This is a genomic window from Neptunitalea lumnitzerae (assembly GCF_027924185.1).
In the GTDB taxonomy this organism is placed as follows: domain Bacteria; phylum Bacteroidota; class Bacteroidia; order Flavobacteriales; family Flavobacteriaceae; genus Neptunitalea; species Neptunitalea lumnitzerae.
The window spans coordinates 1556618-1614288 of record NZ_BRVO01000001.1; the positions used below are offsets into that span (position 1 = coordinate 1556618).

General features: G+C 34.3%; 48 protein-coding genes and 2 riboswitches (2 of these 50 running past the window's edge). Of the genes, 40 read left to right on the forward strand and 8 right to left on the reverse strand.

Annotation, left to right across the window (positions count from 1 at the left end; genetic code table 11):
* Together Y10_RS07020 and Y10_RS07025 are read right to left on the reverse strand one after the other, a co-directional pair.
* Positions 1-960: the 5' portion of an OmpP1/FadL family transporter gene (locus Y10_RS07020; protein ID WP_281764647.1), read on the reverse strand. 285 nt of this gene lie to the left of the window's left edge; 960 of the gene's 1245 nt are visible here — the first part of the coding sequence; the start codon lies at positions 958-960; the stop codon falls past the left edge of the window.
* Complete coding sequence (locus Y10_RS07025; RefSeq protein WP_281764648.1) at positions 950-2269, reverse strand: DUF4270 family protein; 1320 nt, start codon at positions 2267-2269, stop codon at positions 950-952. The genes Y10_RS07020 and Y10_RS07025 overlap by 11 nt, the downstream gene beginning before the upstream one ends.
* 355 nt (positions 2270-2624) lie before the next feature.
* Here Y10_RS07025 and Y10_RS07030 point away from each other — a divergent pair, with 355 nt between their 5' ends.
* The 7 genes from Y10_RS07030 to Y10_RS07060 all read left to right on the forward strand — a co-directional run bounded on the left by Y10_RS07030 (position 2625) and on the right by Y10_RS07060 (position 10514).
* Positions 2625-3620, forward strand: coding sequence for a Kelch repeat-containing protein (locus Y10_RS07030; protein WP_281764649.1), 996 nt, complete (start codon positions 2625-2627; stop codon positions 3618-3620).
* 109 nt (positions 3621-3729) lie between these two features.
* Positions 3730-4080 (forward strand): DUF4907 domain-containing protein, encoded by a 351-nt coding sequence (locus Y10_RS07035; protein ID WP_281764650.1) that lies wholly within the window; start codon positions 3730-3732, stop codon positions 4078-4080.
* A gap of 16 nt (positions 4081-4096) precedes the next feature.
* Complete coding sequence (locus Y10_RS07040) at positions 4097-5182, forward strand: sensor histidine kinase (protein WP_281764651.1); 1086 nt, start codon at positions 4097-4099, stop codon at positions 5180-5182.
* Positions 5183-5184: 2 nt separating this feature from the next.
* Positions 5185-5916 carry a LytR/AlgR family response regulator transcription factor gene (locus Y10_RS07045; RefSeq protein ID WP_281764652.1) on the forward strand — a complete coding sequence of 244 codons (732 nt, stop codon included), beginning with the start codon at positions 5185-5187 and terminating at the stop codon, positions 5914-5916.
* Between the two features lie 131 nt (positions 5917-6047).
* Positions 6048-6914, forward strand: coding sequence for a GLPGLI family protein (locus Y10_RS07050; protein WP_281764653.1), 867 nt, complete (start codon positions 6048-6050; stop codon positions 6912-6914).
* 12 nt (positions 6915-6926) lie between these two features.
* On the forward strand, positions 6927-9629 hold the full coding sequence (locus tag Y10_RS07055) for a carboxypeptidase-like regulatory domain-containing protein (RefSeq protein ID WP_281764654.1): 2703 nt from the start codon (positions 6927-6929) through the stop codon (positions 9627-9629).
* Positions 9630-9917: 288 nt separating this feature from the next.
* Positions 9918-10514 (forward strand): NUMOD4 domain-containing protein, encoded by a 597-nt coding sequence (locus tag Y10_RS07060; RefSeq protein WP_281764655.1) that lies wholly within the window; start codon positions 9918-9920, stop codon positions 10512-10514.
* A gap of 84 nt (positions 10515-10598) precedes the next feature.
* Here the strand turns inward: Y10_RS07060 and Y10_RS07065 are convergent, their stop codons facing one another.
* Both Y10_RS07065 and metK read right to left on the reverse strand, forming a co-directional pair.
* Entirely contained in the window at positions 10599-11180 is a 582-nt protein-coding gene (locus Y10_RS07065; protein WP_281764656.1) for an LOG family protein, read from the reverse strand.
* A gap of 37 nt (positions 11181-11217) precedes the next feature.
* The gene (metK, locus tag Y10_RS07070; RefSeq protein WP_281764657.1) at positions 11218-12471 is read right to left on the reverse strand and encodes a methionine adenosyltransferase; all 1254 of its coding nucleotides are present in this window, start codon (positions 12469-12471) and stop codon (positions 11218-11220) included.
* 266 nt (positions 12472-12737) lie between these two features.
* Positions 12738-12850: riboswitch (SAM riboswitch) on the forward strand.
* A gap of 266 nt (positions 12851-13116) precedes the next feature.
* Between metK and thrA the strand changes: the two genes are divergently transcribed.
* The 13 genes from thrA (at position 13117) to Y10_RS07135 (ending at position 31321) form a co-directional block, all read left to right on the forward strand.
* A complete protein-coding gene (thrA, locus tag Y10_RS07075) occupies positions 13117-16518 on the forward strand; it encodes a bifunctional aspartate kinase/homoserine dehydrogenase I (protein WP_281764658.1) in 3402 nt (1133 codons plus the stop codon).
* A 22-nt stretch (positions 16519-16540) separates the two neighbouring features.
* On the forward strand, positions 16541-17713 hold the full coding sequence (locus Y10_RS07080; RefSeq protein ID WP_281764775.1) for a trans-sulfuration enzyme family protein: 1173 nt from the start codon (positions 16541-16543) through the stop codon (positions 17711-17713).
* Between the two features lie 97 nt (positions 17714-17810).
* Positions 17811-18434 carry a phosphoadenosine phosphosulfate reductase domain-containing protein gene (locus Y10_RS07085; RefSeq protein ID WP_281764659.1) on the forward strand — a complete coding sequence of 208 codons (624 nt, stop codon included), beginning with the start codon at positions 17811-17813 and terminating at the stop codon, positions 18432-18434.
* A gap of 95 nt (positions 18435-18529) precedes the next feature.
* Complete coding sequence (locus Y10_RS07090) at positions 18530-20623, forward strand: nitrite reductase (protein ID WP_281764660.1); 2094 nt, start codon at positions 18530-18532, stop codon at positions 20621-20623.
* A complete protein-coding gene (gene cobA / locus Y10_RS07095) occupies positions 20607-21392 on the forward strand; it encodes a uroporphyrinogen-III C-methyltransferase (protein WP_281764661.1) in 786 nt (261 codons plus the stop codon). The genes Y10_RS07090 and cobA overlap by 17 nt, the downstream gene beginning before the upstream one ends.
* Before the next feature lie 15 nt (positions 21393-21407).
* Positions 21408-21983 carry a precorrin-2 dehydrogenase/sirohydrochlorin ferrochelatase family protein gene (locus Y10_RS07100; RefSeq protein WP_281764662.1) on the forward strand — a complete coding sequence of 192 codons (576 nt, stop codon included), beginning with the start codon at positions 21408-21410 and terminating at the stop codon, positions 21981-21983.
* 34 nt (positions 21984-22017) lie between these two features.
* Entirely contained in the window at positions 22018-23070 is a 1053-nt protein-coding gene (locus tag Y10_RS07105; protein ID WP_281764663.1) for an NAD(P)/FAD-dependent oxidoreductase, read from the forward strand.
* Between the two features lie 95 nt (positions 23071-23165).
* Positions 23166-23269, forward strand: a riboswitch (SAM riboswitch).
* 108 nt (positions 23270-23377) lie between these two features.
* Positions 23378-24382, forward strand: coding sequence for a homocysteine S-methyltransferase family protein (locus tag Y10_RS07110; protein WP_281764664.1), 1005 nt, complete (start codon positions 23378-23380; stop codon positions 24380-24382).
* Between the two features lie 30 nt (positions 24383-24412).
* Complete coding sequence (metH, locus tag Y10_RS07115; protein WP_281764665.1) at positions 24413-27154, forward strand: methionine synthase; 2742 nt, start codon at positions 24413-24415, stop codon at positions 27152-27154.
* Between the two features lie 35 nt (positions 27155-27189).
* A complete protein-coding gene (gene metF / locus Y10_RS07120) occupies positions 27190-28146 on the forward strand; it encodes a methylenetetrahydrofolate reductase [NAD(P)H] (RefSeq protein ID WP_281764666.1) in 957 nt (318 codons plus the stop codon).
* Between the two features lie 202 nt (positions 28147-28348).
* Entirely contained in the window at positions 28349-29437 is a 1089-nt protein-coding gene (locus Y10_RS07125) for an acyloxyacyl hydrolase (protein WP_281764667.1), read from the forward strand.
* A 1-nt stretch (position 29438) separates the two neighbouring features.
* Entirely contained in the window at positions 29439-30191 is a 753-nt protein-coding gene (locus Y10_RS07130; protein WP_281764668.1) for a head GIN domain-containing protein, read from the forward strand.
* 35 nt (positions 30192-30226) lie between these two features.
* Positions 30227-31321, forward strand: coding sequence for a serine hydrolase domain-containing protein (locus Y10_RS07135; protein WP_281764669.1), 1095 nt, complete (start codon positions 30227-30229; stop codon positions 31319-31321).
* Here the strand turns inward: Y10_RS07135 and gldA are convergent.
* Positions 31311-32204: a gliding motility-associated ABC transporter ATP-binding subunit GldA gene (gene gldA, locus Y10_RS07140; RefSeq protein ID WP_281764670.1), complete on the reverse strand. Its 894-nt coding sequence runs from the start codon at positions 32202-32204 to the stop codon at positions 31311-31313. The two genes, Y10_RS07135 and gldA, sit on opposite strands and share 11 nt — an antisense overlap.
* A gap of 338 nt (positions 32205-32542) precedes the next feature.
* On the opposite strand from gldA, the gene Y10_RS07145 reads away from it, so the two are divergent.
* Genes Y10_RS07145 through Y10_RS07160 form a run of 4 tightly spaced genes read left to right on the forward strand, consistent with a single transcriptional unit; the run spans position 32543 to position 36466 of the window.
* Entirely contained in the window at positions 32543-33370 is an 828-nt protein-coding gene (locus Y10_RS07145) for a prephenate dehydratase (RefSeq protein WP_281764671.1), read from the forward strand.
* Positions 33370-34512, forward strand: a complete 1143-nt coding sequence (locus Y10_RS07150) for a pyridoxal phosphate-dependent aminotransferase (protein ID WP_281764672.1) — start codon at positions 33370-33372, stop codon at positions 34510-34512. Before Y10_RS07145 ends, Y10_RS07150 begins: the two co-directional genes overlap by 1 nt.
* Before the next feature lie 3 nt (positions 34513-34515).
* The gene (locus Y10_RS07155; protein WP_281764673.1) at positions 34516-35373 is read left to right on the forward strand and encodes a prephenate dehydrogenase; all 858 of its coding nucleotides are present in this window, start codon (positions 34516-34518) and stop codon (positions 35371-35373) included.
* A 10-nt stretch (positions 35374-35383) separates the two neighbouring features.
* The gene (locus tag Y10_RS07160; RefSeq protein WP_281764674.1) at positions 35384-36466 is read left to right on the forward strand and encodes a bifunctional 3-deoxy-7-phosphoheptulonate synthase/chorismate mutase type II; all 1083 of its coding nucleotides are present in this window, start codon (positions 35384-35386) and stop codon (positions 36464-36466) included.
* A 59-nt stretch (positions 36467-36525) separates the two neighbouring features.
* Here Y10_RS07160 and Y10_RS07165 read toward each other — a convergent pair whose 3' ends face one another.
* On the reverse strand, positions 36526-36993 hold the full coding sequence (locus tag Y10_RS07165) for a hypothetical protein (protein WP_281764675.1): 468 nt from the start codon (positions 36991-36993) through the stop codon (positions 36526-36528).
* Between the two features lie 251 nt (positions 36994-37244).
* On the opposite strand from Y10_RS07165, the gene Y10_RS07170 reads away from it, so the two are divergent.
* The 12 genes from Y10_RS07170 to rlmN all read left to right on the forward strand — a co-directional run bounded on the left by Y10_RS07170 (position 37245) and on the right by rlmN (position 52092).
* The gene (locus Y10_RS07170) at positions 37245-40490 is read left to right on the forward strand and encodes a S41 family peptidase (protein ID WP_281764676.1); all 3246 of its coding nucleotides are present in this window, start codon (positions 37245-37247) and stop codon (positions 40488-40490) included.
* 70 nt (positions 40491-40560) lie between these two features.
* The gene (gene rsgA / locus Y10_RS07175; RefSeq protein ID WP_281764677.1) at positions 40561-41511 is read left to right on the forward strand and encodes a ribosome small subunit-dependent GTPase A; all 951 of its coding nucleotides are present in this window, start codon (positions 40561-40563) and stop codon (positions 41509-41511) included.
* Positions 41512-41964: a D-aminoacyl-tRNA deacylase gene (gene dtd / locus Y10_RS07180; protein WP_281764678.1), complete on the forward strand. Its 453-nt coding sequence runs from the start codon at positions 41512-41514 to the stop codon at positions 41962-41964.
* An 11-nt stretch (positions 41965-41975) separates the two neighbouring features.
* Positions 41976-42623 carry a TatD family hydrolase gene (locus tag Y10_RS07185; RefSeq protein WP_281764679.1) on the forward strand — a complete coding sequence of 216 codons (648 nt, stop codon included), beginning with the start codon at positions 41976-41978 and terminating at the stop codon, positions 42621-42623.
* Positions 42620-43333, forward strand: coding sequence for a tRNA threonylcarbamoyladenosine dehydratase (locus tag Y10_RS07190; RefSeq protein ID WP_281764680.1), 714 nt, complete (start codon positions 42620-42622; stop codon positions 43331-43333). Before Y10_RS07185 ends, Y10_RS07190 begins: the two co-directional genes overlap by 4 nt.
* 61 nt (positions 43334-43394) lie before the next feature.
* Positions 43395-45302 (forward strand): DUF3857 domain-containing protein, encoded by a 1908-nt coding sequence (locus Y10_RS07195; RefSeq protein ID WP_281764681.1) that lies wholly within the window; start codon positions 43395-43397, stop codon positions 45300-45302.
* A gap of 13 nt (positions 45303-45315) precedes the next feature.
* Positions 45316-47256 (forward strand): DUF3857 domain-containing protein, encoded by a 1941-nt coding sequence (locus Y10_RS07200; RefSeq protein ID WP_281764682.1) that lies wholly within the window; start codon positions 45316-45318, stop codon positions 47254-47256.
* A gap of 11 nt (positions 47257-47267) precedes the next feature.
* Entirely contained in the window at positions 47268-47594 is a 327-nt protein-coding gene (locus tag Y10_RS07205; protein WP_281764683.1) for a nucleotide pyrophosphohydrolase, read from the forward strand.
* A 151-nt stretch (positions 47595-47745) separates the two neighbouring features.
* Positions 47746-48966: a 3-phosphoshikimate 1-carboxyvinyltransferase gene (gene aroA / locus Y10_RS07210; protein WP_281764684.1), complete on the forward strand. Its 1221-nt coding sequence runs from the start codon at positions 47746-47748 to the stop codon at positions 48964-48966.
* A 117-nt stretch (positions 48967-49083) separates the two neighbouring features.
* A complete protein-coding gene (gene queA, locus Y10_RS07215; RefSeq protein ID WP_281764685.1) occupies positions 49084-50133 on the forward strand; it encodes a tRNA preQ1(34) S-adenosylmethionine ribosyltransferase-isomerase QueA in 1050 nt (349 codons plus the stop codon).
* Between the two features lie 108 nt (positions 50134-50241).
* Positions 50242-50955, forward strand: a complete 714-nt coding sequence (locus tag Y10_RS07220) for a Bax inhibitor-1/YccA family protein (RefSeq protein WP_281764686.1) — start codon at positions 50242-50244, stop codon at positions 50953-50955.
* A gap of 96 nt (positions 50956-51051) precedes the next feature.
* Positions 51052-52092: a 23S rRNA (adenine(2503)-C(2))-methyltransferase RlmN gene (gene rlmN / locus Y10_RS07225; RefSeq protein WP_281764776.1), complete on the forward strand. Its 1041-nt coding sequence runs from the start codon at positions 51052-51054 to the stop codon at positions 52090-52092.
* An 84-nt stretch (positions 52093-52176) separates the two neighbouring features.
* Here the strand turns inward: rlmN and Y10_RS07230 are convergent, their stop codons facing one another.
* Together Y10_RS07230 and Y10_RS07235 are read right to left on the reverse strand one after the other, a co-directional pair.
* Positions 52177-53292: a T9SS-dependent choice-of-anchor J family protein gene (locus Y10_RS07230; protein ID WP_281764687.1), complete on the reverse strand. Its 1116-nt coding sequence runs from the start codon at positions 53290-53292 to the stop codon at positions 52177-52179.
* Between the two features lie 248 nt (positions 53293-53540).
* The gene (locus tag Y10_RS07235) at positions 53541-54785 is read right to left on the reverse strand and encodes a T9SS-dependent choice-of-anchor J family protein (protein WP_281764688.1); all 1245 of its coding nucleotides are present in this window, start codon (positions 54783-54785) and stop codon (positions 53541-53543) included.
* A gap of 264 nt (positions 54786-55049) precedes the next feature.
* Between Y10_RS07235 and Y10_RS07240 the strand changes: the two genes are divergently transcribed.
* The 4 genes from Y10_RS07240 to Y10_RS07255 form a co-directional block, all read left to right on the forward strand.
* Positions 55050-56027, forward strand: a complete 978-nt coding sequence (locus tag Y10_RS07240) for a polyprenyl synthetase family protein (protein ID WP_281764689.1) — start codon at positions 55050-55052, stop codon at positions 56025-56027.
* Between the two features lie 141 nt (positions 56028-56168).
* A complete protein-coding gene (locus tag Y10_RS07245) occupies positions 56169-56726 on the forward strand; it encodes an RNA polymerase sigma factor (RefSeq protein ID WP_281764777.1) in 558 nt (185 codons plus the stop codon).
* Positions 56713-57459 (forward strand): hypothetical protein, encoded by a 747-nt coding sequence (locus Y10_RS07250; protein ID WP_281764690.1) that lies wholly within the window; start codon positions 56713-56715, stop codon positions 57457-57459. Before Y10_RS07245 ends, Y10_RS07250 begins: the two co-directional genes overlap by 14 nt.
* Before the next feature lie 50 nt (positions 57460-57509).
* Positions 57510-57671: the start of a hypothetical protein gene (locus tag Y10_RS07255; protein ID WP_281764691.1), read on the forward strand. It continues 954 nt past the right edge of the window; only the first 162 of its 1116 coding nucleotides appear in the window; the start codon lies at positions 57510-57512; its stop codon lies off the right edge, out of view.

The window sequence follows — 57671 nt, forward strand, 5'->3', positions numbered from 1 at the left end:
TAAGTATTCAAATCCGGCTCCTATAAAATCTTGATCTTTAAAAGAGCCTAGGTTGTCCTCTTGGTCTGTAGCATCCCAAAAAGATCTTCGGTAATCTGCATTCACGGTAAGCTTGTTCCAAAATGTTTTTTTGAAACCTACTGCAAACTCAAGAGGTAAGTCAAAGTTATTAATATCTAGTTCTTCCTCATCCTGTACCGTAACTTCAACTAAATCTATCACTTTAGATACTTCTATATCTTGTGAAGCATGAAGGCTTGTTGGGAATTTTACTGTGGCACCAAAGCCAAACTTTTCAGAAGGTTGATATTGGAAACCTACTGTAGCGCGTAGGTTTTTATAATAAGTATCTCTGTCAATATACAAATAGTTGCTGTCATAATCTACAACTTCTGTTTCTTCAATATTACCAAATATATATTCTAGTCCGGCACCAATATTTATTTTATCAGTTAATGCCATACCGTAGTTGGCTTTAAAGCTATTTAGTCCGCCGCTACCAGTAACGTATGTGGTGTAAAGGTCAGATGATCCTTCTACATTGGTTTCTAGTCCTACAAGTTCGTATCCAACATTGGTAAAAGGTGTTAGGACAATACTCATTGCAGCTTTGTTAGAAACAGGGAAAGCAATTGCAAGGTTGCTAAAATTAGTTCTCCATTTGCTGTCTTCAGATTTGTTGTTTTGGTAAGTATCCATTTCTCCTGTAAAACCTACATCAAACATAAACGATTTGTTTGTCATGGTAGCCAAAGAAGCAGGGTTGAGATTGTTTATTTCGTAAAAGCTTTCTAGCGCCACCCCGCTTTTACCCAATGCATTTGTTTTACCAAGATTAGCTTCGTTAAATACTCCTAAACCGTATAAGGAGTATGGAGATCCTGTTAAGTTATTCGTTTGAGATAAAGCTATTTGTGCCAATATTATAAGCACTAACGTTATATAAATTCTATTCATCATAATAAAGTGCATATGTTATAACCAATTCTGCATTAAAATCTTCAGTATTTCCATCGTTAAAAATGATTCTATTCATGGTAGTTTCATAGTCTTCTGGTAGTAAACAAAGTGATAAATCTTCAATGCTATCGCTGTTTAATAGATTGTCTACATAAGAAATTAAAGGAATGGTGTAATAGGTTTCTCCAAACTCTGTTTTAGAGGTAAGTTTGGCAATTATTTCATTACCAGCGTAATCGTACAAAGCATCAGAGATTGCTTGGTGTCTGTCTAGCACGTATACAGATAGGGAATCACTTAAGTATCTATTATCAGAGTAGTTAGCACCACTAACATAAATTTTAAGATAGGCGTCCATAACAGTACCACTATTACCAAGATCATACAGCGATTTGATATTAGGTATAGCTATTTTACTAGCTATGCCTGTACCTGTTTGAAGGTAGAAAGAGTTGCCAGTAGTAGTAGAACTATAGGTGTTTTCTTCATCTTGAAAGTTTTCGAAAACAGTACCTGTATAATCAGTTTCAATATGGTTAAAATAGGTTTGAGGTTCTGCGCTATTATCTATAACCAGATCGTAGGTCTGTGGTTCTGTAGAAATATCTTCAGGAACTGAGTAGTAGAGTCTTAGCATGGTATAATCGCTACCTGTAGTAAAACCTATAAAATTGCCGTTATCATTATACTCAGGTTGTATTGTAATACCATTAAAATTATCTCTGAAAAGGTCAACATCAGTGATGTCTTTATCTCTTATTTTATTAAAAATATTTTCTCCTAGTGGATAATTCAATGTAATTCTTATAGAGTCTCCTTCCATTGGTTTAGGAGTAAACGTATGCGAACCTAATAAAATAGAGGTATCATAATCTAATGTGCTTGTATTATAAAAATTAGATTCATTGTCGGCAGGTTTTACATCTTCTGTTATTTCATACACGTTATAGGTCATTTGAGAAAGGGTGTCGTTGTAGAAATAGTTGTCGTATCCCATAATTAGAACAATACTATCAAATACACCTTCGTCATCAATATCATAATGCTGTGGTACCATTTCTAGATAAGAGGAAGATTCACTTTTCCCAAAAATGGGGTCGGTATACGAGCCTAGTAAAATTCGCCCTAGAGTAGGAAATGGTATACTGTCAAACTTAAATGTTGAAAAGTCGACACTCATGGTGTCTATTTTATGTATTACAGTACTCGTGTTAGTAAACGATTCTCCTGCTTCCAGAGTAATGTCATCTGCTGTACTGCAAGCAATAATGCTAATAGTAATTAGGCAAGACCAAAGAAGTTTTTTCATAATCTTTTAATGTTTTGCCCAAAAGTATCTGTAACTATATATATATAAAATCATATTATACGTAATAGGCTATTTTAAAGACTAATACCGCTATTTTAAGGATGTATTAATATAGGCTTGTTGGTAGATTTTAATGCCTGTTTGGTAGGTTAAAACATAGGGTTTGTCTATTTGATTTTATTACAAGATTATGGCTAAATAGATTTGTTTCAGAATAAGATTAGAAGCACTGTGAATTAGGTGAGTTTTAATACAGCTAAACTAATAATTGGGGATAGTAAATACAAAATTATAGCATCTTTTTATAAGTGTGATTAATCTAAATAATTTAAGAATATATAACTCTAAAAAGGAAATGAGAAAAACTAGTAGATTAAAAAGAATTGGAACATTTGCTGTTTTTGCAGCACTGTTAGTGTCTTGTAACAATGATGATGATTCTGATAGTATAGGTAACTGGGTTAAAAGATCTACGCTAGATGGTAAGGCAAGAAGTAGTGCAGTTTCATTTGTTATAGGTAATAAAGGATATATAGCTACAGGATATGATGGAGATGATTATTTGAATGATACTTGGGAATATAACATTTCTAATGATTATTGGATGCAGAAGGCAGATTTTCCCGGGGCTGCTCGTACAGCAGCATCGGCTTTTGTTGTAAGTGGAGAAGGGTATGTTGGGTCTGGTTATGACGGGACTAATGAGTTAGGCGACTTCTATAAGTTTGATCCAGACTCTAATACCTGGACACAAATTGCAGATTTTCCTGAAAACCCTAGAAGAGGAGCAGTTGGTTTTGCAGGAAGCTCTTATGGGTATTTTGGTAGTGGAACTGATGGCGATAATGATAGAAAGGACTTTTGGAAGTATGATCCTTCAAACGACTCTTGGGAAGAAATAGTTGGTTTTGGAGGAGATAAAAGACATGATGCAGTAACCTTTACTATTGATGATAAAGTATACTTTGGAACTGGGGTAGAAAATGGAACTTATTTAACCGATTTCTGGATGTTTGATACTTCTAGTGAAACCTGGACAGAGTTAGAAGATTTAGATGATGATGATGATTACGATGTAATACGAAGTGGGGCAGCAGCATTTTCAATAAACGGGTATGGTTATATAGCTTGTGGGGTGTATAGCTCTCAGCTAACAAGTGTTTGGGAGTATGACCCATCAAATGATACTTGGGAAGAGAAAACAAATTTTGAACGTGAGTCAAGATTATATCCGGTTGCTTTTTCTACAGGAACACAAGGTTTTGTTTTGCTTGGTAGAAATGGAAGCAACGCTTACTTAGATGACATGATGGAGTTTGATCCGTTTGCAGAATATGATGATGAGGACTAATTTTTAGAGTTTTTTTTAGTTCTTAAAAATAGAGGTTCGGTGTTTAATTTCCCCCTCCGGACCTCTTCTTTATCTTTTTTTTAAATAATTGAATAAATAAGCCGAAAGAATGAGCGTAGTTGGTAGAAAGTCTTTACTTATAACAGGGATAGTTGTTTTATTATTAGTTTCTGCATTTGGTTTTTTTAATAAAGTAATTGCAAAAGAACCCAAAGCAGATGAGCCAAAGGTAGAAGTGTATAAGGAAGAGAACGGATATGCTTATAAAATTTTATATAATGATAAAGTTATAATAAATCAGCCATTTATTCCTGCAGTAGCGGGTAAGTTTGTATTTTGTACAGAGGAGGATGCACAGAAAACAGGTGAGTTGGTAAAAAATAGATTTATTTTAAATGAAAATCCCACTATATCTGTAAAGGATATTAAAAGATTAGAGATATCTTTAGACTGTATGTAATTTTAGATAACAAGCTATGAAGTTTACTTCTGAAAGAAAAATAATATCAGTTCATGTACTTGTATGGGCTTGTTTTTTGTCCTTAAGTTGGGTGCAGTTTTATACTGATTTTAAAGAGGTTACTGCTGAATTTTATTATAGTAAAATAATAAACATAGCTATATTTTATCTTAACTATTTGTATTTTGTACCTCGTTTTTTATTAAAACGAGAGTTGGGTAAGTATTTGCTTTTAGTATTATTTATCTTAGTGTTAAGAGGTTTGTTAGGAGAATTTTTTCAACCAGATTTTGTTAGGTTGAATAGAATGGGAGAAGTGTTGCAGAAGCTTGGGCATAACAATCCAATGCCTCCTATGGAAGGCTTTAAGCCAGATATGGAACATGGTGGACCACCGCGTATGTGGGCTTTTAGATATGTAATGCCAACTATTGTTCCTTTTTTACTTATTGTTATTGGAGCAGTAATAAGAATGTATACCGAATGGAAAATAACGGAGGATACAAAAAAAGAGATAGCAGCAAAAAAGGTTTCTTCAGAACTTCAGTTTTTAAAAGCACAATTAAACCCACATTTTTTATTTAATTCTTTAAATACTATTTATTCGTTATCAGTTAAAAAATCAGCGGAAACACCTGAAGCTGTTATTAATTTATCTGAGATGATGAGGTATATGTTGTATGAGGCAGATAAAGATTTTGTGCCGCTAGAGAAAGAGTTAGATTATTTACATAATTATATCTATTTGCAAAGACTGCGTTTAGCAAATGATCAGGAGGTTAGTTTAAATATTCATGGAGATTACCATCATAAAAAAATTCAACCTTTATTGTTTGTGTCGTTCGTTGAAAATGCTTTTAAGTATGGTACTGACTTTACCGGAAAAACTAAGATAAAAATTGTAATACGAATAGAAGATGATGGTCTTTCCTTTTATTGTGAAAATGTAATTGGGCGTGTAGATAAAGATAAAAATAGCTCAGGTATAGGGTTAGAAAATACCAAAAGTAGGTTAGCGTTATTATATCCAAATTCTCATGAGCTAAACATCAATAATAAAGATGGGAAATTTACAGTACATCTAATTATAAAATTTAAGTAGTTATGAAGTGTGTAATAATAGATGATGAGCCATTAGCTATAGATGTTGTTAAAAGTTATTGTGAGCGGATAGATTTTATAGAGGTGGTTGGTGTTTTTACCAATGCTATAGATGCGCATTTGGTTTTAAATAGCAATCAGGTAGACCTTATATTTTTAGATATTGAGATGCCACAAATTAATGGTATCGAATTTATTAATTCAATTTCTAATAAACCCTTGTTTATTTTTACAACGGCATACTCTGAGTATGCCTTAGAAGGATTTGAGTTAAATGCTGTAGATTATTTAATGAAGCCCATTCCTTATCACCGTTTTGTAAAATCGGTGCTTAGAGCTAAGGAAATTATGAATTTTAAAAACAACCAAATACCTTCTATTATGAATACCTTTCCAGCCTACGGGTCTGTAAAAGATGAACCAAAATTAATTTTTTTAAGATCCGATTACGAGAACGTAAAAGTAAATGTTAATGATATCAAGTACGTTCAGGGATTAAAAGATTATCTTAAGGTAACTTTAGAAAGTACACATAAATCTATTATTACGCTTTCTAACTTTAAAGATATATCTGAGAAATTACCCAAACATAATTTTATAAGAATTCACAAATCATATATGGTAAATATCAACCATATTAAATCAGTTCAGAAAAGTAGAGTTGTTATAGGGGAAGAGAAGATACCTATTGGCGATAGCTACAAAGCCGATTTTTTTAATAGACTTGGTATTTAACACTAGTTAGCATTAGTTAACTCATAAAAACTCCCGATTACAGTTACTTTATATTCTTAAAATAAACCTTTTTTAATTTATATAGTCTTATGACTGTATAACTAACCTAGGTGGTGTAAATCTTACTTTATATGAGAAAATACTATTATTACACTGTTTTGTTTTTTAGCTTCATGGTAAGCTATTCACAAAATTTTCAGGGAGTAGCCTACTACGAGTCTAAAACAGCTGCAAATTTTGATTTTGATAGGGGTAGAGATATTCCTGAAGATATGAAAAAGCAGATGGAGGAACGAATGAAGCGTATGCTAGAAAAAACCTTTATTCTAACATTTAATTCTTCAGAAGCAAATTATCTTGAAGAAGAGAAATTAGAAACTCCTGGCCAAGAGGGAGGGCGTAGAATGTTTGGTTTCATGGGAGATAGTAAGTACTATAAAAATATTCTAGAGAACAGGTACGTAAATCAAAGAGAAGTTTTTGGTAAGGTGTTTTTAATAAAAGATACGTTGCCTAAACTTACGTGGAAATTAGAGTCTGAGACTAAAAAGATTGGTAATTATACATGTTACAAGGCATCTGCTGTAAAATCTGTTGATAAACTTGATTTTAGAAGTATGCGGCCTCCAAGAAGACCAGACAATAGTAAGGATGCAGATACAACAAAAACATCTTTATTAGATGAGGTTACAATGCCTAAAGAAATTACAATAGTAGCGTGGTATACTCCTGAGATACCAGTTAATATGGGACCCGATGAGTATAACGGCTTACCGGGTTTAATTTTAGAAGTAAATGCCGACCGTACAACTATTTTGTGTTCTAAAATTATATTGAATCCTTCTCATAAAGAAGATATTAAAGAACCTACAAAAGGTAAAGAAGTATCTCAGCAAGAGTTCAATGAGATTTTAACTGCTAAAATGAAGGAAATGGAAGAGAATTTTCGAAATGGTGGCGGTCGTAGAGATGGTGGAGGAAGACCTGGTAGATTTTAAAGATACGAAACCATGATTCGATTTTTATTAGCTGCCGTTATTGCACTTTTTGCAAGCAATACCATGTATACTCAAAACATAACTGTTAAGGGAGTAGTAAGAGACCAAGAAGGGAAAACATTAGAAATGGCAAATGTAATAGCTATTAATAATGAAACCCAAAACCTAGATGCATTTGGTATTTCTAATACTGAAGGGAAGTATAAACTTAGTTTAAAAAGTGGAACAACCTATACCCTTAAAATTAGTTTTTTAGGATATAAGCCAATAGAGGAAACGTATACCGCACCAAATGCGGATACCGAAAAAGATTTTATAATGGAGCTAGCAGCAGATGAGTTAGATGCTGTAGAGGTCACTTATGAAATGCCAGTAACCGTTAAAGGAGACACCATTGTATATGATTCTGATGCTTTTACCAATGGTACTGAAAAGAAATTAGAAGATGTGCTTAAAAAATTACCTGGAGTAGAAGTTAATGATGATGGAGAGATAGAGGTTGAGGGTAAAAAGGTAACCAAAGTAATGGTAGAAGGGAAGGATTTTTTTGATGGCGATTCTAAATTGGCCACCAAAAATATACCTTCGGATGCAGTGGACAAAATTGAAGTTTTAAGAAACCATAACGAAGTAAGTCAGTTAAAAGGACTTACCAATGATGAAGATAATGTAGCCTTGAATATTAAATTGAAAGAAGGTAAAAAGAACTTTTGGTTTGGAGATATTACGGTTGCTGCAGGGCTAGATGAGCGTTATTTGGCGCATCCTAAATTATTTTACTATAACCCTAAGTATAGTATTAATATTATTACTGATTTAAATAATATAGGGGAGCTACCATTTACCATGCGAGATTATTTTAATTTCACAGGAGGTTTTAGAAATTTAAATAGTAGAGGTGGTACCAGTTTTAGTGTATCTTCTAATGGTTTAGGATTGTCAACGCTTCAAAATAATAGAGCTAAAGAAATTGATACCCGATTTGGTGCTGCTAATTTTAGTTACTCCCCAACAAAAACATGGGATTTAAGTGGTTTTTTAATTTACTCCTATTCAGATACGCAATTAGAGGAAGCTAGAATTAGAAAATTTGCAGACCCAGATAATGCTAATAATCAATTTGGAGAAGAGGAGACAGCTTATACAAATACTTCTCAAAATACCAATTTAGGGTTGGCCAAACTGAGTTCTACCTATAAACCTAGTAGCAATCTACAGTTTGATTACGATGCGTTACTTAAATTATCAGATCAAGAGGAGGCTACTAATGTGGTTTCAATATCTAGTGTAACTGATGAGATTGATGAAAATAAAAGTCAGAAACCGTTATCTATAAATCAAAATGCTAATTTATACTATACGCTAAATGATAAGAATATTTTTGCATTAGAAGCACAGCATCTATACCAAAACGAAGATCCATTTTACAATGCTATTAGGGCAGAACAGCCTTTTGTTGGTATTGTACCTACAGATAATAGCCAAAGCGTGTACAATATGAATCAGGAAAAAAAGGTAGAAACTAGTAAACTTGAGGCGAAAGTAGATTATTATTGGGTGCCAGGTCCTAAAAGTAATTTAAATTTTACATTAGGAACCACACAGAGTAAACAACAATTTAACTCTCATATATTTCAAGTATTAGATGATGATAGTACCTTGGGGTTTAATGAGGAAGAATTAAATAATAATGTAGATTTTACGTTTTCAGATGTGTACCTAGGGTTTCATTACAAAGTAGTTTCAGGTAAGTTTACCTTTAATCCGGGTTTTACAGCACACACTTATAAAAGTACCAATGAACAGTTAGGAACAACTGTTTCCGATGAGTTGGTAAATATTGTGCCGGATGTGTATGTGAATTTTCAAATGAAAAAATCTCAGAGTTTGCGGTTTAACTATGCTATTAGCAGACAATTTACCGATGTAAATAATTTTGCTCAGGGATATGTTTTTAGTAACTATAATAGCATGTATAGCGGAAATAGAAATTTAGAAAGTGCTTTGTATCATACAGTTTCGTTAAACTTTTTTAGTTTTAACATGTTTAACTTTACAAACATATTTGCTAATGTAAGTTATAGCAAACAGTTAGATGCCTTTAAAAATAGTAGTGCTATCACTGGTATTAATCAGGTGAGCTCAACAATTAATTCAAACTTTGCAGATGATAATCTTACTTTTAACGGTAGATACCAACGTACATTTTGGAAACTAAAAGTAGCTACAGGGGCTAATCTTTCATACGCTAAAAGAAATAATATTGTAAACCTTGAACGAAGTGTGTCAGAGTCGTTTACTCAAAGTTATAATGGAAGTATAGCTACTAACTTCCGGGAGGCTCCTAATGTAGAGCTTGGGTATAGTTATAGCTTAAATGACTATGATAACGCAGGGTCTACAACTGTAAATTATACAGACAAGCCTTTTGTAAAATTTGATGCAGCTTTTTTAAACGGTTTTATATTTACAGCAGATTATGATTATTACCATTTTAGGTCTAAAGATGCTACCGTAGATAACGAATATGATTTTTTAGATGCGGCATTATCATACCAAAAACCTGACAGTAGTTGGGAGTATAGTGTTGAGGTTACCAATTTGTTAAATACCACTAGTTTGAATCAGGATAGTTTTAGTGATTTATATAATACTACCTCTCAATATTATATTCAGCCAAGATATGTTATGCTAAAAATTAAATATAATTTATAGCAAACAGTTAGGTGCAGTTTTGGCCTTTGCTTTTTGCATATTTTTCAATGAAATTATTGAAAGATTTGTCTGAGATTTTATGATGAATATTTGGGTTCAACCTGTTGATTTTAAGGATGTTTTTTGAAGAATAGAGAGTTAATCTTAAAATAATGCTAAAAAATTAGGGTATAAAAATGGTTTGGTATGTATTTTTAATATAAAGTGTTATATTAGCACAACTAAAAACAACTCCCCAACCGTTGTTAATGTTAATTTATATAGTATTAACCCAAACCCTTATTAGGAATGATTAGAAATTTTTGGAATGAGACGTGGAAGCCATTGGAGTTTGATGACAAAGTTTGTAAAACAGAAAAATTTAAAATCTCAAATTACGGACGAATCATTGATTGCAGAGGCGAAGAGGAAGTTCTTGTAAAACCTAAGTATGTAAATGGGTACGAAAAGCTAACCGTTAGACTTTCACCTGATTACGTAAAAGAGAAACAAGAAGCTACCAAGAAGAAGATTAATAAGTTTACAACACGTTATGTTCACAAGCTTGTTGCTGAACATTTTCTTGAAAAAGAAGAAGGTAAGCAGTATGTAATTCACGTGAATTACGAGAAAAAAGAGAACAAGGTTGAAAACCTTAAATGGGCTACCAAAAGAGAAAAGGAACTACACCAATTCTCTAATCCTGAGTTTAAGAATATTGATAGAGGAGACCGCATCAAGTATTCTAAACTTACTGAAGGTAGAGTAAAAATCTTAAAGAAAAAGTTATTAGATCCGAACAGAAGAACTCGTTTGAAAATTTTAGCAAAGCAATTTGGTGTTTCTGAAATGCAATTGCATAGAATTAAAACTGGTGAAAACTGGGGTCACGTAACCATTGATTAATATAATGGTTAAACTTAAATGAAAAAGGACTTTAAATGCTAAAATTTAAAGTCCTTTTTTAATTATGAATGTTAGATGTTGGTTTTAAATATCTTCTTTACCAATCCATTTGGTAACTTCTGGTGCTATGTAGGCCTCCATTTTTGTTAACAAGCTTTCTACTGTATCACTAATTACAACCATGTCTCTGTATTCAGGTTTTAATAACCCTTTTTGTGTCATGGTATCTAAAAAAGCTATAAGTTCGTTATAATAGCCTTCAGTATTTAAAATACCTATAGGTTTTTTATGTAAACCTAGTTGTGCCCATGTAAGCATTTCAAAAAGTTCATCAAGGGTACCATACCCTCCTGGTAGTGTAATTACTCCGTCGCAAAGCGTATTCATTTTTTCTTTACGCTCTAACATTGTTTCTACCAGAATAAGCTCATCTAGCCCATGATGCGCAATTTCTTTTTGCTGTAAAAAGTAAGGCAAAACTCCAATAGCTTTTCCATTGTTTTCTATCACTCCATCGGCAACTTTACCCATTAATCCCAGTCGAGAACCACCATATATTAAAGCAATGTCTCTTTTTGCTAAAGTTTTACCTAAAAGGCTGGCTTGTTCTGCAAATGCAGGTGAATTTCCGCTACTAGATCCACAGAAAACAACAATATTTTTCATGTTTAAAAAAGTTTTAATTTCTTAGTTATAAAAATACTTAAGAAATTTTAAAAACTTCCTGAACTTTATCAACATAGTCTAATTTTTCCCATGTAAAAAGTTCTACTTCTTTAGTAACAGTATCACCGTTTGGTGCGGTAAAAGTTTTGGTAATTGTTTGTGGTTTTCTACCCATGTGCCCGTATGCTGCGGTTTCACTATAGATAGGATTTCTAAGTTTTAAGCGTTGCTCAATGAAATATGGGCGCATGTCAAATATTTCAGAAACTTTTTTAGCTATTTCACCATCAGTAAAACTTGTTTTATTGCTACCATAAGTGTTTACATAAATACCCATAGGTTCTGCAACACCAATAGCGTAACTAACTTGTACTAATATTTCATCGGCAACACCAGCAGCTACTAAATTTTTAGCAATATGTCTGGTTGCATAAGCAGCACTTCTGTCAACCTTACTTGGGTCTTTACCAGAAAAAGCACCACCACCGTGGCCACCTTTACCACCATAGGTGTCAACAATAATTTTACGCCCTGTTAACCCGGTATCTCCATGAGGTCCACCAATTACAAATTTTCCAGTTGGGTTAATGTGGTACTTAATATCATCATTAAAAAGGTGCGCGTATTGCGGATGCTTTTTAATAATTCTAGGAATTAAAATTTCTGTAATATCCTTTTTAATAACAGCCAACATATTTTCTTCTGTATCAAACTCGTCATGCTGAGTAGATAATACGATAGCTTCAATACGTGATGGATTGTTATCTGCGCTATATTCTAAAGTAACCTGACTTTTAGCATCTGGACGTAAATAGGTGATTTCGTCATTTTCACGTCTAATTACAGCTAATTCCTGTAAAAGTTTATGAGATAAATCTAAAGCCAAAGGCATGTAATCTTCCGTTTCATTAGAGGCATAACCAAACATAATACCTTGGTCACCTGCTCCTTGTTCTTCTTTATTAGCCTTGTCTACACCCTGATTAATTTCGGTAGATTGTTCGTGAATTGCTGAAAGAACACCACATGAATTGGCTTCAAACATATATTCACTTTTAGTATATCCTATCTTCTTGATGACTTGTCTGGCTATATCCTGAACGTCTAAATATGTGGTAGACTTTACTTCTCCGGCTAGTATTACTTGTCCGGTAGTAACTAATGTTTCACACGCTACTTTTGATTCGGAGTCAAAAGCCAAAAAGTTATCTATAAGTGCATCACTAATTTGATCTGCAATTTTATCAGGATGTCCTTCACTAACGGATTCTGATGTAAAAAAATACGACATAATCTTTTCTCTATTAAATTTATTTAAGTAGAGGATTGAATGACCGACAGGATTATCTAAAGAGTAGAAATGTACTGCTTTAGCATTTTTTATGGAGGTCGCAATCAGTCAAATTTATCCTCTTATGGGGCAAAGGTATGAAAACAAATTTTAATTAAAACTTAAAAAGTGAGAATATTTTAATGCTAAAAAAAATTAAAAATGTTTGGTTTGTTTGTGTAATATACCGTTACTTTGCATTGTTAAAAGTTCAAATACTTATTGAAATGTTATCAAGAAAGGCGGAGGGAATAGACCCTGTGAAGCCTTGGCAACCCTTTATTCTTTTATAAAGAAGGTGCTAAATTCTACCTTGTTACTTTACTTGGATAGATAACTAAGTGTAATACACTTCCTTGTGTTACTTCAAATTTCTTTATAACATCCTTCTTTAAGCAGCACCTAGTTTTTGGGTGGTTTTGACTTTTAGTTTAAATTTTTATTTAACTAAATGTATAGAAAAATGAATACGAATTATGTATTAAATGAGGTTTTGTTGAAAGGAGTACACACATCTTTACGCCACGCTTATATGATGCTGTTAAGAACAAAATCACAATAGCAGCAACAATAAGATTTTAATTATAATAATTAATACGTAAAGAGGTGTCAAGCAAGTTAGAAACAATACATATAGAATCCTTTATAACAGAAAGTGGGGTAGTATTTAAAAACCTTCCCTTAAGTTATGAGCATTTTGGGCAACCTATTGGTACTGCACCAGTGGTGCTGGTAAACCATGCGCTTACTGGTAACTCAAATGTATCTGGAAACACAGGATGGTGGAGTACCCTTGTAGGTGAGGAAAAAAGTATAGATACAAATGTATACACGGTTATATCATTTAACATACCAGGTAATGGGTACGATGGTTTTGTTATTGAAAACTACAAGGCTTTTGTTGCAAGAGATATAGCACGCATATTTCTACAGGGGTTACAGCTATTGCATATAGAGAAGTTGTATGCTTTAATAGGCGGATCGTTAGGTGGTGGTATTGCATGGGAAATGTGCGCTTTAGATACTGATATAGCTACACATTTGATAACCATAGCTACCGACTGGAAAGCTACCGATTGGCTAATAGCGAATTGCCAAATACAAGAACAAATTTTAAGAAACTCAAATAACCCCGTGCACGATGCTCGTATGCATGCTATGTTATGTTACCGAACACCTGAGTCGTTTAAAGCAAAATTTCAGCGAACAACTAATGCTGAGTTAAAAATTTTCAATGTAGAGAGTTGGTTGTTACACCATGGGGCGAAGTTACAAGAGCGTTTTCAGTTATCTGCTTACAGGTTAATGAATCAGTTATTAAAAACGATTGATGTAACAAGAGGTAGAGAACATATAGAAGAGGTTTTTAATAGTATAAAAGCGGCTATACATATTGTAGGGGTAGACTCTGATTTGTTTTTTTCTGCGGAAGAAAATAGAGATACACATAAAAAGTTAGCACAGTCTAAAAGCAATGTAACCTATGGCGAAATTAAATCTGTACATGGGCACGATGCTTTTTTAATAGAATTTGAACAGTTAGAAAAATTGATTACTAAGGTGTTTCCATCACCTAAATATAAAAGAATGAAAGTACTGAAATTTGGAGGGAAGTCATTAGCAAATGGCGAGGGATTAGAGAATACGCTTGATATTATAAGCGAAAAAGTAAAAGCAAAAGAGCGTATTGCGGTGGTAGTATCTGCCAGAGGTAAGGCTACTGATCAATTGGAAGCAATGCTTCATAAAGCGGCTCTAGGAAAAGATATAGCTGATGATTTTCAAAAATTTAAAACCTATCAGCTTTCAGTAACCGATGTGGATATAGCAGAAGAACTAGCAACTCTTTTAAAACTCTTTGAAGGGGTAGCATTGTTGAGCGATTATAGTGAAAAGGTAAAAGACCAAGTGCTTTCACAAGGGGAAATTATATCTGGTAAAACTATTGCTAAACTATTAAATGATAAAGGTGTTAAAGCCAATTTTGCAGATAGTAGAGCATTGTTAGTTACGGATAGTACTTTTGGAAATGCACAGCCAAACCATACAGTGTCTAAAGAAAATGTAATTAATCATTTTGAGGCACATAAAGATTCAGTGCAAATAGTAACTGGTTTTATTGGTGCTACTAAAGATGGTGAAACCACTACCTTGGGTAGAAATGGTAGTAACTATACTGCTTCTTTATTAGCAAATTATTTAGATGCTGAAGAATTGCAAAACTTTACACATGTAAATGGTATTTACACTGCGAATCCAGACTTAGTAGCAGATGCAGAAATTATTAAGGAGCTGTCTTACGAAGAGGCGAATGAGTTGGCTAATTTTGGGGCTAATATATTACATGCTAAAACCATTATACCATTAATTGAAAAGAACATACCGTTACGTATTTTAAATACATTTAATAAAGATAATAAGGGCACTTTTATTCATGCAGAAGCGCCAGAGTGTGGAATTAGATCGGTGTCTACTTTTCAAAATGTAGCTTTAATAAACTTAGAAGGTAGAGGTTTATTAGGAAAAGCGGGGGTAGATGCTCGTATCTTTAAAGCACTAGGAACAAAGCAAATTAGTGTGAGTATTATTGCGCAAGGATCTTCTGAAAGAGGAATTGGTTTAGTGGTAGATTCTAAAGATGCCTTTGAAGCTAAAAAAGCGCTGGAGCAAGAGTTTGAACACGATTTCTATACCAACGATGTAAGTGAGGTATATGTAAATACAGATGTATCTGTAATATCTATAGTAGGACAAGAGTTAGCTACGTTTAATAAGCCTTATGATGCACTTATTAAAAATCAAATTGTACCCTTGTTATTAAACAATACGGTTACTGGTAAGAATGTTAGTTTGGTAGTGAAAAGAGCTCAGGTAAAAAAAGCTATCAATATTATTCATGGGGAGATTTTCGGAATTTCCAAAAAGGTAAATTTAGTAGTTTTTGGTCATGGAACTGTAGGGGGTACGCTTATAGACCAAGTGTTAAATGCCCGTGAAAATATTTTAGAAAGAAAAGGCTTGGCTGTAAATGTGGTAGCTATTGTAAATTCTAGAAAAATAGTATTTAATCCGGCAGGTATTTTAGGAGATTGGAAAGCTCAACTAAATACAGAAGCAGTAGCTAATGAAGGATTAGATACCTTATTGCAATTGGTTGATAATGCGCATTTAGGAAACTTAATTGCTGTAGATGCTACCGCTAGTAAAGACTTTGTTGTGAATTACATTCCTTTAGTTAAAAATGGATTCGATTTAGTATCTGCAAATAAAATAGCCAATACCATTTCGTTAGATTTCTATAAAGAGTTACGAGTGGTGTTAGATGAATACCAGAAAAAATATTTATATGAAACCAATGTTGGGGCTGGACTTCCGCTTATTGATACTATAAGTTTATTGCACAATTCAGGAGAAAATATTACCCGTATTAAAGGTGTGTTTAGTGGTACTTTAAGTTACTTATTTAACACCTTCTCAGAAAGTGACCAGGCGTTTAGTGAAGTATTACAGAAAGCTATAGATAATGGGTATACAGAGCCAGATCCGCGTGATGATTTAAGCGGGGTAGATGTAGGTAGAAAATTACTGATTTTGGCTAGGGAGCTAGATTTGGCAAATGAATTTGAGGATGTTAAGATTCAGAATTTAATACCTGAAAATTTACAAGATACTACAGTGCCTGAATTTTTAGAGCGATTATCAGAATTGAACCCGGTATTTGATGAGATTAAAAAGAACCAAAAACCAAATCATGTGTTACGTTATGTAGGTGATTTACATGGTGATTTGTTTAAAGATGATGGAGCAGCGTTAGATGTGAAGTTGGTGTCGGTGCCTAAAGAAAGTGCTTTAGGACAAGTAAAAGGTTCAGATTCTATCTTTGAAATTTATACGGAGTCTTATGGAGAACATCCTATAGTTATTCAAGGGGCTGGTGCAGGTGCAGCTGTTACTGCACGTGGTGTATTTGGAGATATATTACGTTTGGCAGAAAAAAATATTCACTAATTTGAAAAAGAAAAAGAAAGATATGAGTGATACAAATTATAAGTTTGAAACAGAAGCGGTAAGAACGCAATCAGAAAGAAGTCAGTTTTCTGAGCATAGTACCCCAATATATTTAACCTCTAGTTTTGTGTTTGACGATGCTGAGGATATGAGAGCTTCTTTTGCAGAAGAGAAACCTCGTAATTTATATAGTAGATTTAGCAATCCTAATACCAGTGAGTTTGTAGAGAAAATTTGTAAGATGGAGGGGGCAGAGGCAGGGTATGCTTTTGCTACTGGTATGGCTGCGGTGTACAATACGTTGGCAGCATTATTAGGTGCTGGCGATCATATTGTATCGGCTAGTAGTGTTTTTGGGTCTACACATTCTTTATTTAAAAAGTACCTACCAAAATGGAATATTGAAACTTCTTATTTTAAGGTAAATGAACCAGAGACTATAGAAAGTTTTATACAGCCTAATACTAAAATTTTATATGCTGAAACACCTACTAACCCGGCGGTAGATATTATAGATTTAGAATTGTTAGGGCAAATAGCTAAAAAACATAACTTGTTGTTAGTGATTGATAACTGTTTTGCAACACCTTACATTCAAAACCCTATTAAGTTTGGAGCAGATTTAGTAGTACATTCAGCTACCAAATTAATAGATGGACAAGGCCGTGTGTTAGGTGGTGTAGCAGTAGGTAGAGCCGATTTGATTAGAGAAATTTATTTGTTCAGTAGAAATACTGGGCCTGCAATGTCACCTTTTAATGCTTGGGTTTTATCTAAAAGTTTAGAAACCTTATCGGTTAGAGTAGAGAAACATTGTGAAAACGCATTAAAAGTAGCTCAGTTTTTAGAAGGGCACCCTAAAGTAGCTTCTGTAAAATATCCTTTCTTGCCATCGCATCCACAATATAAAACAGCGCTCAAGCAAATGAAGTTAGGCGGAAATATTGTTGCCTTTGAAATAAAAGGAGGTATTGATGCTGGTAGAGAATTCTTGAATAAAATTAAGCTTTGTTCGTTATCTGCAAACCTTGGGGATACCAGAACAATAGTAACCCATCCTGCATCAACTACACATAGTAAACTGTCTGAAGACGAGCGTTTAGCGGTTAGTATAACCGATGGTTTGGTAAGAACATCTATAGGTTTAGAACATGTAGATGACATAATCAATGACTTAAGTCAGGCTTTAACTTAAAATTTTGATTTAAAATCGCGTACATTAAAAATATTTTGTGTACGTTTGTATAATAATCTACTAGCTCTATAGATTATTAGAAAACAATGAAATTGATATGAAAGTAGCAGAAGACATTTTAAGTTATAACGCCATTTTAAAAACAAAGACTCCTCAGGAGATTGTTGAGTGGGCGTTGAGTTTTGCAAAAAGACCAGTTATTACCAGTAACTTTGGTCCGTATTCTTCATCTTTATTGCACCTGTGTTCTACAGCCATGCCAGAAATGCCTGTGATTTGGTGTGATACCGGTTTTAATACCGATGCTACTTATATGCATATAGAAAAAACGATAAAGCAATTAAAGCTGAATGTAAAAAAATATGAACCTGGGCTTTCAAAGTCGTTTATTAGTTACTACTATGGGGTGCCAGAGCCAGATAATGATAAGCACAAACTGTTTACAGAAATAGTGAAGCTAGAGCCTTTTAGAAGAGCTATGAATGAGCATAAGCCAGATGTTTGGTTTTCTAATATTAGAAAGTCGCAAACTGAGCATAGATCTTCTTTAGATATTCTTAGCTTTACAAGTGATGGTGTGTTAAAGGTAAGCCCATTTTTTTATTACAATAACAAGGAGATATACGCTTATATACAGGAGCATAATTTAACCAATGAGTTTAATTATTTTGATCCTACCAAGGTTTTTTCTAACCGTGAATGTGGTATCCACTTAAGATAATTAAGGAATAAAAAGCTGAAAAAAAATAAAACAGCCTTCGTGCTGTTTATTTTTTAATTAGAAAATCTTTTAATCTATAGATTTAGTAGAATAGTATGCAAAGTTTTAGAACCGAAATAGAGAATCCCGTTGTAGAAAAGGATATTATTGAGTTAGAAAGAAAAATTAGACTCTTTAAAGAAGGGAAAGTAGATGAAGAGCGCTTTAGGAGTTTAAGGCTAGCGCGTGGTGTATATGGGCAAAGACAACCGGGAGTGCAAATGGTGAGGATAAAACTGCCATATGGTAAGGTAACAGGAGATCAGCTGTTGCGTATAGCAGATGTTTCCGATGAATATTCTACTGGAAGATTGCATATTACTACCCGACAAGATATTCAGATTCATTATGTGAATTTAGATAGAACACCTGAACTATGGGCAGAGTTAGAAAAAAGTGATGTTACATTAAGAGAGGCGTGTGGTAATACGGTAAGAAACGTTACTGCTAGCGAGTTAGCAGGTATAGACCCTGATGAGCCTTTTGATGTTTCGCCGTATGCACATGCAGTGTTTCAATTCTTTTTAAGAAATCCTGTGTGTCAGGAGATGGGGCGTAAATTTAAAATGTCCTTTTCTTCTTCAGATAAAGATTCGGCCTTGTCTTTTATTCATGATTTAGGGTTTATTCCTAAGATTAAAGATGGAGAACGTGGTTTTAAAGTAATGTTAGGTGGAGGTTTGGGGTCGCAACCGAACCATGCAGAGTTGGTGCATGAATTTTTACCAGTAGATAAGTTAATTCCGTTTATAGAAAGTGTGCTTCGAGTTTTTGATAGACATGGAGAGCGTGCCAAACGTTTAAAAGCACGAATGAAGTTTTTAGTACAAGGAATAGGGATAGAGGCTTTCTTAAAATTGGTAGAAGAACAACAATTAGCGTTGTCTTATCAAGAATATCCAATTGAGGTAAAAGATTTTGAGAAAGATTATGATGCCCTAACTGCAGAAGTGCCTGAGGTTGTAATTGAAAATGAAAAGGGATACAATGCTTGGAAAACTACGAACGTGGTAAAGCAGAAACAAGAAGGGTTTTATGCGGTAGGCATTAAAGTTAAATTAGGAGATTTCTATACAGATGAAGCTAGAAAGTTAGCGGCACTTATAAAGAAATATGCGAGTAATGAATTACGACTTTCATTACGCCAGAATATCTTAATTAGAGATGTTAGAGAAGAGTTGTTACCATATTTCTATCAAGAGCTTTCGGCATTAGGTTTTACAGCTACCGGGTATAATACTACAATAGATATTACAGCATGTCCGGGAACAGATACCTGTAATTTAGGAATTGCTAGTAGTACTGGTATAGCAGATGTTTTAGAAGATGTACTTAGAAATGAATATCCGGAGTATGTAAATAATACGGATGTTACCATTAAAATTAGTGGTTGTATGAATGCCTGTGGGCAACACAATATGGCACATATAGGTTTTCAAGGAATGTCTATTAGACAAGGTAAACTTGTAGCCCCTGCACTTCAGGTATTATTGGGTGGAGGTGTTTTAGGAAATGGTTCCGGAAGATTTTCAGATAAGGTAATAAAAATACCATCTAAAAGAGGTCCGCAAGCGTTGAGAGCTTTGTTAGATGATTTTAAAAGTAATGGTAAAGAAGAATCGTTTTTGGCGTATTATGACAGACAAGGACAAAAGTACTTTTACGATTTTCTAAAACCACTATCTGAAACCGATAATTTGGTGGCAGATGATTTTGTAGACTGGGGGCATTCAGAGGCGTATGTACAAGCTGTTGGAGTAGGAGAATGTGCTGGTGTAGTGGTAGACCTAGTAGCAACGTTGTTATTTGAGGTAGAAGAGAAATTAGAGAATGCAAAAATTGCTTTGGCGGGTAACCAATGGGCAGATGGTATTTACCATGCTTATACAGCATTTATTAATGCAGCAAAGGCACTTTTGTTAGCAGAAAATGTAAAAACCAATACACAAGCGGGTATTGTAAAACAATTTGATGAATTGTTTGCAGCACAACTTGGGTTAGAAGGCACTTTTGCAAAATTAGTGTATCAGATAAATGAAAATGAACCTACTGAAAGTTTTGCTAAAACGTATTTAGAAGAAGCTACTTCTTTTTACAAAACAGTAGATGCTTTTAGAAAAAAACAGTTGGAAGATGAAGTTACAAAATAAACCACTGCTAACGGTAGTTGGCGCAGGTCCGGGAGATGCTGATTTAATAACACTAAAAGCAATTAAAGCTTTACAAAGTGCCGATGTGGTGTTGTATGATGCTTTGGTAAATAAAGAGCTTTTAGAATACGCTACTCATGCAGAACTTATTTTTGTAGGGAAACGTAAAGGATGTTATGCTTACCAACAAGAACAAATAAATGAACTTATTGTTCAAAGAGCCTTAACGAAAGGACACGTGGTACGTTTAAAAGGAGGAGATCCTTTTATTTTTGGAAGAGGTGCTGAAGAAATGGAGCATGCTGCAGGGCATGGAGTATCTGTTGCTATGGTGCCCGGTATATCATCTTCTTTAGCGGTGCCTGCATACCAAAACATTCCATTGACGAAAAGAGGGAATTCAGAAAGTTTTTGGGTAATCACAGGAACTACAAAATCACATAAAATATCAGACGATGTTGCTCTAGCTGCAAAATCAACTGCTACGGTAGTTATTTTAATGGGGATGAGTAAACTACCTGAAATAGTATCGCTGTTCAAGGCTGAAGGTAAAGCAAGTTTACCTGTGGCTATTATTCAAAACGGAACCACACCTGAAGAAAAAATAGGTGTGGGGACCGTTGAAACCATAGAGCAAGTGGTTCAAGAAAATCAACTTAGCAATCCTGCTATTATAGTGTTGGGTAGTGTGGTAGAACATAGAGGCGCTTTACAAAATGTTTGTGCTAGCGCAATTGAAAAAAATGAACCAATAGCGTACGCTGTATAAATGGGAAATATTGCTATGGAAAAGAATGAATTATATCCCGTTTTTTTAAAGCTACATGTGTTAAACGTCACAATTATTGGTGGTGGCTGGGTTGGATTAGAAAAGTTGGGGTTTCTGTTAAAGTCCAGCCCTAATGCCAACGTAAAAATGGTAGCCAAAGAATTTAGAGAAGAGGTGAAAGAGTTGGCGCTAAAACATCAGGTAACACTTATTGAAAAAGCGTATGAGACCGAGGATTTAGATGGGAGTCAAATGATTATTGCAGCCACGAATGACGAGACCGTGAATATTCAAGTGTATCACGATGCTAAAGCGAAGAATATTTTAGTAAATGTAGCTGATAATCCTCCGTATTGTGATTTTTATATGGGGGGTATTGTAACTAAGGGAAATGTGAAGATTGCCATTTCAACCAACGGAAAATCGCCAACAACAGCTAAGAGGTTACGTCAGTTTTTTGAGGAAGTAATACCTGATGATATTAACAAATTAGTAGAAAATCTGAATACGTATAGAAAAGGATTGAAAGCTAATTTTGAAGAAAAAGTAGAGCATTTAAATACGTTAACAGAATCATTAATAAAAAAGTAAAAATGCCAAGGGCATTACCAAACAATAGTAAAGCATGATAAAGACAGATATTTTAATTATTGGAGCAGGACCTACAGGGTTATTTACGGTATTTGAAGCGGGATTATTAAAATTAAAATGCCATTTAATTGATGCTTTGCCACAACCTGGAGGGCAATTGGCAGAGTTATATCCTAAAAAGCCAATTTATGATATACCTGGTTTTCCTGAAGTATTAGCAGGAGATTTGGTTGCCAATTTATTAGAACAAGGAAAACAGTTTGAGCCAGGATTTACCTTAGGGGAAAGAGCTGAAACTTTAGAGAAATTAGACGATGGAACTTTTATTGTAACCACCAATAAAGGTACCCAACACCATGCGCCTGTTGTTGCTATAGCTGGTGGTTTAGGTAGCTTTGAACCACGTAAACCGATACTAGATAATTTAGCGCAGTATGAAGAAAACGGAGTTTCCTATTTTGTAAAAAATCCGGAACAATACAGAGATAAGAAAGTGGTTATTGCCGGAGGTGGCGACTCTGCATTAGATTGGAGTATCTTTTTATCGGATGTTGCTAGTGAGGTAACCCTAATTCATAGAAGAAATGAATTTAGAGGAGCTTTAGATTCTGTAGAAAAAGTACAAGAGTTAAAGCATTTAGGTAAAATTAATTTAATTACCCCTGCTGAGGTAACAGGATTAAGAGGAACAAATGCTTTAGAGGCGTTAGTAATAAACAAAGAGGGAGAAGAGTTTTTGCTAGAAACCGATCATTTTATTCCTCTGTTTGGGTTGTCTCCAAAACTTGGCCCTATTGGAGATTGGGGCTTAGAAATAGAGAAAAATGCTATTAAGGTAGATAATACATTAGATTACCAAACCAACATACCAGGTGTGTTTGCCATAGGCGATGTAAATACCTATGCAAATAAATTAAAATTGATTCTTTGTGGTTTTCACGAAGCAACTCTGATGTGTCAAACGGCTTATCAAATTATAAATCCAGGTAAAAAATACATGCTTAAGTATACCACCGTAAGTGGTGTAGATGGCTTTGATGGAACTAAAAAACAAGCACCTAAGCCAGTGGTGCAAGCAATAGTTTAAGTTTAGTAGATTTTCAATATTTGTAATTTAAAAGCGTTCATAATTTGGTTTTATGAACGCTTTGCCGTTTATTTGCATTGTTCTTTAACAGTATGTTGTTATCACGAAAGGCAGAGGGACTAGACCCGTTGAAGCCTTAGCAACCCTACACTTTGTAGAAGGTGCTACATTCTACCGTAGAAATACGGACAGATAACCAAGAGTAATTCCTCGCTTTCAAGATAACATCTTATACATTTTTAGAATAGTTTGTAACTCGTACACTAGGTACGTGATAAAATTTTAGTTGATTTTAAACTGATTAAAAATGAGCAGGATAGAAGAGGCGTTGCAAAAACGTATTTTAGTGTTAGATGGTGCTATGGGTACCATGTTGCAACGTTTTAAGTTTGAAGAGGCGGATTTTAGAGGAGAACGATTTAAAGATTTCCAACATCCGTTAAAGGGAAATAACGATTTACTTTCCATAACACAACCAGAAGCTGTAAAATCGGTACATGCAGAATATTACGCTGCAGGTGCAGATATTGTAGAGACCAATACGTTCTCTGGTACAACCATTGGTATGGCAGATTACCATATGGAAGATTTGGTGAATGAGTTAAATTATCAATCAGCTAAAATAGCAAAGGAAGTAGCCGATGAGTTTACGGCTAAGGAACCACACAAACCAAGGTTTGTAGCAGGTTCTATTGGGCCTACCAACAGAACGGCTAGTATGAGCCCTGATGTAAATGATCCTGGATACAGAGCTGTTAACTTTGATGATTTACGAGTAGCTTACAAACAACAGGTAGAAGCTTTGTTAGATGGAGGTGTAGATTTATTACTGGTAGAAACCATTTTTGACACCTTAAATGCAAAGGCTGCATTATTTGCTATAGAAGAAGTAAAAGAAGAAAGAGGGGTAAACGTACCTGTCATGGTTTCGGGTACTATAACAGATGCTTCGGGTAGAACGTTATCTGGGCAAACTGTAGAAGCCTTTTTAATTTCCATATCTCATATTCCCATTTTAAGTGTTGGCTTTAACTGTGCTTTAGGTGCCGACCAATTACAGCCCTATTTGAAAAGGTTAGCTCAAAATACAGAGGTGGCTATATCGGCTCACCCTAATGCAGGTTTGCCTAATGCTTTTGGTGAATATGACCAAACACCAGAACAAATGAAAGAGTTGATACGTTCTTATATGGATGAGCATTTAGTGAATATTATTGGAGGTTGTTGTGGTACCACACCAGACCATATTAAGCTCATAGCTGAATTGGCTACGGAGTATACCCCAAGGAATATTTTAGTAGCTAAAGGATAACCTGTTTTTAATTAGATAAAGAAAAAGAAGATGGACACAACGATACAGGATGGTGGAAACATTGAAGGATTAGGGAACCTATCAGTTAATAAGCAACAATCAACTTCCAAATATCTTAAACTATCAGGGTTAGAACCTTTAGTGGTAACACCTGAGAGTAATTTTATAAACGTAGGAGAACGTACAAATGTTACGGGATCTAGAAAATTTCTTCGATTAATCAAAGAAGAAAATTATGATGAGGCACTTGATATTGCAAGAAATCAGGTAGAAGGAGGAGCGCAGATTATTGACGTAAATATGGATGAGGGAATGTTAGATGGTGTGTATGCCATGACTAAATTCTTAAATCTTATAGCAGCTGAACCTGATATTGCCAGAGTACCGGTAATGATTGATAGCTCTAAATGGGAGATTATTGAAGCCGGATTAAAAGTAATTCAAGGTAAGGGAGTGGTAAACTCCATTTCTTTAAAAGAAGGAGAAGAAACGTTTATAGCCCATGCTAAGAAAATAAAACGTTATGGTGCAGCGGTAATTGTGATGGCTTTTGATGAGGTAGGCCAAGCAGATACTTATGAAAGACGTATAGAGATTTGTAAAAGATCGTATGATATTTTAGTAGACAAAGTACATTTTCCTGCCGAGGATATCATATTTGACCCTAATATATTTCCGGTAGCAACTGGGATGGAGGAGCATAGAAAAAATGCTTTAGATTTCTTTTTAGCTACCAAATGGATTCGTAACAACTTACCATATGCACATGTTTCTGGAGGGGTAAGTAATGTATCGTTCTCTTTTAGAGGGAATAACACGGTACGTGAAGCTATGCACGCTGCGTTTTTATATCATGCCATTCAGCATGGTATGACTATGGGAATTGTAAACCCTGAGATGATTGAGGTATATGATGAAATAGACAAAGAGTTACTAACCTATGTAGAAGATGTTTTATTAGATAGAAAAGATGATGCTACCGAGCGACTTTTGGAGTATGCAGAAAGCATTAAGGGAGATGGTAAAGTAGTTGCTAAGCAGACGAAAGAATGGAGAAATGGAACGGTTCAGGAACGTCTTACCCATTCGCTAGTAAAAGGATTGGATGAATTTATAGAGTCAGATGTTGAAGAAGCTAGACAACAAGTAGCCAGACCTATACAGGTAATTGAACAACACTTAATGACAGGAATGAATGTGGTGGGTGATTTGTTTGGTAGTGGAAAAATGTTTTTACCGCAGGTGGTAAAGTCGGCTCGTGTGATGAAAAAAGCTGTGGCATATCTGTTACCTTTTATCGAAGATGAAAAGGATTCTACCTCTAAGGGGGCTGGTAAAGTATTAATGGCTACCGTAAAAGGAGATGTGCATGATATTGGTAAAAATATTGTATCGGTTGTGTTGGCATGTAATAATTTCGAGATCATTGATTTAGGGGTTATGGTGCCGCCTGAAAAAATTATTGAAACAGCACAGAGAGAGCAAGTAGATATTATTGGATTAAGTGGATTGATTACACCATCGTTAGATGAAATGGTGTATTTAGCTAAAGAGCTTGATAGACTTAAAATAAGCATACCTGTAATGATAGGTGGAGCTACTACTTCTAGAGCACATACAGCAGTAAAAATTGCTCCGGAATACAAGGATACGGTGGTGCATGTAAATGATGCTTCCAGAGCGGTAACGGTGGCGAGTAATCTTTTACAGCCCGATACGAAGCACACTTATGCTAGTGATGTAAGAGCTGAGTACGATAAACTTAGAGAAGGATATTTAAACAGAACCAGAGCTAAGAACTTTTTAACCATTGCCCAAGCCAGAAACAATAAGTACCCTATAGACTGGGAAGCTTTTACTCCGTTGAAACCTAACTTTATAGGAACAAAAACCATTGAAGTTGCCTTGGCAGAATTGGAACCGTATATTGATTGGACACCCTTTTTCCAGTCGTGGGAGTTACATGGTAAGTTTCCGGCAATATTAGAAGATAAAGTTGTGGGGGAGCATGCTACATCTTTATATAAAGATGCGCAACAAATGCTACAGCAGATTATTTATGAAAAATGGTTTACCGCTAAAGGTGTAGTGGGAATATTCCCTGCAAACCAAGTGAATGACGATGATATTTTAGTAACCAATGAAGATGGAGAGAATTTAGCTACGTTTTTAACCTTGCGTCAGCAATCGCAAAAAACAAAAGGTGCTCCAAACATTGCACTGTCAGATTTTATAGCACCTAAAGAAACAGGTAAAACAGATTATATTGGTTGTTTTTGTGTAACAACAGGGTTTGGTGTAGATGAAAAAGCAAAAGATTTTGAGGCTTCTTTAGATGATTATAATAGTATTCTAGTAAAAGCCTTAGGAGATAGATTAGCAGAAGCCTTTGCAGAGTATTTACATGAACGTGTGAGAAAAGAAATCTGGGGATATGCAGCACAAGAAGAATTATCTAATACTGATTTGATTAAAGAAGCATACGAAGGAATAAGACCAGCGCCGGGATATCCTGCTTGTCCAGATCATTTGGAGAAACCAACTATCTGGAAGCTTTTAAATGTAGAAGAGCAGATTGGTGTTACGCTAACAGAAAGTATGGCAATGTGGCCGGCTGCATCTGTTTCAGGATATTATTTTGCCAACCCGCAGAGTAGGTATTTTGGTTTAGGGAAAATTAAAGAAGACCAGGTTGCTGATTATGCAAACCGAAGAAATATATCGGTTGAAACAGCGCAAAAATGGTTGGCGCCAAATATAGCAGATGTTTAAACGCATTAATTTTTAGAATTGATTTATAGTAAGGAATGAAAGTTACCGAACACATAGAAAAAGCAAATGGGAAAACATTGTTTTCCTTTGAAATTATTCCTCCCCAAAAAGGAAGTAGTATAGAAGACTTATATAAAAATATAGACCCGCTAATGGAGTTTAAACCTCCGTTTATAGATGTAACTACTTCAAGAGAAGAATACATTTATATAGAGCGTGAAGGTGGTTTAGTAGATAGAAAAATTACGCGTATGCGCCCTGGTACGGTAGGTATTTGTGCTTCTATTCAACATAAATATGATGTAGATACAGTACCCCATGTATTATGTGGTGGTTTTACGAAAGAAGAAACCGAATATCTTTTAGTAGATTGTCATTATTTAGGAATAGAAAATGTTATGGCATTAAGAGGAGATGCCATGAAAGAGCAAAAGTATTTTGAACCTACCAAAGGCGGACACACCTATGCATCTGAACTAGTAGCGCAAATACACGATTTAAATGCGGGGAAGTATTTGCATGATGTAGTAGAAACTAATAACTGTTCAGATTTTTGTATTGGTGTTGCCGGATATCCTGAAAAACATATGGAGGCACCTTCTTTAAACTATGATTTAAAGTGGTTAAAAGCCAAAGTAGATGCTGGGGCAGATTATGTAGTAACACAAATGTTTTTTGATAATCAGAAGTTTTTTGAGTTTGTAAACAAAGCAAGAGAAATGGGAATTAATGTACCTATTATTCCAGGGATTAAACCTATTGCTACAAAACGCCATTTACAGTTATTACCACAGGTATTTAAAATAGATTTACCGGAAGACCTTATAGATGCGGTTACCAATTGCAAAACAAATGCCGATGTAAGGCAAGTGGGAGTTGAGTGGGCTATTAAACAATCTAAAGAATTGATGGATTTTGGAGTACCAGTATTACACTATTATTCCATGGGGAAATCTGATAATATAAAAGCTATAGCAGAGGCTATGTTTTAGATTAGAAAGCTACCAAACGGTAGCTTTTTTTTGATAATTGAAATTAGATATTCTTAGACTTGTTTCTTTTAAAAATACCTGGTTCAGATGCTAAGCTTCGTGGCTTACCCAGATTTTTGCTTTATAGATAAAATGTCAACTAATTTTAAAATTCGGTTGGTATGTATTTTACCTATATCTTTACCCTAGAAAGAATTTTTACATGAGATACATTCTCCCCATTTTTTTATTGTTTAGTTTTTTAAGTTTTTCGCAATCAGCTACTAAAAGTTATAGTTTAGATGCGTCTTACTTTTATGGTAATATTCCCAGGCATAGCACTAGCATTTCGCATTTAATAACAGGTCACCCTGAAGGTGTTGCACTTAGTTTTAGTGCTAAAACTTTTGGAGAAGAAGAGTGGCAGCAACGTTTTAACTATCCAGACTATGGGGCAACTTTAGTGCATACCGATTTAAAAAATGAATATTTGGGAGCCAACACATCTTTGTATGGGCATTATAGTTTTTACTTTTTAAACAGAAACTTAATGCTACGTATAGGTGAAGGATTGGCTTATTGTAGCAATCCGTATGATAAAGAAAGTAATTACAGAAATTCTGCTTTTGGTTCTAGTATTGTTACGTCTACTTTTCTAATGCTGAATTACAAAAAGGAGAATCTCTTTAAAAATTTAGGTTTTGAAGCTGGCTTGTTGATGCTGCATTATTCTAACGGTAATTTTAAAGCGCCTAATACCAGTGTAAATGTGGTTGCTTTAAATATGGGGCTTACGTACAACATAGGTGATAATGAGCAAGAATATATAAAGACTATTACCGATAATAAGTACACAGAACCTATAAAGTATAATGTTGTTTTTAGGTCGGGTGTAAATATGAGTGATGTAATAGGGAGTGGGCAATATCCGTTTTATGTACTTACCGCATATGCCGATAAACGTTTGAGTAAATTAAGCGCTATACAGTTTGGAGCAGATGTGTTCTTTTCTCGTTTTTTAGAGGAATACATAAAATATATGAGCATTGCATTTCCTGAAGATGGTGTTAAAGGAGATGAAGATTATAAAAGAGCTGGTTTGCTTGTGGGGCATGAGCTTTTTGTAAACAGATTATCACTAGTTACCCAATTAGGATTTTACGTTTATAACCCCATCAATTATGAAAGTGGAATGTACCAGAGAATAGGGTTAAAGTATTATATGAATAAGTCTATTTTTGGAGGAGTAACGCTAAAAACACATGCAGCCCAAGCAGAGGCTGTGGAATTTGCAATAGGAGTACGCTTATAATATGAAAAAACTGATATACATATTAGCAGTATTAGTGGCCTTTTACAGTTGTAATTCTGAGAAGGCAAACGATTGTTTTCAGACCACCGGAAGTATGGTGAGCGAAGTGATAACGGTAACCGATTTTTCTGAGATTGAAGTGAATGAAGGGGTGACATTATATATAAGCCAAGGCACTACCAATTCGGTAGCAATTGAAACTGGTGAAAACCTGTTAAATGATGTAGAAGCCTATGTTGAAAATGGAAGACTTATAGTTAATGATAATAATAGTTGTAATTACGTAAGAGACTATGGTGTAACCAAAGTATATGTAACCGCTACTAATATTACCAAAATTATTAATAATTCGCAGTTTAATGTGTATGGCGAGAATACATTGTATTTTCCTGAATTAGAATTAGTGTCAGAGAATTATGATTCTGATGGTTTAGCGGTAGGTTCTTTTTATTTAGATGTTATTGCTAATAATTTAAGATGTACGTTTAATGATTGGTCGAGTGCGTTTATTAGTGGAACAACCACCAACTTAACCGTTAATTTTTACAGTGGCGATAGTAGGTTTGAAGGTGCTGATTTAATAGCGCAAAATGTGTCTATTTACCATAGAAGTTCAAATGATATTATAGTATACCCTGTACAAAGTTTGTCTGCTGAGCTGGTGAGTACAGGAAATGTAATTGTAAAAAATACACCTTTGGAAATTTCAATTCTAACGCCGTATATTGGCAGGGTAATATTTGAAGATCAATGAACTTAAAAAGTAAGGTGCTTTTAATTGTTTGTAATATGATTTTGCAGGTTCATTGTGCCCGACAAATACCTGTATCTAGCAATCAGATTATACCAGTAGAAAATGAAGCGGTAACAGAATCAGAAAGAATAGTATCTGAACTTCTCATTAGAAAAAAAATTCCGGGATTGGCTGTAGTGGTAACCAAAAAAGATAGTGTTATTTGGAAAGCCGGTTATGGTTATGCAAATGTGCGAAAGGCTGAGTATATAGACCCAGATAAATCATTGTTTAGGGTGGCTAGTATTTCTAAACCTATTTCTGCCGTGGGATTAATGAAAATGTATGAAGACGGTATTATTGATATCAATGCCTCTGTTTATAAATACGTGCCAGACTTTCCTAGAAAGAAATACGACTTTACTATAAAACAGCTTGCAGCCCATACGGCAGGTATACGTACCTACAGAGGAAATGAATTTTTGAATAGAAAATACATGACCATTAAAGATGGGTTAAGCTTTTTTGATAAAGATACGCTTATGTACCAGCCAGGAAAAGGCTATTTATATAACAGCAACGATTGGAATTTGGTAGCTGTAGCTATGGAAAATGCAAGCACGTTAGATTTTGAATATTACATGAAAAATGAAATATTTAAACCACTGGGCTTAACACATATTATAGCAGATAAAAGTGAGAATTTAGAAGATAAAGTAGTTTTCTACACTAAAAGAGGTAGAAGAGGGCGTTTTAAAATAGCATCTAAAGTTAATAATTATTATAAGCTTGCATCTGGTGGTTACTTGGCAAGTGCTTCTGATATAGCCAAATTTGGCAATGATGTTTTGTACAACCGCATACTACAGCCAAAAAGTAAAAAAGTAATGCTGACCAGACAAGAGGTAAATGATGAACCAACGTATTATGGTTTGGGATGGGAAGTTAGTTTAGACAAACGCCATAGGCACTATTACGGGCATTTTGGAAATGGTGTAGGAGGTTATGGGTATTTCTATGTGTACCCAGAAGAAGAAATGGTATTTGTATTTTTAACAAACATTACCAATCCGGGTATTAATGACGCCATAGATGAAATAATGGATATAATGATCCTGGGAAACACTACCGAAGAAAATCCTACGAAGTAAGCTCTCTAAAAAGACTTTCTAACGATTTGTTTTGCTGATTTAATTGTAAAATTTTCAATCCGTTGTCATGGGCAAAATCAAAAACCTTAGGTCGCATATCTACTTCGGTATCAAAAGTAATCTCGTACACAAAACCATATTTGTTTTCAGCATTCAAAACTTTTGGCATCTGTTTTAAGAAAGCTTCTTCTACTCGGTAATCAAATTCAACTTCAACAATCTGTTGTTGTCCTTTTCTAAGATTATGTAGGTTTTCATCTGCTACCAATTCCCCTTTATTAATAATAATAACACGGTCACAAATAGCTTCTACCTCTTGCATAATGTGTGTAGAAAGCAAAACTGTTTTTTCTTTGCCTACTTCTTTAATAAGTTTTCTAATTTCAACTAATTGATTAGGGTCTAAACCTGTTGTAGGTTCATCAAGTATTAATACATCTGGTTCATGTAAAAGTGCAGCGGCTAACCCAACTCTTTGTCGGTATCCTTTAGAAAGCTGTCCTATTTTTTTGTGTGCTTCAGGTGTAAGTCCGGTTAAGGTAATAACACTTTCAATGTTGGTTTTAGGAGAACCATATATTTTAGCATTAAAAGCAAGATATTCTTTTACATACATATCAAGGTATAGTGGGTTATGTTCTGGCAAGTAGCCAATACATTGCTGAATGTTTTTTTGTTCTGTTTCAACATCAAACCCGTTTACCGTAGCCTTACCTTCTGTAGCTTTTAAAAAAGTAGTTAGAATTTTCATGGTTGTAGACTTACCTGCTCCATTTGGACCTAAGAAACCAACTATTTCTCCTTTTTTAATAGAGAAACTAACGTTATTTAATGCTTTTTGCGAGCCAAATGTTTTGGTAAGGTTGCTAACTTCAATTGACATAAGTACAACTATGAGTTTAAGGTTCTGTGATATGTTATATAAAGTTTCAAAAATACTATTTTAAATTACTTATTGTAATTCAATTAGAGCCTATTTTAAGTTTCCGTAAAAAAAATCTAAAAAATCATATATAGTTGTTTTATTATTAGATAAAATAATTTACTTTAGCTACCATAATAACAATCAACAAGATGATTAACAACACTTATTTCTGGAACCGTTTTTATTTTTACTTCTATTTTAGAAGCGAAACGGGACTGCTATAAGTGAAACGATATAGAATTGTATAAATTATAATGAGTCCCGATATTTTATCGGGACTTTTTTTTTGATCTTATATGAAAAAACAAATTGCCATACAGGGTATAAAAGGCTGTTTCCATCATCAGGTGGCACTAGAGTATTTTGGAGAAGATATTGAAATAGAAGAGTGTATGTCTTTTGATGCATTGGTAGATGCAGTAATTAAAAAAAAGGTAGACCTAGGGGTTATGGCTATTGAAAATTCTATAGCGGGTTCTATAATACCTAACTACGCGCTTATTGATAGCAATAATTTACATGTTATAGGAGAGCACTATATTAATGTAAACCATCATTTAATGGTGCTTCCTGGGCAAGATATTATGGATATAACAGAAGTGCACTCGCATCCAATGGCATTATTGCAGTGTAAAGAGTTTTTTAAACAATATCCTCATATAAGATTGGTAGAATGTTCTGATACCGCAGAAAGTGCTAGAAGAGTTAAGGAGATGCAGTTGAAAGGTGTTGGAGCAATAGCCTCTGCAACCGCGGCACAATTGTATGATTTAGAGATTTTGTTTTCTGAAATACAGACAATTAAGAATAATTCAACGCGTTTCGTTATCGTAAAAACTCAAAATTCGGTTTTGCCAAAAGAAGAAATAAACAAAGCTTCGTTAAAATTTGAGTTAGATCATAAAAGAGGAAGCTTAGCCGCTGTACTTAATGTGATGAGCGATTGTAAATTGAATTTAACCAAAATACAGTCGTTACCCATTATAGAAACTCCTTGGAAGTACGCATTTTTTGTAAATATTACATTTCAGGATTATGAAGATTATGAAAAGGCAGTGAAATTGCTAACTATTATGGCAGACAAGTTTAAAATACTAGGTGAATATAAAAATGCAATGAAGTAATGGAGGTTGCGAAACGTTTACATACAGTTGAAGAATACTACTTCTCAAAAAAATTAAGAGAAGTAAGAGGCTTAATGGCAGCAGGTAAGCCTATTATAAATATGGGAATTGGTAGCCCCGATTTAGTACCGGCACCACAGGTAATAGAAGCTATGCAAAGTGCTGCTTTAGAACAAGGTGCGCATCAGTACCAAAGTTATCAGGGCATACCAGAATTAAGGCAAGGGATAGCAGATTTTTACAAGAAACATTTTAAGGTAACCGTAAATGCAGATACTGAAGTGTTACCGTTAATGGGGTCTAAAGAAGGGATTATGCATATTTCAATGGCTTTTTTAAATGAGGGAGATGAGGTGCTTATTCCAAATCCAGGATATCCAACCTATACATCGGTAACTAAGTTGGTTTTAGCAAAGCCTGTATACTATAATCTACAAGCAGAAACTAATTGGTTTCCGGATATAGAAGCGCTTGAGAAGAGAGATTTAAGTAAGGTGAAAATTATGTGGTTATCGTACCCACATATGCCAACGGGAGCTAAGGCAACTACCGAAATGTTTGAGAAGCTAGTAGCTTTTGCTAAGAAACATCAAATTCTGTTGGTAAATGACAATCCGTACAGCTTTGTTTTAAACGAAGAACAATTGAGTATTTTAACAGTAGCGGGAGCAAAAGAGGTTGCTGTAGAATTAAACTCGTTAAGTAAAAGCTTCAACATGGCAGGATGGCGTGTAGGGATGGTACTTGGTAATGCAGAACATATTTCGGCCATATTAAAAGTAAAAAGTAATATGGATAGTGGTATGTTTTATTCGGTACAAAAGGGAGCAGTAGCTGCTTTGAAACTTGAAAAAGAATGGTTTGACAAATTAAATACCATTTATACCAAGCGTAAAAAGTTAATCTTAGAATTGGTTGAAAAACTGGGATGTACGTATGATAGTGATGCTGTAGGAATGTTTGTATGGTGTAAGTTGCCAGCGGGAATAACATCATCTGAAGCATTTATAGATTCTATTTTGTATGAAAAAGATTTATTTATAACTCCAGGAACCATTTTTGGAGATATGGGAGAAGGTTACATACGATTTTCATTATGTGTACCAGAAGAAAAAATACAAGAAGCAATAAGTAGATTTTAACAGATGAATATTTTTATAATAGGTGTTGGATTAATAGGAGGGTCGTTTGCATTAGATGTAAAGGATACTTATTCAGATGTAAAAGTATTTGGTATAGATAACAACCCAGAGCATTTGTCTACCGCATTAGCACTAGGAGTGATAGATGAGAAGGCAGATTGGAATGATTTGGGGAAGGCAGATATAGTGTATGCAGCTATACCTGTAAATGTACTTTGCAACGTACTACCTGAAATATTAGATAAGGTAAATGATGAAGCTGTGGTAATAGATGGGGGGTCTACTAAAATGCTTATTTGTGAAGCAGTTAAAGAGCACCCGAAGCGTAGAAATTTTTTAGCAGCACACCCAATTGCAGGTACAGAATTCTCGGGCCCCGAAGCAGCTATAAAAGGACTTTATGCAAATAAGACCAATATTATTTGTGAGGTGGAAAAAACAGCCTTTAAATTACAAGAAAGGGCTTTAAAAATATTTTCAGATATAGGAATGCGTATTCGTTATATGGATCCGTATTCACATGATAAGCATATTGCGTATACATCGCATTTATCGCATATCAGTTCATTTATGTTGGGAAAAACAGTTATTGAAAAAGAAGCCAATGAACGGGATATTTTCGACATGGCTGGGTCGGGTTTTGAAAGTACAGTACGTCTTGCAAAAAGTTCACCCGCCATGTGGACTCCCATTTTTCAGCAGAACAAACAAAATGTGTTAGAAACATTAGAGGAGTATATAGAGAATCTTCAGGAGTTTAGAGACCTAATGTTGAAAGACGACTTTGAAGCTATTTATAATGTAATGCAGAATACAAATAAGATTAAAGAAATATTAAAAGGAATTACCGTAAAAAATTAAAAATAAGAGCATGGAAAATTCAGTAGAAATGAGAACGTGGTTAGATGATTTAGGGTTAGATCATCCGTTAGTAATAGCAGGACCTTGCAGTGCAGAAACAGAAGAGCAAGTGTTGGGAATTGCAAAAGCTTTAAAAGATACCGATGTAAATTATTTTAGAGCCGGTATTTGGAAACCTAGAACACGACCAGGGAACTTTGAGGGAGTAGGAGCTCTAGGATTAAAATGGCTACAAAAAGTAAAGGCTGAAACCGGAATGAAAACGGCTACTGAAGTTGCCAACAAAGACCATGTTAAATTAGCTTTAGAACATGATATTGATTTATTATGGATTGGTGCACGTTCTACGGTGAGTCCTTTTATAATTCAAGAAATAGCAGATGAATTAAAAGGAACCGATAAAATAGTATTGGTAAAGAACCCTGTAAACCCAGATTTATCTTTATGGTTAGGAGCAATTGAGCGTTTGTATACTGCCGATATTAAAAAGTTAGGAGTAATTCACAGAGGATTTTCTACCTACGAAAAAACAAAGTACAGAAATATTCCAGAATGGCAGTTGGCTATTGAGCTACAACAAAAATATCCTGATTTACCATTAATATGTGACCCATCTCACATTACAGGAAAAAGAGATATGATTTTTGATGTATCACAAACGGCATTAGATTTAAACTATGACGGATTAATGATTGAAACACATACCGATCCGGATAATGCGTGGAGTGATGCAGCACAACAGGTGACGCCAACTACTTTAGTGCAAATCATGAAAGATTTAAGAATACGTAAGGAAACAGTAGCAGGAGAAGATTATAATAGTACTATAGCGCAATTAAGAGCCCAAATTGATGTAATAGATAATCAATTAATTGAAACCTTAGGGAAACGCATGAAAGTAGCTAAGGATATAGGAGAACTTAAGAAAACTAAAAACGTTGCAGTATTACAAAATAACCGCTGGAACGAAATTTTAGGTAAAATGATTTTAGAAGGTGAGCAAAAGGGATTAAGTGAAGAATTTGTTTTAAAAATGTTTAAAGCCATTCACCAAGAGTCTATTAATCATCAAGAGAAAATATTAAAAGCTTAATCATAAAAAAAGGGATACTTTTTAAAGTATCCCTTTCATATTTTTAATAGTATCTAAAATTAAGCTTTAATACGTCTAAAGATTAAACGAGTAATAAAAATTCCGTTTCCGTCTCCTTTACCAGCTTCACTCTCTACAGCACTTGTAACAAAAGCAAGTTCCCATCCTTCTGCAACCATAGTGTTAATTTTAGAAGATATAACTGCATCATTAGCTACAATGTTTTGAAATCTAATACCTCCTAAGTTGTAGAAGTTTAACAATTTAGTTTCTTCAAAGTTTCTTACTCTAATATCGTCTCTTTTAGATTTGTTTCTTTCGTCTTTATCTTTGTCATCAGATCTAACAGAAGTAAATTCTTTATAGTCTCTGTCTTCATCTGTAGATACCAATCTAGATCTACCTAAACCGTTAGGTACAATAGACTCTACACTAGTAATAATTTTGTACTCGTAATTCTGAGCGCTTGCAGAAAAAACACCTGCAAAACAAAGCATAGCTATTAAAGCTAAAACTGATTTTTTCATGATTTTAATTTATTTATTGATTATTAAGGGTAGCGAATATACAATTTTTTACGGTTGGCCGTATAAAAAAAGGATTAACTGCTTTAAATAAAGTGTAAAGTGTGTTGATAGCACTAAGTTTTGTATAAAAATATAATTTGTTTTAAATGTGTATGTTGTTGGTAATTAGTATCTTGAAATGTTTAATATTGAGTTTTTGTAACAAAATCAATTTTTTATTGACCATTATAACGAATTAATTAATCAAAAAAATGAAAAAAATACTCTTTAGTACGGCGTTACTTTTATTTACTTCCGTACTACTAGCACAAGATGGTGCTAGATGGATTATGTATCCGTCTATTTCACCAGATGGTAAAACCATAGCCTTTGGGTATATGGGGAATTTATATACAACTCCTGTAACGGGAGGTGTAGCCACCCCTTTAACAGTGGGTAGTTATTACAATATGAGGCCGGTATGGAGCCATGACGGTAAAACCCTAGCGTTTGCCAGTGACCGATACGGTAATTTTGATGTGTATACCATGCCTGCTACAGGTGGTATGCCTCAAAGAGTAACTTTTCATGACGCAGATGATTACCCGTATGATTTTACGGTGGATAATACAGAAGTACTATTTGGTAGTGGGCGTAATGCCCCTGCAGAAAGTGTTCGTTTTCCGGGTACTCGCTATTTTGCAAATTTATACCAAGTTCCAGTGAATGGAGGTAGAATTAGTTTAATTACTGCTGCCGGAGCAGAAGAAGCTCACTTTAATGGTGATGGTTCTAAAATAGTTTTTCAAGATAGAAAAGGGTATGAAGACCCATGGCGTAAGCATCAGGTATCATCTATTACAAGAGATATATGGGTGTACGACGTAAAAGGAGATACTTATAAGCAGATAAGTACAATTACAGGAGAAAACAGAGAGCCTGTTTTTAGTACAGATGATAATAGTATTTACTACTTGAATGAAAAAACAGGAACGCAGAATTTATATAAAAAAGAACTGACTACTGGTACAGAAACCCAGCTAACATCATATAAAGATTTTCCTATTAGAGGTTTGAGTATTGCTGATAGTGGAACTTTAGTTTATACTTGGAAAGGTGATTTATATAGTTTTGTAGATGGAGCACCTAAAAAACTAACGGTTATTATTCGTAATGATGCCGGTTACGAATTGTTATCAGATAAAAGCATTAACAGTGTAACAGAATTTGCTGTAAATCCTAATGGTAAAGAAATTGCTTTTGTAAACAGAGGAGAAATTTTTGTAACTGCTGTAGATGAAGCTAGAACCAAAAGAATAACGAATACCCCACAACAAGAGCGCATGATTAGTTGGTCTCCAGATGGTAAAACATTATTGTATTCTGGAGAGCTAGGTACTAGCTGGGATGTTTATAAGGTAACTATGGAACGCCCTGATGAAAAGTATTTCTATGCTTCAACCTTATTAAAAACAGAGCCTGTAATAGCTACCGATAAAGAAGAATACCAAGCAGAATATTCACCTGATGGAAAGAAAATTGCTTATATAGAAGAACGCAATATTTTAAAAATATTGGATGTAGAATCGGGTAAAATTATAACGGTTTTACCAGAAGGAAGAAACTATTCCTATGCAGATGGAGATTGGGGATATAACTGGAGTCCTGATAGTAATTGGTTATTAGTAGATGATGCTAAAGGCTATATGTTTAGCCAGAATGCTGCTTTAATAAAAGCAGACGGAACCGGAGAAATACAACACCCTATAAATAGTGGTTTTGGAGAAAGCGGTGCGGAATGGGCATTAGATGGTAAAATGATGACCTATGGTAGTAGTAGAGATGGTAGAAAATCATTAGCTGTTCAAGGGAGTGCAGAGGTAGATATTTTTGCAGTCTTTTTTGATCAGAAAGCATATGATAGATATGTAATGAGCGAAGAAGACTTTAAACTACTAGAAGAAAAAGAAAAGGACGCGAAAGAGAAAAAAGAGAAGGAAGAAGCAGAAGCCGAAAAGGATAAAAAATCTAAGAAAAAGAAAAAGGAAAAAGAAGAGGATAAAAAGCCTTTAGCGCTTAACCTTGATAATTTAGATTATAGAAAGGTAAAATTAACTATTAATAGTGCTAGTATTGGTGGTTATGTGTTAAATGAAGATGCAAGTAAAGTTTACTATTTAGCTTCTTTTGAAAAAGGATATGATTTATGGGTAACCGAACCAAGAACTCACGAAACTAAAATTTTAGCAAAATTATCAGGGTATCCTGGAGGAATTGAGATGAGTAAAGATGGAAAATCTTTATTCTTAAGCAACCGAGGTAGTTTAGTAAAAGTAGATGCTGAAAGTGGTAAAATAGATAATGTGGCCATTGATGGCGATATGGTTATTGATGCTGCTGGTGAACGTAGCTATATTTTTGATCATGTTTATAGACAAGTAGAGAAAAAATTCTATGATCCTAAATTACATGGTGTAGATTGGGATATGTACCATGATGAGTATGGTAAGTTTTTAGCGCACATTAATAACAATTATGATTTTCAAATCTTATTGAGTGAATTTTTAGGAGAATTAAATGCATCACATACAGGAGGTAGATATTATCCGTCTCCTACAGGAGATACTACCGTATCGTTAGGAGTATTATATGATGAAACGTATGAAGGTGCTGGTGCTAAAATTTCAGCAATCATACCAGGGGGGGTACTAGATAAAGCAGAAACAGATATTAGAGCAGGGGATGTGATTACCAAAGTAAATGGAAAAGCCATTGCTGTTGAAGATAACCCTAATAAGTACTTAAATAATTTAGTAGGTAAGAATACCCTATTAACAGTTACCAGAGGTGGTAAAACTTTTGATGTAACCGTAAAACCAGAGCCTGCTTATGTAGATAACAACCTTATGTATAAGCGTTGGATTCATAAAATGGAAAAAATGGTAGACTCATTAAGTAATGGTAGACTTGGGTATATTCATGTAAGAGGAATGAATGATAGTAGTTTTAGAGATGTATTTGAAAATGCTTTAGGTAGAAACTTAGGAAAAGAAGCGTTAATTGTAGATACCCGTTTTAACGGTGGTGGTTGGTTGCATGATGATTTAAATACTTTCTTAAGCGGAAAAGAATATTTAAAATTTGCACCACAAGGGCACGAAGTTAAAGGCGGAGAACCATTTGTAAGATGGACAAAGCCTAGTATTGTGTTAATGAGTGAGGGTAACTATAGTGATGCTTTTATATTTCCGTATATCTATAAACAAAATGGATTAGGAAAATTAGTAGGGATGCCTGTAGCAGGTACCGGAACTGCCGTATGGTGGGAGCGCCAAATAGATCCGAATATTATTTTTGGAATACCTATGATTGCTACCATTGGAGCAGAAGGTAGACCAACCGAAAATTTACAACTAGAACCAGATGTAATGGTACCATTACCATACAATGATTTCTTGAACGGAAAAGATACTCAGTTAGAAGCAGCTGTAAAAGAAATGCTCAAAGACTTAGATTAATTAAAAAAAGCCTCCAATTGGAGGCTTTTTTCTTTGTAAATATGTTATTTTGTAAATCTAAATAGCATGCATGACAGGAGTTGTTTATAAATCTACCGGTAGTTGGTATACTGTTAAAACAGAAAATGGAGAACAGTACGAATGCCGTATCAAGGGTAAGTTTAGAATAAAAGGTATTAAAAGCACCAATCCTATTTCGGTAGGAGATAAGGTAGATTTTCAATTGGAAACTATTGGAGATGAAACCGTAGGTGTAATTTATGAGATTCACGATAGAAAGAACTACATTATTCGTAAATCGGTAAATTTATCTAAGCGTACCCATATTATAGCGTCTAATATAGATCAGGTGTTCTTATTAGTTACGCTTAATAATCCGCCCACTTTTACCAGTTTTATCGATCGGTTTTTAGTAACAGCTGAGGCTTACGATGTAAAGGCTGTATTGCTGTTTAACAAAGTAGATTCTTTTAGCGAGGAAGATTTAGAAGAGGCAAAATTTTTAGCTGCATTATACAGAAGTATAGGGTATGAGTGTTTAGGTATTTCGGGTACTTCAGGTAAAAATGTAGACAAGGTTAAAGAAATGATGAAAGGGAAAGTAAGTATGTTTTCCGGTCATTCAGGGGTAGGTAAGTCAACCTTAATTAATGCCTTAGAACCAGGGTTAGACTTAAAAACAGCTTCTATTTCAGAGCAACATAACCAAGGGCAACATACCACTACGTTTGCAGAAATGTACGACCTAAGTTTTGGTGCTAGTATTATAGATACTCCTGGTATCAAAGGTTTTGGTATAGTGGATATGGAAAAAGAAGAAGTGGGAGATTATTTTCCTGAATTTTTTGCTTTAAAATCGGAGTGTAAGTTTAACAACTGTTTACATGTAGATGAGCCTAAATGTGCTGTAAAAGATGCTTTAGATAATGACAGGATAGCTTGGAGTAGGTACAGAAGTTACTTGCAGATTTTAGAAGGAGAAGAAGAAAACTATAGAACTGATATTTACGGAGAGGAGTAAATGAGAGCTGTAATACAAAGAACCAAAGAGGCTAGTGTTACTGTAGAGGGTAATAAAATAGCTGCTATAGATAACGGATTACTTGTTTTAGTAGGTATAGAGAACGAAGACAAACAAGAAGATATACAATGGCTTACCCGAAAAATTGTTGGAATGCGAATTTTTAATGATGAAAACGGGGTAATGAATAAGAGTATTTTGGAAGATGGTGGAGATGTCATAGTGGTAAGTCAGTTTACGTTACACGCATCTACCAAAAAAGGGAATAGACCTTCTTACTTAAAAGCTGCTAAGCCCGATGTTTCCATTCCTTTATACGAAGCTTTTGTAAAACAATTAGAGTTAGACTTAGGAAAAAAGGTAGGAACAGGTATTTTTGGTGCCGATATGAAAGTTTCGTTATTGAATGACGGACCAGTGACCATTATTGTAGATACCAAGAATAAAGAATAAACCAGTAGCGTATGAAGTTTGTAGATATTCATACCCATAGTACTGAAACTTCCAAAGAGCAACTTACTATTATTAATAAATTTCCGGAAGAAGAACCCGGTGAGGGCTATTTTTCTGTTGGTTGGCATCCGTGGTATATAGAAGCCGATAAGGAAGCAGTCATGTTGCAAAAATTAGAAACCCTTGCAATGCATCCTAATTGTTTGGCAATTGGTGAGTGTGGTTTAGATAAGGTAACTGACACCAACTTTGCATTACAGATGTCAATGTTTAAAAAACAGGTAGCCATTTCAGAAAAACTTCAAAAGCCTATAGTAATACATTGTGTAAAGGCATACCAAGAAATTTATCAGTTAAAAAAAGAACTCAATCCTTCTCAGGTTTGGGTTATCCATGGATATCATAAAAATGAGCAATTGGCTTCTCAATTGCTGTCTGTTGGCTTTCAATTATCTTTTGGAGCTGCATTATGTGAAAATTCAACTGTACAACGTACTTTTGCAAACCTTCCTGAAAAAACATTTTTTTTAGAAACGGATGACCAGTCAGAAGTATCTATTGAGAAAGTATATGAGGAAGCAGCCTACAGGCGTAATAGGTCTGTAACCGAATTACAAAGTGAGATTTTTAAAAATTTTAAAGAAGTATTTAAGGTATGAGTTGGTTAGAACGTACGGAGTTATTAGTAAAGGAAGAAGGGATGCAAAAGCTTCAAAAGGCAAATGTGCTTATTGTGGGGCTTGGAGGTGTTGGCTCTTTTGCAGCAGAATTTATTGCTAGAGCAGGCGTAGGTAAAATGACTATTGTAGATGGCGATGTATTTGATGAAACTAATAAAAACCGTCAGTTACCAGCACTAGATAGTACGGTAGGCAAATCGAAAGCTAAAATAGTAGCCGACAGGTTGATGGATATTAATCCGGATTTAGAACTTACCGTTTTAGAAGAATTCTTATCTCCTGAACGAGCTTTTGAGCTGGTAAGCAAAGAGTACGATTATGTAATGGATTGTATTGATAGCTTAACACCAAAAGTAAACCTAATAATAGCCGCTAAAAGAAAGAAAGTAAAACTTATTAGCTCTATGGGTGCTGGTGGTAAACTAGATGCTTCAAAAGTAAAAGTATCTGATATTAGTAATACCAAAGAATGCTTTTTTGCAAGACAAATTAGAAAGCGCCTTAAAAAGGAAAATATAAATAAAGGTATTAGGGCAGTGTATTCTACTGAAATACAGATAGCAGAAAGTGTTAAAGAAACCGATGGTAGTAATTATAAACGTTCTTTTTACGGAACAATTAGTTATATGCCTGCTGCTTTTGGACTACATGCAGCATCAGAGGTTATTAACTATTTAATCAGAAAATAATATTTGTCATCCAACGTTTTGTATAAAAATTAGTAAATTTGTTATAACAAAACGACCAATAATGAACAAAATATTAATAGCCCTTACTTTTTGGGGCTTATTTTCTATTACAGCAACTTCACAAGATTTTTCGGTTGCTAGTATACCACAAGAATTACTAGAAAATGCAGATGCTGTAGTACGGTTAGATGAAAGAAACATAACCGTAGAAGATATTAAAACCAAAGTAACTACCATAACCAAGGTGGTTACAGTGCTAAACAAGTCTGGAAAAGGATACGTAAGAAACTATATGGGGTATGACCCCAATACCAAAATTAAAAAATTAGATGTCCGAATTTTAGATGCTAATGGTAATGAAATAGAGCGTTTTAAAGAAAAAGATTTTAATGATGTAAGTGCTGTAGATGGTGGTACTTTATATGCAGACTCAAGGGTGAAGTATTTTAGATATACTTCTGCATCATATCCTTACACCGTTGTATTCACTTCTGAAGTGGAAGATGTAAATACTGCCTTTTTACCTACGTGGCAACCTATTTATGCCAATTATGTAGGTGTAGAGAAAAGTATTTACACGATACACGCACCTGTTCAATTGGGCCTAAAAATAAAAGAGGGTAACCTTGAGGGGTACAACATAGAAAAGAAAGCCTTTACTTCTGGCTATCAGTTTTCGGTAACTAATATCCCTGCCATAAAACCCGAAGCTTATAGTCCGCCATCTGAATTTTTATTTCCTTATGTAATGTTTGCATTAAATAAGTTTCATTTAGAAGGTGTAGATGGGCAAGCAAATGATTGGAAATCTTTTGGAGAATGGATGTATGATGTGTTATTAAAAGATACCTATGATTTACCAGAAAGTACCAAACAAAAGATGAAAGATTTGGTAGCAGATAAACCTACTACCTACGAAAAGGCAAAGGCCATTTATGAGTATGTGCAGCAGAATACCCGCTATATAAGTATTCAAATTGGTATTGGAGGATGGAAACCTATGCTTGCAAGTGAGGTTGATAAATTAGGGTACGGAGATTGTAAGGCACTAACCAACTATACCAAAAGTTTAATGAATGCCGCAGGTTTAGAGGCTAACTATTCGGTTGTATATGCTGGAGCCAATTATAAAAGAGACTTAAAAGAAGATTTTGTTTCGGTTCAAGGGAACCATATTATTTTGGAAATTCCTACCGAAGAAAAAGACATTTGGGTAGATTGTACAAACCAAATTAGCCCATTTAATTTTATTGGGGATTTTACTGATGATAGAAAGGTTTTAGTAGTAAAACCAGAAGGAAGTGAAATTGTGACAACGCCTGCCTTTCTAGATGATTATAATAAGCAAATAACAACTGCTTCCTGCGTTTTAGATGCTAATGGTAATTTGAGTGCTGAGGTTTCTATTGCTTCTACAGGAATTCAATATGATAATAGTTATTATTTAGAACTACGCTCTTCTGAAGATCAAGTGAAACATTACAAGAGATATTGGGGAAACTTAAATAACCTACAAGTTGATACTATTGAGTTAGTAAATGATAAGGATAATGTAGAGTTTACCGAAAATGTTTCTGTTCAGGTTCCTAATTATTTGAGCTTTACAGGAGACTCTGGCTTATTAGTAGCTAACTTTTTTAACGCTTCTATTAGTACACCTGAACGCTACAGAAACAGAACTACCCCTTTTTACATATCACGCGGTTTTGCAGATGAAGATACTTACACCATTACATTACCAGATAACTTTACGGTAGATTTTATACCAGAGCCAGTAAAAGAAACGCATGAATATGGCACGTATGAAATGAGTATTACAAAGAAAGGTAAGCAGTTGGTATATCATAGAGTTATGAAATTAAATCACGGAACCTATTCAAAAGAAAAATATTCAGAGTTTAGAAAGTTTTTTAGAAACGTTTCAAAAATGGATGGAGCTAAAGTGATTATAAAAAAGACTAATCAATAAACATACACCATAAATGAAAAAGTTTTTAGTACTACTAATTTTGGTAGTTATATCTATACCATTACAAGCCCAAGAGTATAAAATGGGCGAGGTAACCAAAGAAGAGTTACAAGAAGAAAAATGTTCTTTTGATGAGGATGCTAGTGCTGCAATTTTATACTCGCATAGAGAGAGCTATATTTTTGCTACTTCAAACAGCGTTAGTTTGATTACCGAGATTTATAAGAAAATAAAAATATATGATACCGAAGGGTTTGACTATGCTACCGAGATTATTAATTTATATAAGTCTAGAAGTGTTAAAGAACAAGTAAGTAAAATTAAGGCGGTTACCTATAACTTAGAAGGAGATAAAATTGTAGAAACCAAATTAGATAAAGATCAAATTTTTGAAAATGAAGCTTCTTTTAGATATGATAAAACCTCATTTACATTGCCTAATGTAAAAGTAGGATCGGTAATTGAAATATCTTATAAAATTAATTCCCCTTATTACTCTTCTTTCGATGATGTAATTTTTCAGTATGATATACCGGTTAAAAAGTTTTATGCAGAAATAAGAACTCCAGAAGTATTTAAATATAACCGAACATTTAAGGGGTTTGTACCTGTACATGTAACCACCGAAAAAAAACTAGATCACCGTTTAGGTTTAGATGTAGATGTATACATGTATACCCAGGAGAATATACCTGCTTTAAAAGAAGAGCCTAATGTTGATAATATGAATAATTATCGTGGTGCTATTGTTTATGAATTAGCCCAAGAAGAATGGCCTACTTATTTTAGAAGCTATGCCCAAACATGGGGAGATGTAGCTAAGGAAATTGCCAACGAAGAAGATTATAAAGAAGACTTGGATAAAGCACGATTTGTAGATGATATTACCGATCCGTTAATTAACGGGATATCTGACCCGAAAGTGAAGATGCAAAAGATTTTTGATTATGTAAAATCAGAATATACTTGGAATGGTTATGAGGGTAAGTATTTTTATAATGGTTTAAAAAAGACTATTAAGGAGAAAAAAGGAAACGTAGCAGATATTAATCTACTATTAGTAGCTATGCTTAGATATGCAGGTGTAGATGCTAACCCGGTTATTATTAGTACCAAAGATAATATGATACCAGTGTTTCCAACCATTAAAGGGTTAAACTATGTAATAGCACATGTTTTAATAGATAAAGAGGAGTTTGTGTTAGATGCAACCGATGAATTTAGTCAGATTAATTTATTGCCATTGAATGATTACAACTGGGAGGGTATGTATATAAACAACAATAAAAAACTTTGGACAAAAATTTCTTTAGTGGAGCCAGAGCCTTCAGTAGTAAATATAAACATGATGTGCACCTTAGAAGAAGATGGTACAGCAGAGGGAAAAATGCGTTTTGTACTTAATAACCATAGTGCAATGAACTTTAGAAAAGCGTATAAAGATGCTAATGAAGAAGATTTTATAAGAGATCAAGAAAATAGATTACACGATATTGAAATTTCAGATTTTAAAGTAGCTAATGCACAAGCTTCTAATAAAAGTGTTATGGAAAGCTTTTCTTTCTATGCTGAAGATGCCGCAGAACTAATAGGAGATAAGTTGTATGTAAACCCTATGATGTTTTTAACGCAAGATGAAAATCCGTATGTTTCAGAAAAAAGAGAATATCCTATTTATTTTGGGTATCCAAAGGAGACCAAGTGTACTATAACCATGACTATTCCACAAGGATATCACGTAGAATATGCACCGCAATCTCAAATAGTTCAGCTACCTGAAGATTTAGGAGAAGTGAAATACCTGATTAAAGATCAAGGTAATGTGTTGCAAATAGCGTATGATTTGAAGATAAACAAGGCACAGATTTCTCAGTTTTATTATGATTATTTAAAAGGCTTTTTCAGTAAAATGGTGGAAATTGAATCAGAAAAGATAATTTTGTCTAAAGTTTAAGACAATACATCATGGATATAAAAAATGCACAATTAGCCGTAGATAATTGGATAAAAGAACACGGAGTAAGATATTTTAATGAGCTTACCAATATGGCTCAGCTTACAGAAGAGGTTGGGGAGGTAGCAAGAATAATTGCTAGAAGATATGGCGAGCAGTCTGAAAAAGAAAGCGATAAAGATAAAGACTTAGGGGAAGAACTTGCAGATGTGCTATTTGTAGTACTATGCTTGGCTAACCAAACAGGTATTGATTTACAGGCTTCTTTTGATAAAAAAATGGATGTGAAAACTAAAAGAGATCACGACAGACACCATAACAATGAAAAGCTAAAATAAGTTAGCTTTTCTGAAAAATAAACAGCGGATACTATGCAATTTTAAGATAGTATCCGCTTTTTTTTGCTCTTTTGTATAAAGTGCCATTGGTGTGTTGTTTTTTCAGGGGCTTATCAATACATTTGAAACCATTGAATAATTTGTAGCGGACGTGAATTGTAAAGTAAGTACTTCAGATAGTTTTTTTAAAGCAGCAATTAATATAACAGGTAGTAAATCTGAAACTAATAGGTTATTATTATTGCAAGCTTTATTTCCTTCTTTAACCATTGAGAATATTTCAAACTCTGATGATGCAGGCGTAATGCAAAAAGGATTAGCATCTAATGAAACTGTTGTAGATATTCATCATGCAGGTACAGCAATGCGATTTTTAACAGCCTATTTTGCAGTGCAAGAAGAGAGAGAAGTAGTACTAACAGGCTCTTCTAGAATGAAGGAGCGCCCTATTAAAATTTTGGTAGAGGCACTAAATCAATTGGGAGCTCAAATAACGTATGAAGAAAATGAAGGATATCCTCCGTTGCGTATTTCAGGAAAGCAATTAACCAAGGATAAGGTTACCTTACCCGCAGATGTGAGTAGTCAGTACATTTCGGCATTACTGTTAATAGCACCAAAACTAAAAAATGGTTTAGAGTTAACTCTTGATGGTAAAATTACTTCCATACCCTATATACAAATGACGTTAGCCTTACTAGAGGAAATAGGGGTTAAAACTGTTTTTAAAGAAAACGTAATTAAAGTATTTCCCATAACAGAAGAAGTCCTGCCTAAAACCTTAACGGTAGAATCTGATTGGTCTTCGGCCTCTTATTACTATTCCATCGTGGCGCTTTCTAAAACAGGTTCTCAAATAGAACTCTCTAGTTATAAAGAAAATAGTTTACAAGGTGATAGCGCTTTGGCAACCTTGTACAAGCAAATGGGAGTAGATACTACTTATAAAAAAAATAGTATTGTACTAACCAAAGTACCTCATGAAGCAGCTAGTATAGAATTTGACTTAACTAAAACACCAGATATAGCACAAACCATAGCAGTTACCTGTTTTGGACTACAAATACCTTGTGCACTTAGCGGATTGCACACGTTAAAAATTAAAGAAACCGATAGGTTAGAAGCTTTAAAAACAGAGTTAACCAAATTAGGAGCATCTATTTCGGTTACTGATAAAGCGCTATTTTTAGAAGTTTCCAATACACTAAACAGTCATGTAGCTATAGACACCTATAACGATCATAGAATGGCAATGGCCTTTGCTCCACTAGCTATAAAGACTCCTATAATTATAAATGATGCTATGGTAGTATCTAAATCCTACCCCGATTTTTGGGAGGATTTAAAAGCACTTGGTTTTGAAGTTTTATAGTGTTCAGAAAATAATTTTCTCTATTTACTTGACAACCCCTGTTTTGAGATAGTATATTTGCACCCTTAAAAAGAGTGAAGGTATGTCTTTCACTTTCAAAATATTAAAAAAACAAACATGAAGTTATCACATTTCAATTTTGAATTACCAAAGGAATTATTGGCAGAGTACCCTTCTGAAAATAGAGATGAATCCAGATTAATGGTGGTAAACAGAAAAGACGGAAGTATTGAGCATAAGTTATTTAAAGACCTAATTGATTATTTTGATGAGGGTGACGTAATGGTGCTTAACAATACAAAAGTATTTCCTGCAAGACTTTTTGGTAATAAAGAAAAAACAGGAGCAAGAATTGAAGTGTTTTTGTTGCGTGAATTAAATGCAGAACAACGTTTATGGGATGTGTTGGTAGATCCGGCACGTAAAATAAGAATAGGAAATAAATTATACTTTGGAGAAGATGAGAGTCTAGTAGCTGAAGTAATTGATAATACAACCTCTAGAGGTAGAACACTTCGTTTTTTATATGACGGTTCTTATGAAGAGTTTCGTTTTAAATTAAATGAGTTAGGAGAAACTCCACTTCCTAAGTATATCAAAAGAGATGTAGAGCCGGAAGATGAAGAACGTTACCAAACTATTTATGCTAAGCATGAAGGTGCTGTTGCTGCACCAACAGCGGGGTTACACTTTTCTAAGCATTTATTGAAGCGCTTAGAAATTAAAGGGATTGACTTTGCCGAGGTTACTTTACACGTAGGTTTGGGTACATTTAACCCAGTTGAAGTAGAAGACCTTTCTAAGCACAAAATGGATAGTGAAGAAATAGTTATTTCTGAAGAGGCTTGTGATACGGTAAACAATGCAAAGAGCCAAAAACGTAGAGTTTGTGCTGTAGGTACTACGGTTATGAGAGCTATGGAAAGTTCAGTTTCTTCTGATAGAACATTAAATCCGTTTGAAGGATGGACCAATAAATTTATTTTCCCTCCTTATGATTTTAGTATTGCAGATTGTATGATTACTAATTTCCATACTCCAAAATCAACCTTATTAATGATGATTTCTGCTTTTGCAGGTCATGATTTAATGATGAAAGCATATAAGGAAGCTGTAAAAGAAAATTATAAGTTTTACTCGTATGGTGATGCGATGTTAATTATCTAACATACATGACCTCAAAATAGAAACTAAAAGTCCTTTTTTTAAAAAAAGGACTTTTGTTTTTTATGGTATAAAATTTGTGTAAGTTTACATAGAATTAAAATAAAAAAAATGAATAATAATCCAATTATTAGAAATGAGGTAGACAAAGGTTTAGCCGCATTTATGACCAAAACGTATGCTTGGATGGCACTGGCTTTAATAGTTACAGGTCTTGTGTCTTTTGTAGTTGTTAGTAGTCCGCAATTAATAGAAGCTATCATAGTAAACAGGTTTATGTTTTACGCTTTATTAATTAGTGAGGTTGCTTTGGTATGGTATCTGTCATCACGTTTGCATACAATGACGGGCGCTGGAGCTACTATTATGTTTTTAGTATATGCAGCACTTAATGGAGCAACTTTAGCGGTTATATTTTTAGTGTATACGATGAGCTCTATTGCATCTACATTTTTTATTACAGCAGGTACATTTGCTGTAATGAGTGCATATGGGTATTTTACTAAGAAAGATTTATCTTCTTGGGGTAACTTACTTTTTATGGGACTTATCGGAATCATTATAGCTTCTTTGGCAAACTGGTTTATGCAGAGTGAAATGTTGTATTGGATTATAACGTATGTTGGAGTGTTTATTTTTGTGGGGCTTATAGCCTATGATACTCAAAAAATTAAGAACATGTACGCCGGTATTATCACAACAGATGAAGACGAGGTATTAGAAGTACAGAATAAATCTGCTATTATGGGAGCTTTAATGTTATACCTAGATTTTATAAACCTTTTTTTGTTGTTACTACGTATTTTTGGTGGTAGAAGAAATTAATATTTTATAACAATATATAGCATTAAGAAGATTCGTTGAGAAAGCGAATCTTCTTTTTTTTATGTAGCTATTTTAAATTGCATATTTTTGCATTCTATGCAGGCAGAAAAGAAAGATATAAGGGCGCTGACAAAAGAGCAGTTACGTGATTTTTTTGTGAAAAGTGGAGATAAGGCTTTTAGAGGGAATCAGGTATATGAATGGTTATGGCAAAAAGGAGCACATTCTTTTGAGGCTATGACCAATATTTCTAAGTCTACACGCCAAATGTTAGAGGATAACTTTGTAATAAATCATATTAAGGTAGATGTAATGCAGCGTAGTTCTGACGGAACTATAAAAAATGCTGTGCGTTTGCATGATGATTTAATTGTAGAATCGGTTTTAATACCTACCGATACCAGAACCACCGCATGTGTGTCTAGCCAGGTAGGGTGTAGTTTAGATTGTAAGTTTTGCGCAACGGCACGTTTAAAGCGTATGCGTAACTTAAACCCTGATGAAATTTACGATCAGGTAGTGGCTATTGATAATGAAAGTAGATTGTATTTTAACCGTCCCTTAAGCAATATTGTGTTTATGGGAATGGGAGAGCCTTTAATGAACTATAATAATGTTTTAAAGGCAATAGATAAAATTACTTCTGAAGAAGGCTTAGGCATGTCACCACGAAGAATAACAGTATCTACATCGGGTGTGCCTAAAATGATTCGGAAAATGGCAGATGACGAAGTACGGTTTAAGTTAGCAGTTTCTTTACACTCTGCTATAGATGAAACCAGAACTTCTATTATGCCTTTTAATAGTACGTTTCCATTAGCCGATTTAAGAGAGGCATTAGAATATTGGTATAGTAAAACTAAGAGTAGAATTACCTATGAGTATGTAGTTTGGAAAGGCATTAACGACCAACGTAAGGATGTAGAGGCATTGATACGCTTCTGTAAATTTGCGCCTTCTAAGGTTAATATTATTGAATATAACCCTATTGACGATGGTGAGTTTCAGCAAGCTCCAAGTGATGCTATAGATATGTACCAGGCGTTATTACAACAAAACGGAATTACCGTTACTGTTAGACGTTCCAGAGGAAAAGATATTGATGCTGCTTGCGGGCAGTTAGCTAATAAGTCTTAATATAGAAATATATATTATATAGAATATAAAAAGGGAGTTACAGTTTTGTAACTCCCTTTTCTGTTTTATAAATAACTTAAAAAACTATTCTTTAGTAATAGTAATAGACTCGGTGGTTTGTTCACCAAAAACTTTTACTATATAGATACCTTTTCTTAAGCTTGATAAATCTAGCGTATTTTGGTTAAGCATTTCGTTCTCTAATACTAAAACTGTTTGTCCTAGTTGGTTGTAAACTTCAGCTTTTACTAAAGCCTCTGCACCTTTGATATGCATCACAGAGCTTACAGGATTAGGGTAAGCAGTAAATACGTGTTCTTTTACAGTTTCAACACTCATGGCAGCCGTACCTGTGGTAAAAGACCATACAGATGTTCCTGTAGCAGGTCCTACAGCGTTTACTGGTATAACTTCCCAATAATATGTAGTATAATCTGAAAAACCATAAACATTAATGGTAGGGGAAGAAACTGTAGTGTTTAGAGAAGTAAGGTTAGTAGGAGAAGTACCTAAGTTAAATTCGTAGTATAACGGAGCATCTCCTGTAGTGGCAGGTGTCCAAGAGATACTAACTTGAGAATAACTAGCTCCGGCAGTAGAGTACTCCAATGGAACCGCAGTAGCACCATCTACTGGTGTAGGGGTAGTAGCTGCTAGAGGAGCAGATGTAGCATTTGCAATCATGTTCACATTATCTACATACCAATAATCTCCGTCATTTTGTTCTACCACAAAAGCAATATACACTGATTGCCCTGCATAGGCAGACAAATCTAAAAGTTCAGTAGCGAAGGCTGCAGCTGAAGCTTGTGTTTCTGTATAGGTTATTACATTGGTATAGTCAGAAATGGTAGTTTGACTGTTGGTAGAAACTTTTACAGAAAGCGTAGAACCTTTGTCAGCTGTTTCATAATTAGCTAAACTGAATGATAGCATATAATCAGTTGCATCAACGGTAAATTGTGGTGTTACTAACCAATCTTCAGAAGTATCAGAAGCAGAGGATAAAGCTTCTGGTGCTACATAAGCATAATAACTAGTGCTATTTATGATCCAATTATTAGTAGCTCCCAGACCATTAGCACCAATAAAGGTAGTCCATCCTGTAGGAAGGGTGCCAGCACTAAATGTTTCAGGGAATTGAGCAAAAGCACTGAATCCGGTTAATAATGTGAGTAACAGAGTAGTAATTTTTTTCATGTAAGTAAATATTTATGTTAATATTCTAAAAATAATTACTTTTTAGTGAATAAAGTGTTTTTATAGACTGTTTTTTTATGAAAAAAGGTGATGATAATTTATTGATTTGTGATTTTAATGAAGGTATTGGTATAGATTTTAAAAAAGAACGTCTGCAATAATTATTGCAGACGTTCTTTTTTAAAATCTATTTCGCTTGGAAATCAAATGCTCTTAGGTTTGCTCCGAAATAGTTTAAGTTTACTAAGTTATTTAGTAAACTTAATGGTTTTTATAGTATTACCCATAGCTACTTTAGCTACATAAACACCTTTAGCTATATTTGGTAATGAAACTAACTCTTCTGTGTTATTAAGCTCTTTAGTAAGTATTTGTTGTCCGGAAACGTTATATACATCAATGTGTGTAAAACTGTTATTAGATGATTTTAAAGTTAATTGATTATTGTGGGCTGTATAGATGTAATCAAACATATTGGCAGAAAAATCTTCTGTACTTAGTGAGGTAGTAATGGCAACATCGTCAATATTTAAAACATATTGATCGGTAGAATTGTGATGTCTAAAGGCTATATAAATGTTTTGACCTGCCAATGAACTAATATCTAAGGTTCTATCAACATACACACCTGCACCTCCGTTTTGACCAACAATTTCATTGAAGCTTACAGCACTTGCTGTAAAATCAGCAGGTGTATTTCCGGTAGCTGCATATACTGTATAATTTTCATCAGCCCATGAGGCATCAATACCTCTAGCTTTCCATGTAAGTTGAACATTGTCAGAAGTAGAGTATGCTGTTAAATCTACAGGTATAGATATTAACCAGTTGTCAGGTGTTAAAGCACCAACATTATTAACATAAGAAGCAGATGCAGCACATGGGTTTCCGTCAGGAGTACCATCTTCATCTTGATCATAATCTACTGAATACCATCCGTTACCATCGCCATCGCTATCCATTTGTACCCAGCAAGCAATTAAGGCGTTAGGGTCGGTAAAATCATGAGTGAAAGGAATACTTTCATTAGGACAGGTAAATGAAGTTTCAGTTATTTCAAATTGAAAACCATCTCCATTCCAGTTGTCATCCCAAAGAATATAAAAAACATCTCCTGCCGAAATAGGAAAAGATACAGTGGAAAGATAATTGAAATTATCAAGGTCTACATCGTCATTTGTAGCATAACATGTAAGGGTTCCGCAAGTGCCAGTATAAATGCTCAATCTAGTATCGTCACTATAGGTAGTACCGTCGTTTTGGGCTAAATCAGAAGAAATAGTAGCATAACCGTCAATGGTAGCAGTATAAGAATACCAATTACCATAATCAGCAGTGCTAGAAAAACAGCTAGTTGGGCTTAATGTTCCCGTAAGTGTTCCAACAGTTGTTAAGCCTACAGTGGCAGGTAAAGCAGTTGTGCAACTGCTTTGAGCATTCACCATGAAGGTAGTTATAAATAAACAGTAGAATAGAGTAGTAATTTTTTTCATGTAAGTAAATTTTTATTATTTGATAGTAAAAATAACTACTTTTTTTAAAGTATAAATAAGGGTGCCCTGATAAATTCTTGAATTAAGGAAACTTTAACGTATAATATAGGCATATAGAAACTAGGTAGGTTTGCCTAATTTATGAGTGAGGCAGCCCAGTAGATTGGTTTTTTACTCTTAATAGATGTTGATATGCCCATTTTTAAATAAAGTAGTGCATAATTTTTTGTACGTTTGCGTAGTATTAAGGTTTTAATCTAAGCTTTGAAAGTAGTAGAACAAATTAAATTTCCTATACGTGAGGAAATGGAACTCTTCGAGAAAAAGTTCCAAGAGGCCATGTCTTCTAAGGTTGCCTTACTTAATAGAATCACTTATTATATAGTAAATAGAAAAGGAAAACAGATGCGACCTATGTTTGTTTTCTTAGTATCTAAAATGATTTCTGATGGTGAGGTAAATGATAGAACCTATAGAGGTGCTGCTGTTATAGAGCTTATACATACTGCTACTTTAGTACATGATGATGTAGTAGATGATAGTAACAGACGAAGAGGCTTCTTTTCTATCAACGCCTTGTGGAAAAATAAAATTGCAGTTCTGGTAGGAGATTATTTACTATCTAAAGGGTTGTTATTATCTATTGACCATAACGATTTTGACTTACTTAAAATCATTTCTGTGGCTGTACGCGAAATGAGTGAGGGGGAGTTGCTACAAATTGAAAAAGCTAGAAAGCTAGATATTACTGAAGAAGTTTACTACGAGATTATAAGGCAAAAAACGGCTACTCTTATTGCAGCTTGTTGTAGTTTAGGTGCTTGTTCTGTAGCTCCAGACTCTGAACATGTTGAGAAGATGCGAAAGTTTGGGGAGCTTATTGGTATGGCTTTTCAAATAAAAGATGACCTTTTTGATTATACCGATGGCCCTATTGGAAAACCTACAGGTATTGATATCAAAGAGCAGAAAATGACGCTTCCTTTAATTTATACGTTGAATACTTGTGATAAAAAAGAGCATGATTGGTTAATTAACTCTATTAAACGCCATAATAAAAACAGTAAGCGTGTAAAAGAGGTTATTGATTTTGTGAAGCAAAAGGGCGGTTTAGAGTATGCTACATCTAAAATGATAGATTTTCAGCAGGAAGCACTTCAAATTCTTTCCGATTATAAAGATTCTCCTTATAAAGATTCGCTAGAGTTAATGGTGAATTATGTTATAGAACGAAAAAAATAAAAAAAAAGTAATTTTTTAAATAGTTGTTTATTAATTGTTTGTGGTTGTTTGCTAAGGGTTTAATTTATTTTTTTATACCTTCAGGCAACCTTTTTTTATTTAAAAACGTCTTTATATTTAGAAACCAGTATGAAACGTGTTTTGAAAGTAATTCAATTACATAATAGCGAAGAAAAGCTAATTAAAAAAGCCCAGAAGAATGATAGGGTTGCACAACAGGCTTTGTATACTACCCATGCTCCTAAAATGTTGAGTGTGTGCAGGTATTATGTAAAAGATATTCATTACGCAGAAGATGTTATGATTACCGGTTTTGCTAAAGTGTTTAAAAATTTAAATCACTTTAGATTTGATGGTAGTTTTGAAGGCTGGGTGCGAAAGATTATGGTAAGGGAGGCTATTTCGTTTTTAAGAACGCATAAGCAAATGGAGTTTTCGGAGGATAATTTGGTTGTTTCGGAAGGTGTAAGTTATGAGTCTGAAATGAGCACCGAAATGCTTCAGTTGTTAATAGATGGCTTGCCAGGTGGATATAAAGCAGTTTTTGTAATGTATGCAGTAGAAGGCTATTCGCATAAAGAAATAGCAACACTGTTACAAATTTCTGAGGGTACTTCTAAATCGCAGTTATCAAAAGCCAGAAAATTATTAAAGCAACAATTAGAACTTTTAAAGAAAAGAGAGAATGGGACTGTCTGAGTTTGAAAATGAATTAAAACAAAGGTTAGAAGAGCGTACTATTACCCCTTCTGGTAATGCCTGGGATAAAGTAGTGGGGCAGTTAGAAGAGGAAAAATCAACGTTTACTTTGGCTAAGTGGTATTGGGTTGCGGCTATTTTAATTATTGGAGGTTTTGTGTTAGGAGGTTTTTTAATAAGCCAGAAAACAGCACCGAAGCCCACTATTGTAGATGTAGATGTTAAAAAGGAAGCACCTGTAGAAAACAACATTCATAAAAGAGAAGTAGATGTGACTGAAGGCGTGGTTGAAGTAGCTGCAATAAAAAGAGTAAATGATAAGACCGAGAATAAGGTAGAAGAAGTTAACTCTAAAACATATCAAAAACCAGATAGTAAGTTGCATATAGTAGAGGTAGCTTCGGTGGTTCCGGTAAAATTGGAAAAAAGTGCGTCAGATGTTTTAGAAGATGCTAAAGTAGATAAGGTGTTATTAACACTAAATACCATGCAGGAGCATGGTACAGAAATAACGGATGCTACTATAGACTCTTTATTACTAAATGCACAAAATGAATTAAGAGCTGAAAGAATACAACTTGCCTTAGCAAACAATAACAATGCTACAGAAAGTCTGGCAGCTTCATTGCTTTCTGAGGTAGAGTATGAGTTAGATAAATCATTTAAAGATAAAGTGTTTAATGCCCTTCAAGATGGGTTTATAAAAATTAAAACAGCAGTAGCTGAAAAGTAACCAATAAATAGAGTTCATTCATCAATCAAAATCAATTAAAGAAGAAAATTATGATTAGAGTTATTACCTTCATGACTATGTTGGTACTAATGTTTAGTACCTATGTCTTAAGTGCGCAAGTAGAGCAAGATACCTTAAAATTAGAGGTAGATAAGAAAAAAGCAGGATTATCAGATGATAAACAAGAGCTTATTAAAAGCTTAAAATTAGAA

Excerpts from the sequence above, each read along its gene's own strand:
- rsgA (WP_281764677.1), top strand. The coding sequence starts at position 40,561 with ATGACAGGAGTTGTTTATAAATCTACCGGTAGTTGGTATACTGTTAAA.
- Y10_RS07250 (WP_281764690.1), top strand. The coding sequence starts at position 56,713 with ATGGGACTGTCTGAGTTTGAAAATGAATTAAAACAAAGGTTAGAAGAG.
- Y10_RS07190 (WP_281764680.1), top strand. The coding sequence starts at position 42,620 with ATGAGTTGGTTAGAACGTACGGAGTTATTAGTAAAGGAAGAAGGGATG.
- Y10_RS07155 (WP_281764673.1), top strand. The coding sequence starts at position 34,516 with ATGAATATTTTTATAATAGGTGTTGGATTAATAGGAGGGTCGTTTGCA.
- Y10_RS07130 (WP_281764668.1), top strand. The coding sequence starts at position 29,439 with ATGAAAAAACTGATATACATATTAGCAGTATTAGTGGCCTTTTACAGT.
- Y10_RS07085 (WP_281764659.1), top strand. The coding sequence starts at position 17,811 with ATGAAAGTAGCAGAAGACATTTTAAGTTATAACGCCATTTTAAAAACA.
- Y10_RS07170 (WP_281764676.1), top strand. The coding sequence starts at position 37,245 with ATGAAAAAAATACTCTTTAGTACGGCGTTACTTTTATTTACTTCCGTA.
- cobA (WP_281764661.1), top strand. The coding sequence starts at position 20,607 with ATGAAGTTACAAAATAAACCACTGCTAACGGTAGTTGGCGCAGGTCCG.
- Y10_RS07220 (WP_281764686.1), top strand. The coding sequence starts at position 50,242 with ATGAATAATAATCCAATTATTAGAAATGAGGTAGACAAAGGTTTAGCC.
- metH (WP_281764665.1), top strand. The coding sequence starts at position 24,413 with ATGGACACAACGATACAGGATGGTGGAAACATTGAAGGATTAGGGAAC.
- Y10_RS07090 (WP_281764660.1), top strand. The coding sequence starts at position 18,530 with ATGCAAAGTTTTAGAACCGAAATAGAGAATCCCGTTGTAGAAAAGGAT.
- Y10_RS07145 (WP_281764671.1), top strand. The coding sequence starts at position 32,543 with ATGAAAAAACAAATTGCCATACAGGGTATAAAAGGCTGTTTCCATCAT.
- Y10_RS07100 (WP_281764662.1), top strand. The coding sequence starts at position 21,408 with ATGGAAAAGAATGAATTATATCCCGTTTTTTTAAAGCTACATGTGTTA.
- Y10_RS07205 (WP_281764683.1), top strand. The coding sequence starts at position 47,268 with ATGGATATAAAAAATGCACAATTAGCCGTAGATAATTGGATAAAAGAA.
- gldA (WP_281764670.1), bottom strand. The coding sequence starts at position 32,204 with ATGTCAATTGAAGTTAGCAACCTTACCAAAACATTTGGCTCGCAAAAA.
- Y10_RS07040 (WP_281764651.1), top strand. The coding sequence starts at position 4,097 with ATGAAGTTTACTTCTGAAAGAAAAATAATATCAGTTCATGTACTTGTA.
- Y10_RS07230 (WP_281764687.1), bottom strand. The coding sequence starts at position 53,292 with ATGAAAAAAATTACTACTCTGTTACTCACATTATTAACCGGATTCAGT.
- rlmN (WP_281764776.1), top strand. The coding sequence starts at position 51,052 with ATGCAGGCAGAAAAGAAAGATATAAGGGCGCTGACAAAAGAGCAGTTA.
- Y10_RS07045 (WP_281764652.1), top strand. The coding sequence starts at position 5,185 with ATGAAGTGTGTAATAATAGATGATGAGCCATTAGCTATAGATGTTGTT.
- Y10_RS07135 (WP_281764669.1), top strand. The coding sequence starts at position 30,227 with ATGATTTTGCAGGTTCATTGTGCCCGACAAATACCTGTATCTAGCAAT.
- queA (WP_281764685.1), top strand. The coding sequence starts at position 49,084 with ATGAAGTTATCACATTTCAATTTTGAATTACCAAAGGAATTATTGGCA.
- metF (WP_281764666.1), top strand. The coding sequence starts at position 27,190 with ATGAAAGTTACCGAACACATAGAAAAAGCAAATGGGAAAACATTGTTT.
- Y10_RS07150 (WP_281764672.1), top strand. The coding sequence starts at position 33,370 with ATGGAGGTTGCGAAACGTTTACATACAGTTGAAGAATACTACTTCTCA.
- Y10_RS07105 (WP_281764663.1), top strand. The coding sequence starts at position 22,018 with ATGATAAAGACAGATATTTTAATTATTGGAGCAGGACCTACAGGGTTA.
- dtd (WP_281764678.1), top strand. The coding sequence starts at position 41,512 with ATGAGAGCTGTAATACAAAGAACCAAAGAGGCTAGTGTTACTGTAGAG.
- Y10_RS07030 (WP_281764649.1), top strand. The coding sequence starts at position 2,625 with ATGAGAAAAACTAGTAGATTAAAAAGAATTGGAACATTTGCTGTTTTT.
- Y10_RS07055 (WP_281764654.1), top strand. The coding sequence starts at position 6,927 with ATGATTCGATTTTTATTAGCTGCCGTTATTGCACTTTTTGCAAGCAAT.
- Y10_RS07050 (WP_281764653.1), top strand. The coding sequence starts at position 6,048 with ATGAGAAAATACTATTATTACACTGTTTTGTTTTTTAGCTTCATGGTA.
- Y10_RS07195 (WP_281764681.1), top strand. The coding sequence starts at position 43,395 with ATGAACAAAATATTAATAGCCCTTACTTTTTGGGGCTTATTTTCTATT.
- Y10_RS07060 (WP_281764655.1), top strand. The coding sequence starts at position 9,918 with ATGATTAGAAATTTTTGGAATGAGACGTGGAAGCCATTGGAGTTTGAT.
- Y10_RS07025 (WP_281764648.1), bottom strand. The coding sequence starts at position 2,269 with ATGAAAAAACTTCTTTGGTCTTGCCTAATTACTATTAGCATTATTGCT.
- Y10_RS07110 (WP_281764664.1), top strand. The coding sequence starts at position 23,378 with ATGAGCAGGATAGAAGAGGCGTTGCAAAAACGTATTTTAGTGTTAGAT.
- Y10_RS07080 (WP_281764775.1), top strand. The coding sequence starts at position 16,541 with ATGAGTGATACAAATTATAAGTTTGAAACAGAAGCGGTAAGAACGCAA.
- Y10_RS07235 (WP_281764688.1), bottom strand. The coding sequence starts at position 54,785 with ATGAAAAAAATTACTACTCTATTCTACTGTTTATTTATAACTACCTTC.
- Y10_RS07200 (WP_281764682.1), top strand. The coding sequence starts at position 45,316 with ATGAAAAAGTTTTTAGTACTACTAATTTTGGTAGTTATATCTATACCA.
- Y10_RS07160 (WP_281764674.1), top strand. The coding sequence starts at position 35,384 with ATGGAAAATTCAGTAGAAATGAGAACGTGGTTAGATGATTTAGGGTTA.
- Y10_RS07035 (WP_281764650.1), top strand. The coding sequence starts at position 3,730 with ATGAGCGTAGTTGGTAGAAAGTCTTTACTTATAACAGGGATAGTTGTT.
- Y10_RS07165 (WP_281764675.1), bottom strand. The coding sequence starts at position 36,993 with ATGAAAAAATCAGTTTTAGCTTTAATAGCTATGCTTTGTTTTGCAGGT.
- metK (WP_281764657.1), bottom strand. The coding sequence starts at position 12,471 with ATGTCGTATTTTTTTACATCAGAATCCGTTAGTGAAGGACATCCTGAT.
- Y10_RS07185 (WP_281764679.1), top strand. The coding sequence starts at position 41,976 with ATGAAGTTTGTAGATATTCATACCCATAGTACTGAAACTTCCAAAGAG.
- Y10_RS07125 (WP_281764667.1), top strand. The coding sequence starts at position 28,349 with ATGAGATACATTCTCCCCATTTTTTTATTGTTTAGTTTTTTAAGTTTT.
- Y10_RS07065 (WP_281764656.1), bottom strand. The coding sequence starts at position 11,180 with ATGAAAAATATTGTTGTTTTCTGTGGATCTAGTAGCGGAAATTCACCT.